At 38.5% G+C, this 57,671-nt stretch carries 49 protein-coding genes (2 of these 49 only partly in view); 35 read left to right on the top strand and 14 right to left on the bottom strand.

Annotated features, from left to right (window positions below; all coding sequences use genetic code 11):
- Window positions 1-359: the 3' portion of a hypothetical protein gene (locus LIV57_RS07580; RefSeq protein WP_227942137.1), read on the top strand. 70 nt of this gene lie to the left of the window's left edge; 359 of the gene's 429 nt are visible here — the last part of the coding sequence; the start codon falls outside the window, past its left edge; its stop codon occupies window positions 357-359.
- A 203-nt stretch (window positions 360-562) separates the two neighbouring features.
- On the opposite strand, the gene LIV57_RS07585 is transcribed toward LIV57_RS07580, so the two are convergent.
- The 3 genes from LIV57_RS07585 to LIV57_RS07595 form a co-directional block, all read right to left on the bottom strand.
- Window positions 563-1,168 (bottom strand): DNA-3-methyladenine glycosylase, encoded by a 606-nt coding sequence (locus tag LIV57_RS07585; RefSeq protein ID WP_227942138.1) that lies wholly within the window; start codon window positions 1,166-1,168, stop codon window positions 563-565.
- Between the two features lie 280 nt (window positions 1,169-1,448).
- Window positions 1,449-3,620, bottom strand: coding sequence for a S9 family peptidase (locus LIV57_RS07590; protein ID WP_227942139.1), 2,172 nt, complete (start codon window positions 3,618-3,620; stop codon window positions 1,449-1,451).
- Window positions 3,621-3,634: 14 nt separating this feature from the next.
- Complete coding sequence (locus LIV57_RS07595; protein WP_227942140.1) at window positions 3,635-5,029, bottom strand: aminopeptidase P family protein; 1,395 nt, start codon at window positions 5,027-5,029, stop codon at window positions 3,635-3,637.
- A gap of 185 nt (window positions 5,030-5,214) precedes the next feature.
- Here LIV57_RS07595 and LIV57_RS07600 point away from each other — a divergent pair, with 185 nt between their 5' ends.
- From LIV57_RS07600 to LIV57_RS07685, 18 genes are all read left to right on the top strand, one after another.
- On the top strand, window positions 5,215-6,099 hold the full coding sequence (locus tag LIV57_RS07600; protein ID WP_227942141.1) for an AraC family transcriptional regulator: 885 nt from the start codon (window positions 5,215-5,217) through the stop codon (window positions 6,097-6,099).
- A gap of 93 nt (window positions 6,100-6,192) precedes the next feature.
- Window positions 6,193-7,116: a dihydrodipicolinate synthase family protein gene (locus LIV57_RS07605; RefSeq protein WP_227942142.1), complete on the top strand. Its 924-nt coding sequence runs from the start codon at window positions 6,193-6,195 to the stop codon at window positions 7,114-7,116.
- Complete coding sequence (locus LIV57_RS07610; RefSeq protein WP_227942143.1) at window positions 7,113-8,597, top strand: aldehyde dehydrogenase (NADP(+)); 1,485 nt, start codon at window positions 7,113-7,115, stop codon at window positions 8,595-8,597. The genes LIV57_RS07605 and LIV57_RS07610 overlap by 4 nt, the downstream gene beginning before the upstream one ends.
- Window positions 8,594-9,592 (top strand): 4-hydroxyproline epimerase, encoded by a 999-nt coding sequence (locus LIV57_RS07615; protein ID WP_227942144.1) that lies wholly within the window; start codon window positions 8,594-8,596, stop codon window positions 9,590-9,592. Before LIV57_RS07610 ends, LIV57_RS07615 begins: the two co-directional genes overlap by 4 nt.
- A gap of 8 nt (window positions 9,593-9,600) precedes the next feature.
- Window positions 9,601-10,866 carry an NAD(P)/FAD-dependent oxidoreductase gene (locus LIV57_RS07620; RefSeq protein ID WP_227942145.1) on the top strand — a complete coding sequence of 422 codons (1,266 nt, stop codon included), beginning with the start codon at window positions 9,601-9,603 and terminating at the stop codon, window positions 10,864-10,866.
- An 82-nt stretch (window positions 10,867-10,948) separates the two neighbouring features.
- Complete coding sequence (locus tag LIV57_RS07625) at window positions 10,949-13,096, top strand: zinc-dependent metalloprotease (protein ID WP_227942146.1); 2,148 nt, start codon at window positions 10,949-10,951, stop codon at window positions 13,094-13,096.
- Between the two features lie 113 nt (window positions 13,097-13,209).
- Window positions 13,210-13,704, top strand: coding sequence for a GNAT family N-acetyltransferase (locus LIV57_RS07630; RefSeq protein WP_227942147.1), 495 nt, complete (start codon window positions 13,210-13,212; stop codon window positions 13,702-13,704).
- Window positions 13,705-14,029: 325 nt separating this feature from the next.
- Window positions 14,030-14,446 carry an RrF2 family transcriptional regulator gene (locus tag LIV57_RS07635; RefSeq protein ID WP_062669451.1) on the top strand — a complete coding sequence of 139 codons (417 nt, stop codon included), beginning with the start codon at window positions 14,030-14,032 and terminating at the stop codon, window positions 14,444-14,446.
- A gap of 83 nt (window positions 14,447-14,529) precedes the next feature.
- Entirely contained in the window at window positions 14,530-15,243 is a 714-nt protein-coding gene (locus LIV57_RS07640; RefSeq protein ID WP_216444566.1) for a phosphoadenylyl-sulfate reductase, read from the top strand.
- A 12-nt stretch (window positions 15,244-15,255) separates the two neighbouring features.
- Window positions 15,256-16,164, top strand: a complete 909-nt coding sequence (gene cysD, locus LIV57_RS07645; RefSeq protein ID WP_227942148.1) for a sulfate adenylyltransferase subunit CysD — start codon at window positions 15,256-15,258, stop codon at window positions 16,162-16,164.
- Between the two features lie 107 nt (window positions 16,165-16,271).
- Window positions 16,272-17,510 carry a sulfate adenylyltransferase subunit 1 gene (locus LIV57_RS07650; RefSeq protein ID WP_227942149.1) on the top strand — a complete coding sequence of 413 codons (1,239 nt, stop codon included), beginning with the start codon at window positions 16,272-16,274 and terminating at the stop codon, window positions 17,508-17,510.
- A 5-nt stretch (window positions 17,511-17,515) separates the two neighbouring features.
- Window positions 17,516-18,346 carry a serine O-acetyltransferase EpsC gene (gene epsC, locus LIV57_RS07655; protein WP_227942150.1) on the top strand — a complete coding sequence of 277 codons (831 nt, stop codon included), beginning with the start codon at window positions 17,516-17,518 and terminating at the stop codon, window positions 18,344-18,346.
- A 27-nt stretch (window positions 18,347-18,373) separates the two neighbouring features.
- Complete coding sequence (cysK, locus tag LIV57_RS07660; protein WP_227942151.1) at window positions 18,374-19,285, top strand: cysteine synthase A; 912 nt, start codon at window positions 18,374-18,376, stop codon at window positions 19,283-19,285.
- Window positions 19,286-19,308: 23 nt separating this feature from the next.
- Window positions 19,309-20,154: a uroporphyrinogen-III C-methyltransferase gene (gene cobA / locus LIV57_RS07665; RefSeq protein ID WP_227942152.1), complete on the top strand. Its 846-nt coding sequence runs from the start codon at window positions 19,309-19,311 to the stop codon at window positions 20,152-20,154.
- Window positions 20,144-21,856 (top strand): sulfite reductase flavoprotein subunit alpha, encoded by a 1,713-nt coding sequence (locus LIV57_RS07670; protein ID WP_227942153.1) that lies wholly within the window; start codon window positions 20,144-20,146, stop codon window positions 21,854-21,856. The genes cobA and LIV57_RS07670 overlap by 11 nt, the downstream gene beginning before the upstream one ends.
- A gap of 34 nt (window positions 21,857-21,890) precedes the next feature.
- A complete protein-coding gene (cysI, locus tag LIV57_RS07675) occupies window positions 21,891-23,567 on the top strand; it encodes an assimilatory sulfite reductase (NADPH) hemoprotein subunit (protein WP_227942154.1) in 1,677 nt (558 codons plus the stop codon).
- 384 nt (window positions 23,568-23,951) lie between these two features.
- Complete coding sequence (locus tag LIV57_RS07680; RefSeq protein WP_227942155.1) at window positions 23,952-26,828, top strand: TonB-dependent receptor; 2,877 nt, start codon at window positions 23,952-23,954, stop codon at window positions 26,826-26,828.
- A gap of 5 nt (window positions 26,829-26,833) precedes the next feature.
- On the top strand, window positions 26,834-28,351 hold the full coding sequence (locus LIV57_RS07685) for a TSUP family transporter (RefSeq protein WP_227942156.1): 1,518 nt from the start codon (window positions 26,834-26,836) through the stop codon (window positions 28,349-28,351).
- A 550-nt stretch (window positions 28,352-28,901) separates the two neighbouring features.
- Here the strand turns inward: LIV57_RS07685 and LIV57_RS07690 are convergent.
- The 5 genes from LIV57_RS07690 to LIV57_RS07710 all read right to left on the bottom strand — a co-directional run bounded on the left by LIV57_RS07690 (window position 28,902) and on the right by LIV57_RS07710 (window position 33,678).
- Complete coding sequence (locus LIV57_RS07690; RefSeq protein WP_227942157.1) at window positions 28,902-29,591, bottom strand: type 1 glutamine amidotransferase domain-containing protein; 690 nt, start codon at window positions 29,589-29,591, stop codon at window positions 28,902-28,904.
- A 7-nt stretch (window positions 29,592-29,598) separates the two neighbouring features.
- A complete protein-coding gene (locus LIV57_RS07695; protein WP_120232197.1) occupies window positions 29,599-30,507 on the bottom strand; it encodes a helix-turn-helix domain-containing protein in 909 nt (302 codons plus the stop codon).
- 120 nt (window positions 30,508-30,627) lie between these two features.
- Window positions 30,628-31,563: an NAD-dependent epimerase/dehydratase family protein gene (locus LIV57_RS07700; protein WP_227942259.1), complete on the bottom strand. Its 936-nt coding sequence runs from the start codon at window positions 31,561-31,563 to the stop codon at window positions 30,628-30,630.
- 453 nt (window positions 31,564-32,016) lie between these two features.
- Window positions 32,017-32,496 (bottom strand): DoxX family protein, encoded by a 480-nt coding sequence (locus LIV57_RS07705; RefSeq protein ID WP_227942158.1) that lies wholly within the window; start codon window positions 32,494-32,496, stop codon window positions 32,017-32,019.
- Between the two features lie 201 nt (window positions 32,497-32,697).
- Complete coding sequence (locus LIV57_RS07710; protein ID WP_227942159.1) at window positions 32,698-33,678, bottom strand: polysaccharide deacetylase family protein; 981 nt, start codon at window positions 33,676-33,678, stop codon at window positions 32,698-32,700.
- A gap of 90 nt (window positions 33,679-33,768) precedes the next feature.
- On the opposite strand from LIV57_RS07710, the gene LIV57_RS07715 reads away from it, so the two are divergent.
- From LIV57_RS07715 to LIV57_RS07725, 3 genes are read left to right on the top strand one after another with little or no spacing between them, the layout of a single operon-like run.
- A complete protein-coding gene (locus tag LIV57_RS07715; RefSeq protein ID WP_227942160.1) occupies window positions 33,769-34,614 on the top strand; it encodes an AraC family transcriptional regulator in 846 nt (281 codons plus the stop codon).
- 58 nt (window positions 34,615-34,672) lie between these two features.
- Window positions 34,673-35,140, top strand: a complete 468-nt coding sequence (locus LIV57_RS07720) for an NUDIX hydrolase (RefSeq protein WP_227942161.1) — start codon at window positions 34,673-34,675, stop codon at window positions 35,138-35,140.
- Between the two features lie 11 nt (window positions 35,141-35,151).
- Window positions 35,152-35,379 (top strand): hypothetical protein, encoded by a 228-nt coding sequence (locus tag LIV57_RS07725; RefSeq protein ID WP_062669420.1) that lies wholly within the window; start codon window positions 35,152-35,154, stop codon window positions 35,377-35,379.
- 63 nt (window positions 35,380-35,442) lie between these two features.
- Here LIV57_RS07725 and LIV57_RS07730 read toward each other — a convergent pair whose 3' ends face one another.
- The gene (locus tag LIV57_RS07730; RefSeq protein WP_227942162.1) at window positions 35,443-35,934 is read right to left on the bottom strand and encodes a hypothetical protein; all 492 of its coding nucleotides are present in this window, start codon (window positions 35,932-35,934) and stop codon (window positions 35,443-35,445) included.
- 213 nt (window positions 35,935-36,147) lie between these two features.
- On the opposite strand from LIV57_RS07730, the gene LIV57_RS07735 reads away from it, so the two are divergent.
- Both LIV57_RS07735 and LIV57_RS07740 read left to right on the top strand, forming a co-directional pair.
- Window positions 36,148-37,356, top strand: a complete 1,209-nt coding sequence (locus LIV57_RS07735) for a hypothetical protein (RefSeq protein ID WP_227942163.1) — start codon at window positions 36,148-36,150, stop codon at window positions 37,354-37,356.
- A gap of 340 nt (window positions 37,357-37,696) precedes the next feature.
- The gene (locus tag LIV57_RS07740; protein ID WP_110011594.1) at window positions 37,697-38,182 is read left to right on the top strand and encodes a hypothetical protein; all 486 of its coding nucleotides are present in this window, start codon (window positions 37,697-37,699) and stop codon (window positions 38,180-38,182) included.
- 62 nt (window positions 38,183-38,244) lie between these two features.
- Here LIV57_RS07740 and LIV57_RS07745 read toward each other — a convergent pair whose 3' ends face one another.
- Window positions 38,245-38,634: a Fur family transcriptional regulator gene (locus LIV57_RS07745; RefSeq protein WP_110011593.1), complete on the bottom strand. Its 390-nt coding sequence runs from the start codon at window positions 38,632-38,634 to the stop codon at window positions 38,245-38,247.
- Window positions 38,635-38,720: 86 nt separating this feature from the next.
- On the opposite strand from LIV57_RS07745, the gene LIV57_RS07750 reads away from it, so the two are divergent.
- The 3 genes from LIV57_RS07750 (at window position 38,721) to LIV57_RS07760 (ending at window position 41,742) form a co-directional block, all read left to right on the top strand.
- Window positions 38,721-39,059, top strand: coding sequence for a MerC domain-containing protein (locus LIV57_RS07750; RefSeq protein WP_110011592.1), 339 nt, complete (start codon window positions 38,721-38,723; stop codon window positions 39,057-39,059).
- A 3-nt stretch (window positions 39,060-39,062) separates the two neighbouring features.
- Window positions 39,063-40,265 carry a GTP-binding protein gene (locus LIV57_RS07755; RefSeq protein ID WP_227942164.1) on the top strand — a complete coding sequence of 401 codons (1,203 nt, stop codon included), beginning with the start codon at window positions 39,063-39,065 and terminating at the stop codon, window positions 40,263-40,265.
- A gap of 79 nt (window positions 40,266-40,344) precedes the next feature.
- Window positions 40,345-41,742: an alkaline phosphatase gene (locus tag LIV57_RS07760; protein WP_227942165.1), complete on the top strand. Its 1,398-nt coding sequence runs from the start codon at window positions 40,345-40,347 to the stop codon at window positions 41,740-41,742.
- Between the two features lie 83 nt (window positions 41,743-41,825).
- On the opposite strand, the gene LIV57_RS07765 is transcribed toward LIV57_RS07760, so the two are convergent.
- Entirely contained in the window at window positions 41,826-42,650 is an 825-nt protein-coding gene (locus tag LIV57_RS07765; RefSeq protein WP_227942166.1) for an anti-sigma factor domain-containing protein, read from the bottom strand.
- 1 nt (window position 42,651) lies between these two features.
- Window positions 42,652-43,161 (bottom strand): RNA polymerase sigma factor, encoded by a 510-nt coding sequence (locus tag LIV57_RS07770; protein ID WP_227942167.1) that lies wholly within the window; start codon window positions 43,159-43,161, stop codon window positions 42,652-42,654.
- A gap of 400 nt (window positions 43,162-43,561) precedes the next feature.
- On the opposite strand from LIV57_RS07770, the gene LIV57_RS07775 reads away from it, so the two are divergent.
- The 7 genes from LIV57_RS07775 to LIV57_RS07805 all read left to right on the top strand — a co-directional run bounded on the left by LIV57_RS07775 (window position 43,562) and on the right by LIV57_RS07805 (window position 54,967).
- The gene (locus LIV57_RS07775; protein WP_110011588.1) at window positions 43,562-44,131 is read left to right on the top strand and encodes a fasciclin domain-containing protein; all 570 of its coding nucleotides are present in this window, start codon (window positions 43,562-43,564) and stop codon (window positions 44,129-44,131) included.
- A gap of 78 nt (window positions 44,132-44,209) precedes the next feature.
- On the top strand, window positions 44,210-44,920 hold the full coding sequence (locus LIV57_RS07780; protein WP_110011587.1) for a ferritin-like domain-containing protein: 711 nt from the start codon (window positions 44,210-44,212) through the stop codon (window positions 44,918-44,920).
- A gap of 23 nt (window positions 44,921-44,943) precedes the next feature.
- Window positions 44,944-45,759, top strand: a complete 816-nt coding sequence (locus LIV57_RS07785; RefSeq protein ID WP_227942168.1) for a ferritin-like domain-containing protein — start codon at window positions 44,944-44,946, stop codon at window positions 45,757-45,759.
- A gap of 404 nt (window positions 45,760-46,163) precedes the next feature.
- Window positions 46,164-50,090: a response regulator gene (locus LIV57_RS07790; protein ID WP_227942169.1), complete on the top strand. Its 3,927-nt coding sequence runs from the start codon at window positions 46,164-46,166 to the stop codon at window positions 50,088-50,090.
- Window positions 50,091-50,102: 12 nt separating this feature from the next.
- Window positions 50,103-50,459: a response regulator transcription factor gene (locus LIV57_RS07795; RefSeq protein WP_227942170.1), complete on the top strand. Its 357-nt coding sequence runs from the start codon at window positions 50,103-50,105 to the stop codon at window positions 50,457-50,459.
- Window positions 50,460-50,468: 9 nt separating this feature from the next.
- Window positions 50,469-51,536 carry a HEAT repeat domain-containing protein gene (locus tag LIV57_RS07800; RefSeq protein ID WP_227942171.1) on the top strand — a complete coding sequence of 356 codons (1,068 nt, stop codon included), beginning with the start codon at window positions 50,469-50,471 and terminating at the stop codon, window positions 51,534-51,536.
- Window positions 51,530-54,967, top strand: a complete 3,438-nt coding sequence (locus LIV57_RS07805) for a sulfatase-like hydrolase/transferase (RefSeq protein ID WP_227942172.1) — start codon at window positions 51,530-51,532, stop codon at window positions 54,965-54,967. Before LIV57_RS07800 ends, LIV57_RS07805 begins: the two co-directional genes overlap by 7 nt.
- On the opposite strand, the gene LIV57_RS07810 is transcribed toward LIV57_RS07805, so the two are convergent.
- Window positions 54,964-56,199, bottom strand: a complete 1,236-nt coding sequence (locus tag LIV57_RS07810; protein ID WP_227942173.1) for a YaiO family outer membrane beta-barrel protein — start codon at window positions 56,197-56,199, stop codon at window positions 54,964-54,966. The genes LIV57_RS07805 and LIV57_RS07810 overlap by 4 nt on opposite strands.
- A 189-nt stretch (window positions 56,200-56,388) precedes the next feature.
- Between LIV57_RS07810 and xth the strand changes: the two genes are divergently transcribed.
- Window positions 56,389-57,168, top strand: coding sequence for an exodeoxyribonuclease III (xth, locus tag LIV57_RS07815; RefSeq protein ID WP_227942174.1), 780 nt, complete (start codon window positions 56,389-56,391; stop codon window positions 57,166-57,168).
- Window positions 57,169-57,238: 70 nt separating this feature from the next.
- Here xth and LIV57_RS07820 read toward each other — a convergent pair whose 3' ends face one another.
- A protein-coding gene (locus tag LIV57_RS07820) for an XRE family transcriptional regulator (RefSeq protein ID WP_110011579.1) crosses the window boundary here: on the bottom strand, window positions 57,239-57,671 show its 3' portion. Its footprint extends 356 nt past the window's final position; 433 of the gene's 789 nt are visible here — the last part of the coding sequence; the start codon falls outside the window, past its right edge — the gene reads right to left on this strand; the stop codon is at window positions 57,239-57,241.

Genomic DNA, 57,671 nt, shown 5'->3' on the forward strand with positions numbered 1-57,671 from the left:
TCAGCTGTAAAAACAGTGATGATGATGATGATCCGGCTCCCGGCTCACATGGCATTGAAGTAGCAACAGGAGTATTCAAGGGTACCATGAAAATCCAGGGGCAAGATTATTACAATGCAATAGTTAATGTTTCAAAGACAGGTGATTCCTATGTTAAAGTACAGCCTAAATCAGGTGAAGCGTATTCAGCAGCAACCTCTAAAACCTTCAATGTTACCAATTCTGCCGGAGTAAGTGTTTCGGGCAATGACAGCCAGGGTAGTTTTAACTACATGATTTCATCAAAATCACTTCAGATCAGCACTCAGAAAGCATCCGAAAATGAGGTAGCTTTTTATTTTGAAGGCGAAAAGCAATAATACAATAAAATGTGGTTGGTTTATTATTCGAATGTTGAATAATGTTTTGGCTTATGACTCATGTCTTAAGCCAATTTTTTTTTGATTAAAGTTTAGCCCTACAACACTTACTTCAATGAGTAATGCAATAATCAATCTCATAAATTATGTAACCCTGCAAAAAAAGAAGTCTGAATTATTGTATAAAAATAATTTCTGTTTCACTAAGCTTTATTAGGTTTACTCACATATTTATTTCCTTTCACAAAAAAGCGCCAGGGTAAAAGCGCATCCTCCTGCGCATAGGCAACACCTATCCGGGGACCTGCAATAATGTCATGCGGAGGATAAGAAATACCGTGATCTTCAATCCAGATTTCATGACCGGTGAGCTCTTTTTTGTTAAAGGACCGGTCAATACCTAACGCTTTGGCAGCTGATCCGGGACCTGCAGAAATAGCAGGTTTAGAGGCAGGCATATTTCTTCTATGCTCCATAATTTCTTTTCCTACCAGAGGTTCAACAGCTCTGATGAGTACTGCATGAGGCTCATCTTCCACGGATGTTACTACATTAAAAAGATGGTGAATTCCATAGCATAGATAAACATAAGAAACTCCGCCATGGCTGTAGAGCGTTTCAGTACGGTCTGTCCGTCTGCCGCCATAGGCATGGGAAGCTTTATCTATCACGCCAAAATAAGCTTCTGTTTCTATAATGATTCCTGCTGTTTTTTCACCATTGAACTCTGTAAAAAGTACTTTTCCCAAAAGATCCCGGGCCAGAAAAAGAACATCCTGATTGGAATAGTAGGAGAGTGGTAGTTTCATGAATGATGTTGGAAATTATTCATTCAAATGTAATGATAATCCTGTAAAAACAGAAGAATACGAAGCTGAAATTAAAAAGGTACCACAAAAAGTCAGATTTCATAAAACAGTGAGTAATTTGGCACATCCATTGTTGTTTTCCAGGTACATCATTTCACACCACTATAAAAAATTATAGGTTTTGACACTTATTTTCCCTGGAGTAATCCGGGGAATTTTTATTGGCATCAAATGTATTGAAAATAAAAAAGTCCCACATCCATGTGAGACTTTCATTATTTTATCTTGCTCCCGGAGGGCAGTGTTCTTTCAGGTATTTTGTAAACATGGTAGCAAGATGCAGTGATGTTCCTTCTCCTTCATCAATAGAATGGGTACGGTTAGGATAAGACATCAGCTGAAACTGTTTGTTATATTTTACCAGTTCATTAATATATACTTCCGTATTCTGGTAGTGTACATTATCATCTCCCGTTCCGTGAACCAGCAGAAGATTTCCTTTTAAGTTTTTAGCATAGGCCAGCGGAGAACCGTTGACAAAATCTTCTCTGTTTTCCTGTGGGAGACCCATATAGCGTTCCTGGTAGATATTATCATAGAATAATTGATTGGCAACGGGTGCAATTGCAATTCCTGTCTGGTAAATATCAGGATATTGTCCTAAAAGGTTCAGGGTAGAAGAACCTCCGCCGCTCCAGCCCCATACGGCAACTCTTGAAGTATCGATATAAGGCCATTTTGCGAATAAAGCTTTAGCTCCCATTGCCTGATCACGGATATTGAGCTGTCCTATTTTCCGGTAAATAGATTTTCTCCATTCCCGTCCTTTTGGAGAAGGAGTTCCACGGTTTTCAAGGGAAACGTATAAATAGCCGTCTTCTGCCATATCACCTGTATATAAATAATTCCAGCCTGTGTAGAAGTTATCGGTAACGGTTTGTGATCCCGGTTCTCCATACACTGTAAAAACAACAGGATACTTTTTATTGGGATCAAAATTTTTAGGTTTTACTACCCAGCCGTCCATTGTAACACCATCCTGTGTTGTAATCTGGAAGAATTCTGCTTTAGATCTTGCCGGGTCGGCTTTTGCAGATCTTTTGGCAGCAACCAGTTCTTTATGATCGGGAAGCGATATCACAGATCCAATGGAAATGGCATTCACACTGTTATTGGTAAACATAGCGATTTTTCCATTGGGTGAAATCGTATATTGGTTAGAACCATTAAAGGCTTCAGGCGTTACTTTTTGAGCTTTTCCACCTTTCATACTTACTTTATACAGATATTTCTGAGTGGCGTTATCTGGAGAAGCCAAAAAGTAGATCAGTTTATTGGGAACATCAAAAAATTCAGGTTTGATAACATCGAAAGCATCTTTTGTGATCAATGTTTCTTTACCGCTCATATCTATTTTATAAATATGTCTCCATCCATCTTTTTCAGAGAGCCATAAAAATTCTTTTCCATTTTCAATCCAGTCCCAGCCGCTTGGATCATTATCATTCCATCGGGATTTTATGTCAATCCATGCTGCATCTGTTTCTGTATGAATGGTTTTGCTGCTTCCGGAATCCGCATCAGCAACAATAATTTTACTTTGATTCTGTTTTCTGTTCAGCTGCTGAAGAATGACCGATCTGGAATCCAGCACCCATTCCATTCTGGGAATATAGTTTTGTACTTCATCACCTGCTATATCAGCCTTTTTTGTTGATTGGGAAGCCAGATCATAAAACCAGATGCTGCATCCTGAAGGATTTTCTCCAACTTTCGGATATTCTACAGGAACGGTAAACGAATACAGACTGTCCGTATTATTGATCATCAGGAAATTCTTAGTACTTCGGGCATCCATCTTCCAGTAGGCAATTTTCCTGCCGTCCGGAGACCATCTGAAACCATCCTGCGTTCCGAATTCTTCTTCATATGCCCAGTCAAAAGTACCATTGATCATTCTGTCGGTACCATCATTCGTAATTTTACTGATCTGATTATTTGCAAGATCCTCAATATAGATATTATGCTTAGAAACATAAGCTACTTTTTTTCCGTCAGGTGAATATTTTGCAAACATTAACGATGAAGCCGGCAAACCTTTTCCAAGCTGGAGCAGTTTTTTTGTGTTTTTGTCGAAAATCCAGTAATCTCCACGGGTATTATCCCTCCATACTTTTTTGGTATCGGCAAATAGCAACAGGCTTTTTCCATCAGGAGATACGTGAAAACTCTGTACCTGCAGAGCATTGGAACTTCCGGCAGGAATCAGTTCACTACTGTTTAAGAGCGTCTGATCTTTTCCGGGATGCAATAGATCAACAATTTCAACCCCTTTTTTAGTAAATGAATAATAAGCATTGCCATCGGGAGTCCATTGTGTCTTCTGTGCCGCCAATGGTGACAAACACAGGAAATACAATGCAATAGCTGTTAGTTTTTTTATGTTCTTCATAAATATAATTTGAATTAAGCCAGATGTTCAGCTCTGTAATTTTCAATGTCCTCAACGGATTTGATCAATCCGTTACCTAAAAGTCTGTAACTGTCATCCGTAATCAGGAAATCATCTTCCACACGGATTCCACCGAAATTCCGGTATTCATTTACTTTATCATAATTAATAAAGTCTGCGTTTTTATTTTCAGCCTGCCAAATGTCAATCAATTCCGGAATCATATAAATACCAGGCTCAACTGTCACTACAAAACCGGACTCCAAAGCTTTTCCTAAACGTAAAGATTTCAGTCCGAATGTTTTGGTATCTTTTGGTTCTTCTTCAGTATAGCCAATATATTGTTCCCCAAGGTCTTCCATATCATGTACGTCAAGTCCCATCATGTGTCCCAGTCCGCACTGAAAAAACAACGTATGAGCATGATTCTTTACAGCATCTTCGGGATTTCCCTTCATCAGTCCAAGATCGACAAGTCCTTCTACCAGATGTTGTGCTGCTTTCAGGTGGATATCTTTAAACCGTACTCCCGGTTTTAAAAGCTTCTGGGCCTGATTAAAAGCATTCAGAACCACTTCGTACATTTCCTTCTGCTTTGTTGTAAATGTTTTGCCTACAGGAAAGGTTCTGGTAAGATCGCCCGCATATCCCATTGAAGTTTCTGCTCCGGAATCGTTCAGGAAAAGGTCTCCCTCTTTCATGATATTGAGACGGTAATGATTATGCAGAATTCCTCCGTTGATCGTCACAATAGGAGGATAAGACATCTGGCATTCTTGGTTGGCGGCAAGATATTGGATCGCATTGGCAATTTCATATTCTTTCATTCCGGGTTTCGCAAGACGCATGGCCAGCAAATGCATTTCATTGGATACATTTACAGCCTGTTCGATCTGTACAATTTCCTGAGCTTCTTTAACAGAACGTTGTTTGACAATCGCTTTGATCATTTCGACAGAAGGCTGCAATTCTTTAATTTTAATTCCAAGAAGATCTCCCAGCAAAATTTTATTGAAAGACTGATAGGGAGGAAGGTAGTGCACTTTTCTACCGGAAGCCTGTGCTTTTACCATATATTGGGCAAGTTCTGCGTAAGGTAACGTTTCCTGAACACCGGATTTCAGGCTTTTTTCCTTAAGGGTTTCCTGCCTTCCCATCCATACAATTTCATCTATACTTAGCTCATCTCCGAAAATGATGGTTTTATTTTCATCAATATCGATAATAGCTGCAATGCGGGGTTCCTGAATCCCGAAATAATATAAATAGGTACTGTCCTGGCGGAAATAATAAGGATTGTGCTCAAAGTTTACAGGATTCTCTATATTTCCCAGAAATAATAAGATTCCATTGGATACATTTTTCTGTAATATTGCTCTTCTGTCTTGATAAGTTTGTGCTGAAAACATATTATGAATAGTTTTTATTTTAAAACTTTAAAGTTACGATTTTGTAGTATTTATAGTACTTTATTCATTAAAAATAAGAATATGTAAAATTTGGATTTTAATATGATATTTAATGTTCATATTTTGCTTACCTTCAGCAATATTTTAACCTTGCTAATCTAATAACCCGGTAAAGCATTCATAGTATGATGAAGAGTCTCCAGTTTTCTGTTCCTGCCGATACCAACAAAAGTATACGTATTCAGGAAGATATAATGCCTAATTTCTATCCTTATTTTCACCGCCACACCGAAACCCAGATCATGTGGATTCTTAAAGGACATGGAACACTGGCCATAGAACAGAATCTCTTTAATTTTGAGGCGGGTGATATTTTCTATCTGGGTGCTAATCAGTCCCATGTTTTCAGAGGTAATTTTGAAAAAAATGAAAAACAGAAGGTTCATTCCATCTCTATTTTTTTTGATCCCCATAAAAAAATCTCCGCATTTTTCGACTTACCGGAATTTGAAGAACTTAAAAATTTCATCAGTCATTCAGAAGTAGGATTCCAGGTGGCTACCAGGCTTACAAAAAGTATCGGAGAAAATATTGCGGCTTTGCAAAAAACAAAAGGAGTAGATCAGATCATAGATTTTATAAGAATTTTAAACCATCTTATGCAAAACAGGCATCTGCATATTCCCTTATCTCCGGAAAAGAAACTGCCTGATCATATTTCCGATACAGACAAAAGAATTATTGATGCCCAGACTTTTATCAAGAAAAATTTTACCCAACATAAACTAACCCTTGATCTGATTGCCAAAGAAGCCTGTATGACTCCTCAGGCTTTTTGCCGTTCTTTTAAAAAACGTACCCGCATTACTTATATTGAATATCTCAATGAGCTTCGTGTACAGCGGGCCTGCAGACTTTTAACAGCCAGCAATATGTACAGTATTTCTTCTGTTGCCTTCAACAGTGGGTTCAATAGCCTTACCAATTTTAACCGGGTCTTCAAATCCATCATGAAGTATTCTCCTAAAGAATACCTGAAACATTACAAAGAGGCTACCATACAGCAATAAAAAAACAACATGTTAAAATACGGTTAGAATACATTAAAATATTAACATTTACCGTTTTAAAATTCACCTAGTTTTGAATAAATATTATTTGATATGAGTACAAAACTAAACTGGGAAGGTATTTATCCAGCTGTATTAACGCCTTTTACAAAAGAGGGTGAGATAGATTTTGAAATGTTTGCTGTCAATACAGAAGCCCAGATTAAAGCAGGAGTTCACGGAATTATCCTTGCAGGAACATTAGGGGAAGCCAGTGCGTTGGAAACTGAAGAAAAATTTGAACTTCTTCAATATGCTAAAAAAATTACAAAGGGCAGAATTCCCGTTATTCTCAATCTTTCTGAAAATACTACCAAAAATGCGGTTCATTTTGCCCAAAAAGCAAAAGAATTGGGAGCTGATGGATTAATGTTACTTCCTCCAATGCGTTACAAAGCCGACAGCCGCGAGGTTGTAGAATATTTCAAAGCAGTGGCAACGGCTACAGATCTTCCGATCCTTATCTATAATAACCCTGTAGATTACGGAATTTATGTCACCCTTGACATGTTTGAGGAGCTTATTGAGTATCCAACCATTCAGGCTGTCAAAGAATCAACAAGAGATCTTGCGAATGTAACCAGAATGATCAACCGTTTTGGGAAAAGAATCAAAATTCTTGGAGGCGTAGATACGATTTGTCTGGAAACCCTGATGCTTGGAGCTGACGGCCTTGTGGCAGGCCTTGTAGATGCCTTTCCTAATGAAACCATGGCCATGTACAACTATATTAAAGCAGGCGAATACGACAAAGCGGTTGCCATCTACAGATGGTTTATGCCATTGCTGGAACTTGACATTCATCCTAAACTTATCCAGTATATCAAGCTTGCTGCAACAGCAGAAGGGATAAGCAATCCTTATGTGAGAGCTCCACGTCTTGAACTTCATGGAGAGGAAGCTGAAAGAATTCAAAAAATTATTGAAGAAGGCAGAGCGAATCGTCCCGTATTATTAATTCCAGAAATACAGCTATGATGGAAGAAACATCAACTCAAAATATAGACAAAAGAATTCAGATGGCGGTTGAAGCCTTCCGGTTTCTGAAAAACACCACCATCAATGAACGGGCCGAATTTATGAATGCTGTAGCAGATCAGATTGAAGCCTTGGGAGAAGAACTTTTAACAGTAACTCATGCCGAAACGTCATTGCCTTTAGCCAGACTTACCGGAGAAAAGGCAAGAACAGCAGGACAATGGAGAAGCTATGCAAAAGCTGTTGCTGACGGGATCTATACGGAGGCCAGAATTGATCTTGCCCAGCCTGAAAAACAAAAAGGAGATCTCCGTAAATACAATGTAGGTATCGGACCTGTTGTCATTTTCGGAGCCAGCAATTTTCCTTTTGCTTTTTCTACTGCGGGAGGAGATACTGCGAGTGCGATCGGGGCAGGCTGTCCTGTCGTTATAAAAGCACATCCGGCACATCCACAGACTTCACAGATAATGGCTGATGCGATAAGCGCTGTTATTAAAGCTTTCGGATGGCCTGAAGGAATTTTCAGCCATATTACCGGAACATCTTATGAGATCGGAGCTTATCTGACCCAGCATCCGGATATCCGGGCTATTGCGTTCACAGGTTCATTTAATGGCGGAAAAGCATTGTTTGATATTGCCAGCCGCCGTGAAAATCCTATTCCTGTATTTGCAGAAATGGGAAGTATCAATCCGGTATTTGCCTTTCAAAACCTGCTTGAAACCAAAGCTGAAGCATTGGCAAAGGAATATATCGGTTCTTTAACGCTGGGTGTAGGACAATTTTGTACCAATCCGGGAGTGTTTATAGCATTAAAAGGAGAGTCGTTTAACCGTTTCATCAATACATTAAAAGAAGAAATTCAAAAAGTGGCTCCCGCTAAAATGCTTCACAAAGGAATATTCGACAATTTCGAAAAAAATAAAAACATTGCAATGGAACAGCTTGATGTTGAAATCATTGCATCAGCAGAAACAGAAAATTCTTCGGGCAACGCAACCGTGATAAAAACCAGTGCCGGAAATTTCGTGAATAATCCGGTATTAAGTGAAGAAGTCTTTGGCCCATTTGGTATTGTTGTGGAGTGTGAAACAGACGAAGAATTCATGAAGATTGCCCAACAGCTAAAAGGACAGTTAACCATTACCATCGCAGCGACCCATAAAGATGTGCGTGATAACAGTACATTGATTACTATTTTGAAAGATAAATGCGGAAGATTATTATTCAATGGAATGCCTACAGGAGTAGAAGTGGTGTATGGCATGCAGCATGGAGGTCCGTTTCCTTCTACTACCGATCCTCGTTTTACCTCCGTAGGACCGGATGCTGTCAAACGATTTGTCCGTCCGATCTGCTTTCAAAACTGGCCGGATGAATTCTTACCGGATGAGTTAAAGAATGAAAATCCATTGCAGATCAGCAGAATGGTGGATGGAACAGTGAATTCAGGATCATTAAAATTACAGACCACATGAACAGAACATTTTTTTGTATAGATTCACACACCTGTGGATGTCCTGTACGTCTTGTTGCAGGAGGTGCACCTGTTTTAAAAGGAAATTCCATGATGGAACGCCGGCTGCACTTTATGGAAGAATACGACTGGATCAGAAAGGGGTTAATGTTTGAGCCCCGTGGCCATGACATGATGAGCGGAAGTATTCTGTATCCTCCTGTAGATGAAAATAACGATATCGGAGTTTTATATATTGAAACCAGCGGATGTCTTCCCATGTGCGGGCACGGAACCATCGGAACGGTTACCATTGCCATTGAAGAAGGTCTTGTTGTTCCCAAAATTCCGGGAAAATTACGTCTTGAAACACCTGCAGGACTTATCCTCATCGATTATGTACAGGAAGGGAAAAAAGTAAAATCTGTAAAACTGACGAATGTAAAGTCTTTCCTCTACGCTGAAAACCTGGAAGTTGAATGTCCGGATCTGGGATTAATAAGAGCCGATGTTGCTTATGGCGGAAACTTCTATGCAATTATAGATCCCCAGGAAAACTTCAGAGATATTTCTGATTTTACGGCCAGCCAGCTTATTCATTATGGAAAGATTATCAGAAAATTACTTAATGAAAAGTACCAGTTCATCCATCCTGAAATTGAACACATTAAAGGATTAAGCCACATTCAGTGGACAGGAAAACCCACAGATCCTGAAGCCAGCGGAAGAAATGCAGTATTGGTGGGTGAAAACGCTTTAGACCGTTCGCCATGTGGTACGGGAACTTCGGCAAGAATGGCGCAATGGTATGCTAAAGGAAAACTGAAGGAAGGTGAAGAATTCATTCATGAAAGCTATATCGGTTCCCGATTTATCGGGAGAATTGAAAAGACTGCTACTTTAGATGGGAGACCTGCCATTATTCCGTCAGTAGAAGGCTGGGCAAGAATTACCGGATATAATCATATTATTATTGATGATGAAGATCCTTATTGGCAGGGTTTTCAGGTGATGTAAACCAGCATATGACACAGAATAAAGGAAAAGCACTGATTATCGGTGCAGGAATAGCAGGATTAAGCTCAGCGTATTATCTTTTGCAGAAAGGATGGCAGGTGGAAATTCTGGAACAGAATGACCTTACCAACAACTGTTCTTATGGTAATGCAGGCATGATTGTACCCAGTCATTTTACCCCATTGGCAGCTCCGGGAGTTGTTGCACAGGGAATACGCTGGATGTTCGATAGTAAAAGCCCGTTTTATGTAAAACCTTCACTCAATTCCAGACTTATATCCTGGGGATTGAAGTTTTTGAAACATTCCAACCAGAAACATGTTGACTATTCTGCAGCAGCCAGCAGGGATCTTAACCTGGCAAGCAGCAGGCTTTATAATGAGATCGCGCAAAAAGATGAATTTGATTTTGAGCTGAATCAGAATGGTATTTTAATGCTCTATAAAACCGAGAAGGTTGCGGAAGAAGAAACAGAACTTGCCCACAAGGCAATCAGTATGGGTTTACCCGTTGATATTATGGGTAAAAAAGAAATTCAGGAACTTGAACCCAATGTTCGACTGGATGTTATCGGAGGAGTCAATTATAAATGTGATGGCCACATGAATCCCATGAAGCTGATGAAACAAATGATTTCTTATCTTAAAAATAATGATGTCGTTTTTCATACCCATCATCAGGTAGCTGGCTTTGAAACTTCCGGCAGCAATATTAAAAAGGTCATAGCGAATGGTAAAGAATTTACTGCAGACCAATTTATCATGACGGGAGGTTCTTTCTTGCCTGAACTTGCTCAGAAAGCAGGAATCAAAATTCAGATGATGCCTGGAAAAGGATATTCATTTATGCACAAACCGGAAAATCCTCTTAACACCTTAAAACATGCTGCCTTATTACTTGAGGCCAGAGTTGCAGTAACTCCTATGAACGGACACATCCGTTTTGGCGGAACGATGGAACTGGCTTCCCACAATGATACAATTAACATGAAACGGGTAGAAGGGATCACCAGGTCTATTCCCAACTATTTACCTGACTTTCAGATTGAGAAACCCAAAGAATCTGAAATCTGGTTCGGCTACAGACCTTGTGCTCCTGATGGGCTGCCTTATCTGGGACAGTCTTCCAAACTCAAAAACCTGATTATTGCAGGCGGCGGTGGTATGATGGGTTTAAGTTTAGGACCCATTTTTGGAAAAACAGTTTCAGAACTTGCCCATGACCAAAAGCCAACGGTTGAAATAAAGATATTCAACCCTGAAAGATTTAGTTAAAAAACACCACATAACACACACAAATCAAACCAAAAACAATTTGATTATTCAAATAATTTATTAACAACCAAATCCAAAATTTATGAAAAAATTTAAATTACTAGTACTTGTTTCCCTATTTCCAGTAATAGGTTTTGCGCAAGAAAACAGACCTCGTGAGTGTAAAGCAGATGAAATGATGAAAAAACATTTTGAACTGCATCCCGAATCTAAGGCAGAATATGAAAACTTTGAGAAATATACCAAAGATTTCGTAAAAAAAATGGGATCGAACAAAAACTCATTGAATAATAGGGTCAGCAATCCAACCTACATCATCCCTGTGGTTTTTCATGTGTATGGAGAGTCTCAAAGTAATGTAAAAGTAAATTACCAAAAAGTAGTTGACTTACTGCAACAAATCAACTTAAATTTCAATGGAATCAACACGGATTCAAATACTGTAGATCCTTATTTCCAATCTATCAGAGGAGCATTAAGCATTGAATTCCGGTTAGCTAAAATTGATCCAACCGGAAAAGCAACAAGCGGAGTGGTATTTCACCCCTTCAAAGGCGGATATGGCAACGGAGGTGGATATGATGCACAAATTGGTGCAGATGCCTGGGATAATACAAAGTATATGAATGTGTATATCCAAAATGATCTGTATGCTAATAAAGATTTATATCAATCAGGAGTTGCCTGGTATCCGGATTCATACATGAGTTCAGTAAATACAGCCAGAGTGGTGTATAATGGACGTTATATATTTAATGCTTCAGGAACAGTGGCTTCAAACGAGTTTTCTGATACATTTACTCACGAATTCGGGCATTGGTTAAATCTTCAACACACGTTCAATGTTCTGTGTTCAACTTCGAACCCTGGTAATGATGGTGACGGAGTTGCTGACACCCCTGTAGAAAATGCTTCTTCCGGATTGGGATGTAACTCTGGAAACAATTGTCTTGGACAAAAAGTAAACGTTGAAAACTATATGGGATACAATGGTTCTTCCGGCTGTTATAAAATGTTTACTAATGGACAGGTGAACAGAATGCTGGCAGCATTAAACCATCCTTCGCGAATAAATTTATGGCAGCCTGCCAACTTAGCCGCAACCGGAGTTGCCAATACTCCACCAAGATTAGCCCTTAGCAACAGTACATTTACAGAGAACTTAAACAATAATGGAGTCGTGTCATTAGACGGAACAGTAGCATCTGCCCCTATATCAACGATTACGCTGAACACAGCAACATTTGCCGTACCCAATGGAACAACTCTTACTGCAGGAACCCATTTCACGTCTTCATTACCAGCAGGATTAACTGCAAGTATAGTAGTTACAAGCCCTACGACTGCTACACTTACTATAAATGGTGCAGCAACCAGTCATTCTAAAAGTCAGGTCTTAAATTCATCAATTACGTTCCTGAATCCGGCTATAACAGGAGGCGTAACTTCACTAGGATCAACGACAGCTTTGGCCTTAACTTTTTCTTATAAAGATCCTTACAAAATAGTTACCGGAACTCCTCTGGAAAGTTATGCCAACCCAACACCAACAACAGTAACCACCAACTCAGGGGCAACCTGGAAATATTTTATCATTAACCCGGAGCTTAGTGATGATGCAGGGTATGGCGCCTGGTACTATGGAGCCAATCAATTAAAATTGGAAACTTATTGGAAAGGATTAGTGTGCCAAACAGGAACAAGAAATATTAGTTTAATTCCAGCCTGTACCACCATAACGAATGCAAATAATATAGGGTATCCAACTTGGACTCCCGGACAACTTGACGTGTACACCCCTACATACACTACATGGTCTGGTAAAACCGCTTATGTTGGTTTTAGAAACCAATTCGATGGCTACGATATTAACGGCTATTTCAAAGTGAGCGTTGGGGCCAATGGTTCAAATTATTCTGTCACTGAGTTTGCATATAATACACAACCAAATGGCAGTATTACAACACCTTGTGCATTATCATTCTCCACTGCAGACGTTGATACAACCAACTCAGAAACTTCCATCTATCCAAATCCGGTTTCTGATGTATTGAATATTAAAACAAAAGGGGAAATTAAATCAATTTCTGTTTATGATATGTTTGGAAGAAAAATGAATGCAAAAGTTATTGGTGATAAGGTTGAGGTTAAACACTTCCTGAGCGGAACTTATTTAATTGATATTGAAACCTCTTTAGGGAAATCTTCACAAAAATTCATTAAAAAATAGTTTCGTATTCATATACAGTTGATTGGGCTTCATTGTAAGCCCAATTTTTTTATCCTGTTTATGAGCAGTTCTTCGTTTATTTATGTAATTTTATTCTTTGATAACAATATTCAATGCATTATAAAAACGACAGGATCATCATCCGTGAATTTACCCCTGAAGAATTTTCATTATTTTCCACTCTTTTTGAAAATGAAAATGTAACCCGATATCTGCCCTACAAAACCCCGGAAGAATATAAAGAAATGTTTGACAAAGCATTGGCAGATTATGAAGAGGGACCATTCAGCAGATGGGGAATTTTCCATCCCCAGAACAGTGATTTTGTAGGAATGTGCCTTGCCAGAACCTTTCTTGACAATCCTGATCAGATGGAAATAGGCTATACTTTAGATGAAAAATACTGGGGTAAAGGTCTCGGAACAGAAGTCTGTAAAGCACTTGTTGACCACTGTTTATCAATAAATCATCAGAAAGATATCGTAGCAGTAACGGATCTTGATAATATCGGGTCCCAAAAAGTACTTTTGAAAAGCGGCTTTAAAAGATTTGAAAATCTTGCACGAGAAGATAGGGAACTGGCGTATTTTGTTTTACAGAAAGAGTAAACTTGTGGCTCATATTACAGACGGAGGGCTTAGAATTCCCCTCTTGTGGAGAGGTGGCGAAAATTCAAAGAATTTTTGACGGGGTGGTTAGCTTTTCCCACAGATTTCACGGATTTACACAGATGTTTGTGTATTTTAAAAATCTTCGATTTTTAAACTTAAGTGAACTTTTCAGCAGTTCATTTGTAACTTAAAATCAACTTAAGTGTTTTTATCTTTTGTGGCTTTTGACTTCGTCGAATCTTCGATTTGTGGTTAAAATACAAAGTTTTCAGCTATAAAAACATTTCATTTATCAGATAATTTATCATAACTTGCAAGAATTATGATGTCGAAACGTTGCAAATATGCGCTTAAAGCAATGGTCAGATTAGCAAGGAATTATAACCAGGGCTTTCTGCCAACTTCCGTTATTGCACAGGACGAAAACATTCCCAAAAAATTTCTGGAACAAATCCTTCTCGAACTAAAAAGAGCCAAACTGGTCAACAGCAAGCAGGGTAAAGTAGGAGGGTATTACCTTTTAAAATCACCCGATGAGGTCTCATTAGCAGACATTTACAGAATCTTTGACGGCCCGATCGCTCTTACACCATGCGTTTCTTTAAATTTTTACGAAGCATGTGATGATTGTGTAGACGAAGCAGTATGCTATCTGAGGAAAGAACTTATGATCGTTCGTGAAAAGACCAGAAAAAGCATGATGGAAGCTACCTTAACCAAGTTCATCAATAAAGAATAAAATTTTTTTTATTTAAATTCTACTATTTTGATAGGAGTTATAGAATTTTATATATATTTGCAAGACTTAAATCTCAATTCAAAATGGAAAACAGTCTGAAAAATGAATTCGAAAATCTTGTGAAAGAGGCTGATGAAGCTTCTTTTCAAACTAATGCACTGCAAATACTGACTGAAAGATTCCCGGGTAAAGTGATCTTTTCAACCAGTTTCAGTTACGAGGATCAGGTCATCACTCATCTGATTAAAGATTTAAATATTGAAATATTCACCCTGGATACGGGAAGACTTTTTGAACAGACTTATGAAACCTGGACTTCCACCAAGGCTTTCTTTAAAAAGAACATCAAAGCCTATTATCCGGATACGGAAGAGCTCAGAGAATTTGTAACAGAAAACGGCCCCGATTCCTTCTATCAATCTGTAGAAAAAAGGAAAGCATGCTGTACCATCCGAAAGGTTCATCCTTTAAGAAAAGCACTGGAAGGCTATGAAGTATGGATCACAGGTCTGAGATCCGAACATTCTCCCAACAGACAGAATATGCCTCAGCTGGAGTGGGATCCTGATAACAGAATCATAAAATTTCATCCCATCCTTCACTGGACGACAGAACAGGTGACAACGTATGTAAAAGATCATCATTTACCTTACAATCATCTTCATAAAAAAGGATTTGTGAGCATAGGATGTGAGCCCTGTACCAGAGCGATCAAAGAAGGAGAAGATTTCAGAGCAGGCCGTTGGTGGTGGGAAGATGCCAACAAAAAAGAATGCGGTCTGCATATTCATCAATAAAAAAAGAAAAAAATGTCAATACATCATTTAAATTATTTAGATCAGTTAGAAGCCGAATCTATTTATATATTAAGAGAAGTCGCAGGCCAGTTTGAACGTCCGGCGTTGTTATTCAGTGGAGGAAAAGACAGTATTGTACTGGCTCATCTTGCAAGAAAAGCATTCTTCCACGGAAAAATTCCGTTTACATTTGTTCACGTAGATACAGGCCACAACTTTCCGGAAGTATTGGATTTCCGTGATCAGTTGGTAGAACAGCTAGATGTGAATCTGGTAGTAAGGAAAGTGGAAGACACCATAAAAAGTAAAAAACTGACTGAAGCTAAAGGTAAATTCCCAAGCAGAAACTGGCTGCAAACCTATACGCTTCTTGATACGATTGAAGAATTTGAATTTGATGCCTGCATCGGAGGAGCCAGAAGAGATGAAGAAAAAGCCAGGGCCAAAGAAAGAATCTTCTCCGTTCGTGATGAATTCGGGCAGTGGGATCCTAAACTTCAGCGTCCTGAGCTGTGGAATATCTTCAACGGAAGAATCCACAAAGGAGAAAATGTAAGAGTTTTCCCAATCAGCAACTGGACAGAGCTTGACATCTGGAATTATATCCGAAGAGAAAAAATTGCACTTCCTTCCATCTATTTTTCGCATGAAAGAGAAGTAATCGATTTCAACGGACAGTGGCTGGCCAATTCTTCCCATGTGGTTTTAGAACCGGAAGACGTCATTACTACTAAGAAAATCCGTTACCGTACCGTAGGAGATATGACCTGTACTGCAGCTGTGGAATCTAATGCTGTTACGATAGATGCCGTTATCGAAGAAATCGTAGCCACAAGAATCTCAGAGCGTGGCGAAACCAGAATTGATGACAGGGTAACAGAAGCCGCTATGGAGGACAGAAAAAAAGGAGGCTACTTTTAGATAAGCAATCAGCAATGAGTAAGAAGTAATAGGATAACACCTCTACTTCTTAAAACAGCAAAATATTACTCATTGCCCATTACTCATTACTTACAATTAAAATTCGGATGGATATATTAAGATTTATAACAGCAGGAAGTGTGGATGACGGTAAAAGTACCCTTATCGGCAGACTGCTGTACGATAGCAAAAGCATTTTACAGGACCAGTTGGAAGTCCTTGAAAAACATTCTAAAAACAAAAATGAAGACGGGGTAGACCTTGCGCTTTTAACAGATGGTCTCCGTGCAGAAAGAGAACAGGGAATCACCATTGATGTTGCCTACCGTTATTTTTCAACGGCTAAAAGGAAATTTATCATCGCCGATGCTCCCGGGCATGTACAATATACCCGCAACATGATCACCGGCGCATCCAACTCAGATCTGATGGTTATTCTGATTGATGCAAGAAAAGGAGTGATTGAACAGACCAGAAGGCATTCCATCATCGCCTCTTTATTACAATTAAAGAAAGTTGCTGTAGCCATCAATAAAATGGATATGGTGGATTATTCCGAAGAAGTTTTTGAAAATATAAAATCAGAATATTCGAAAATTGCTGAAAATCTTGGACTTAATGATGTAAGTTATTTCCCGATCTCTGCATTAAAAGGAGATAATATTGTTTCAAAATCTTTCAGAACAGACTGGTATGAAGGAACTTCTTTACTGGAATACCTTGAGGAAGTAACGATCAATGAAGAAAAAAATAACGGAAGCCGTTTTCAGGTTCAGTATGTGATTCGTCCTCAAACCGAAGAACTGCATGATTACAGAGGATATGCCGGACAAATATTAAGCGGAAAGTTCACCAAAGGAGATAAAATTCATATTCTTCCGGCAGACCTGACCACTGAAATCACTAAAATTGAGATCAATGGCATTGAAAAAGAAGAAGCCTTTGAAGGCCAGCCAGCCGTTATTCATCTTGCTCATGATGTAGATATCAGCAGAGGAGATATTTTTGCTACAGAAGAACATGTTCCCACCGTTGAAAAAGATCTTGAAATCCTTTTATGCTGGCTTGATCAGAAACCGCTGCAGCAAGGAAACAAATACCTTTTGCAGCAGAACAGCAGACTGATAAAAGCAGTGGTAAAAGAGGTAGATTACAAGATTAATGTCAATACCCTTATCAGGGAACAGGCCGATGGAGAGATCAAACTGAATGAAATTGTGAAAGTTACCCTGCGAACGGCACAGCCTTTGGTCTATGACAGCTTTACCAATAATAAAACAACGGGCTCTGCCATTCTGGTGGATGAAACGTCCAATTCAACGGTAGCAGCCTGTATAATTCAATAGAAAAAATGGCAATTTCCGATCAATTAACAGAGAGAATTCATCAGACTAAGCAAAACAGTATTCATGGATTCTTTGATAAAATAAAGACTAAAAAGTGGGTTAAGGATTTGTACGAAACACTTTTCCTTCCTCAGCATGACAATACTGAAGATGAGCTGAAAAGAAATTTTGAGGCTCTGCAGGAAACACTTTCAGAACTTATCAATACGGTAACAGGAGATAAAACCCTTACTGAAAAACAGGTTAATCGGTTTTTTGAAGCTTTACCAGAAATTTATGATCAGCTGGTGCAGGATGCAAAATCCATTCTGGAATTTGATCCTGCTGCTGACTCACTGGAAGAAGTATACCTGGCATATCCCGGCTTTTTTGCCACGTATGTCTATCGTATCTCGCATCAGCTCTGGAGTCAGGAAGTGAAAATTTTACCAAGGGTCATCTCAGAATATGCCCACAGCAAAACCGGAATTGATATTCATCCGGGAGCGACCATTGGAAAGTCTTTTTTTATTGATCACGGAACGGGAATTGTGATCGGAGAAACAACGGTTATCGGAAATAATGTCAAAATCTATCAGGGAGTAACCCTCGGTGCCTTGAATGTCTCCAAAGAAAAAGCCCATCAGAAAAGACATCCCAATATTGAAGATGATGTGATTATCTATTCGGGAGCTACTATTCTGGGAGGCGAAACTACCATAGGCAGAGAAAGTATTATCGGAGGAAATGTCTGGGTTACACAGGATGTTCCTGCCAACTCTCTGGTCTACCACAAAAGTGAAATAAAAATAAAGGATAATTCTTCATTACCGGAATCATTAACCTTTGTGATCTAAAAAAACAAAAATAAAAAGTACATTGATATGAAATTTCAGAATGCATTAGAAACGATTGGGAATACACCCGTCGTGAAAATCAACAAACTCTTCGGTTCAGATCATGAAATCTGGATCAAACTTGAAAAAAACAATCCGGGAGGAAGCATTAAAGACAGAATCGGACTGGCGATGATTGAAGATGCAGAAGCCAAAGGATTATTACATAAAGACAGCGTTATTATAGAGCCTACCAGCGGAAATACGGGAATAGGACTCGCTCTGGCCGCTGCCGTAAAAGGATACAAACTCATTCTTGTCATGCCGGAAAGCATGAGTATAGAACGCCGTAAAATTATGGAAGCCTACGGAGCAGAATTCGTGCTTACTCCAAGAGAAAAAGGAATGAAAGGGGCTATTGAAAAAGCCAATGAACTGGCTGAAGAAACACCCAATTCATGGATTCCAAGACAATTTGACAATCCTGCCAATGTACAAGTACATATAGAAACCACTGCTCAGGAAATTCTAAAAGATTTCCCGGACGGACTGGACTATATCATCACAGGAGTAGGAACCGGAGGTCACATCACCGGAATCGCAAAAACGGTAAAAGAAAAATATCCTAACGTAAAAGTCATTGCTGTAGAACCGGAATTATCTCCTGTATTAAGCGGAGGAAGCCCGGCACCACACCCGTTACAGGGATTAGGAGCAGGCTTTGTACCTTCTATTCTGGATATTACTCTTTTAGATGGCGTGATTACAGTAGGAAAGGAAGAAGCTTATGAATATGCCCTTAACGCAGCTAAAAAAGAAGGCCTTTTTGTCGGAGTTTCCACAGGAGCCGCTTTAGCAGCCATTGCCAAACATTTACCGGAAATACCACCTAACGCTAAAATCCTGACGATTAATTACGATACCGGAGAAAGATACCTGTCGGTAGAAGGACTCTTCTAACTCATTAATTAACAACTACTTCAATGAAAACAAATATAAAATCACCAAAGGTCTTCCTTATCGGTGCAGGGCCCGGCAACCCTGAACTGATCACTGTAAAAGCTGTAAAAGCAATCGCAGAAGCAGACGTTGTTTTATGCGACCGTCTTGTAAGTCCTGAGATTCTGGAAACCTACGTTAATGAAAACACAGAAATCATTTATGTAGGCAAAGAATGCAGCAAAAATGCTTCCACCCCTCAGTCTCATATCAATACTTTGATGGTGGAATATGCCCGTCAGAATAAAACCATCGTAAGACTCAAAGGAGGGGATGTTTCCATATTCTCGAATATTCTTGATGAGTTACAGGCTTTAAAAGAAAATCATATTCCTTACGAAATTATTCCGGGAATTACAGCCGCTTTAGGAGCAGCCGCCTTTGCAGGAATGCCTTTAACGGCCAGAGGATATTCCACATCCGTTCGTTTTCTGACCTATTATAAATCGGAGATCGTAAGTGAAGAATACTGGAAAGAGCTTGCTTTAACCAATGATACCCTTGTTTTCTATATGTCTAAAGGAAACCTTACTCCTCTTGTGGAAAAACTGAAAGCACTTCAGATTTCAGGTGATAAAAAAATTGCAGTCATTGAACAGGCTACAACACCTTTTCAAAAGGTGTACACATCATCATTTGATGATTTTAACGAAAAATTCGGAGACAAAACCTTTGCTTCCCCTTCATTGGTGGTAGTGGGCAAAATTGTAAACCTCCATGAAGAATTTTCATGGCTTGGAAATGCCGAGCAGGAAGGTCTTTATTTCAAATCAGTGGAAAACGGAACTCTAATCCCTACAACTCAAAATTTCTTTGAATATGCTGTCTGAATCTAAATTAAATGTATTAAAACAAATCTCCGGAGACCTCTCCCGAGACGAAGCCATCTGGGCAAGCGGATATCTTGCGGGTATTGCCGGAGGGTCCTCAATTACCGCCGTTCTGCCACCATTGGAAACGAATACCACTACACAGAATGCTGTAAAGAAAATAACGCTGGCTTACGGTACAGAAACCGGAAACAGTAAGAAACTGGCTACTGCACTGGCCGGTATAGTGAAGAAAAAGGGACTTCAGGTAAAGCTGGCTGACCTTTCCCAATACAAGCCTAAAGATCTTACAAAAGAGGAATTCTTCTTTATTGTCATCAGCACTCAGGGAGAAGGTGAACCGCCTGCTCTTGCTAAAAAATTCTACGATTATATTCATGAAAATGAAATTGATCTCAGCGGACTTAAATACGGAATTCTGGCACTGGGAGACAGTAGTTACCCTCTGTTTTGCCAAACCGGAGAAGATGTCGATTCACGCTTTGAAATATTAGGTGCCCAGCGTATTATTCCATTGAAAAAGTGTGACATTGATTACGAACAGGAAGCTTCCCACTGGATAGAGCATGTATTTGAAACAGTCAATAAAAATGCGGGGCAGAGTACAAAAAATATTTCAGCCCCAAAAGTTTCCGCCGGAAGAAAAAGATATCAGGGGAAAGTTTCAGCCATTATCAATCTGAACGATATTACCTCAGAAAAAGAAACCTATCATATTGAAATTGAAACAGAAGAAGCGCTTAGTTATCAACCAGGTGCAGCTTTGGGAGTGATCCCTTTCAATTCAAAAGAGGTTGTAGATGAGATTATTACACTCACAGGAATTAATTCTAAAAAACAGGTTGAAACAGCAAAAGTTACAGACACTGTGGAAGAACTCCTGCACAAGCATCTTAATATCAGTTACTTACTTAAATCCGTAGTGGCTCAATATGCAAAAATAACAGGGCATTCCATTCCGGAAGTCAGATTAAGTCTTCTTGATCTTCTTAGAATTTATCCTGTAAAAAATGCAGACGAATTTGAAGAAATCTTACAGATATTAACCGCTCAGGCACCACGCCTGTATTCCATTTCTTCCTCTGTGGAAGCGCATGGTGATACGGAAATTCATATTACGGTTGCTAAATCAGAATTCTTTATTGACCATCAGAAACATAATGGGTTATGCAGTGGTTTTCTGAGTGAATTCAAAGAAGGAGGGGAAATAGAGTTTTATATTCAGGAAGCAGGGCATTTCAAACTGCCGGAAGCGGATAAAGATATCATCATGATTGGTCCGGGAACAGGGATTGCGCCCTTCAGGTCATTCCTTTGGGAGCGTGATGCCACAGGTGCAGAAGGAAGAAACTGGTTATTCTTCGGGGACAGGAATTTTGTATCCGATTTTCTTTACCAGGCAGAGCTGCAGGATTTTCTCAAAACAGGCAGTCTGACTCATTTAGACCTCGCTTTTTCAAGAGATACAGCTGAAAAAGTATATGTTCAGCACAGGTTGGAACAAAAAGCCCAGGAAGTATTTTACTGGCTTGAAGGCGGAGCATCGGTGTATGTATGCGGTGCTAAAGAACCAATGGCCCGTGATGTAGAACAAACGCTTCTCACCATTATACAGAATGAAGGAAAACGCAGCAAAGAAGATGCTGTAACCTACCTGGAAGAAATGGAATTAAGCGGCAGATATGCTAAAGATGTGTATTAAAAAGAAATACCCGTAAAAATTAAAGGAAACAATTATGAACAACAATAAAGAGAACCTTTCACCTGTAGAAAAAATTAAAACCGGCAGTAACGGACTCAGGGGAACTTTAAAGGAAAGTCTTGCGGATAACTTCACCGGAGCCATCAGAGAAGATGACCAGACTGTGATCAAATTCCATGGAATGTACCAGCAGGATGACAGAGACCGCAGAGAAGAGCGTGTCTCCAAAAAACTGGAATGGCTGTATTCTTATATGATCAGGTTAAGACTTCCCGGTGGTTTTTTAACTCCGCAGCAATGGGTAGGATTGAATGAAACAGCAGAAGATCATTCCACAGGAACGATAAAAGTGACTACCAGACAAACGATTCAGCTGCATGGTATTTTAAAATCTCATTTAAGACCTACCATCCAGAGCTTCAATCTACAGCATCTGGATTCTATTGCGGCTTGTGGGGATGTCAACAGAAACGTAACCTGTACAGCCAATCCTTCGGAATCCCCTTTACAGCAGGAAGCTTACGAACTGGCCGGAAAAATCAGCGAAATGTGTCTTCCGAAAACCAAAGCTTATTATGATATCTGGATTGATGATGAACTTCTGGTAGACCGTAAAGCAGAGGAAGATCCATTGTATCAGGACAGATATCTTCCAAGAAAACTGAAAATAGGAATTGCCGTTCCACCCAATAACGATGTGGATGTATTCATCAATGATATTGCCTTAATTGCGATTATCGAAAATGATAAAATTGTAGGTTACAATATTGCTGCGGGAGGGGGCTTAGGTGCCACTCACGGAAATGAAGCCACGTATGCCCGTCTTGCATCTATCCTTGGATTTGTGGATACCGAAGAAAAAGTATTGAAAGCCGTCTACGAAATTATCACGGTACAAAGAGACTTTGGTAACAGAAGCGACCGGAAATTATCAAGATTAAAATATACGATTGATAAATTAGGTATCGATCAGTACAGAGCTGAAGTAGAAAAGAGAGCAGGCTTCAGTTTTGAGCCGGCCCGTGAATTTAAGTTTACACAAAGAAAAGACCGTTACGGCTGGATACAGAATCATGAAGGAAAATGGTTTTACACCGTATTTGTAGAGCATGGAAGAATCCTTGATATTGAAGGATATCCTTTAAAATCAGGACTATTAAAAATTGCGCAGGCAGGGAAAGCCAATTTCCGTTTTACCTGCAACCAGAACCTTATTCTGGCTGATATTGATGAAAAGGATAAAGCTGAAATTGAAGCTGTTTTAAAAGAGTACAGAATTTCAGAACATACCGACGGAGCAAGTGCTTTACGTAAAAACTCTGTGGCGTGCGTAGCCTTGAACACCTGTTCACTGGCTCTGGCTGAAGCCCAGCGTTATCTGCCTTCACTGGTCACCAAAATAGAACCTATCCTTGAAAAATATGGTCTGTTGGAAGAAGATATCACGATCCGTATGACCGGCTGTCCTAACGGCTGCGGAAGATCTCCCAATGCTGAAATAGGATTTGTAGGTACAGCCTATGGGAAATACAATCTTCACATTGGTGGAGACCGTTTAGGAATGCGGCTGAATACAAAATTTAAAGAAAATATTGGTGAAGAAGAAATTCTGACCACCCTGGATGAACTTTTCGGGATTTATGTACAGAAAAGACTTGCAAAGGAAACATTTGGTGATTTTTCATACCGTTACTTACATACCTTAAATTAATTATATGGCTGATTTTCATTATGATCTGAAAAAAAACAAAAAAACTCAACCTCTTCATTTAAGCGGACGAATGTGTATGTGTTGTTGATTCTCAAATAACAATACAAACAAGCTGTTTGAAGTTTTTCGATTCAAAACCGCAAAAGTCACAAAAGTTTTAAACACTTAAGCTTTTTAAGAGCCAAACTTTTTGAATAATAAGTACACCTAAGTTTTGTAAAAATCTTTGATTTTCATCTAATGTGAACTTTTCTACAGTGTCATTTTAAACTTATATAATTGAACTAAAGTGTTTTAAAATGAAAACTTTTGTGCCTTTTGTGGTAAAAATAATCAATGTAAAAATTCAGGCAGCTTCATTCTCAACCTAAAAAATGAAGAAAAATGAAAAACAAAAAGCAGGGAAATTTTCTACCAAAAGCAGGCATTATTGCATTTACATTTCTATTTTTTAACCTGGCAGAAGCTCAGCAGCAACTTATAGAGCTTAGTGGAAGCATCAAAAACACAGGAACAAGCAAAGGTCTTGACTCCGTAAAAGTACAGATCGAAAATACACAGGATACCGCATTAACCGATCAATCGGGTAATTTTAAGCTCAGAACAAGGGTTACCATTCCTTTTCGGGTAGTGATTCAGAAAGATGGTTTTACCAGCCAGACGGTTGAAATACTTTCACCTTCCAACAAAATAACGGTAGGCCTTAATCCTCAGAATACCATTATTAATGATGTGGTGATCTCCGCCTCCAGAGTTCCGGAAAAGATATTAAGATCACCGATCGCTATTGAGAAAATTGATATTAAAACCATCAGGGAAAGTCCGGCTGCTTCGTTTTATGAAACCTTGGAAAATGTAAAAGGATTACAGCTGTTAACTTCCAGTCTTACGTTGAAAATTCCGAATTCAAGGGGATTCAATTCGCCGAACAATTTCCGTTTCATGCAGTTGGTTGATGGTGTTGATGTACAATCTGCAACATTAGGTGTACCATTGGGAAATGCCATTGGGCCAACGGAACTGGATATTCAGTCAATGGAAGTAACTCCCGGAGCTGCTTCAGCATTGTATGGAATGAATGCCATTAACGGGCTGGCAAGTTTACAGACCAAAGATCCGTTTACCTCTGAAGGGATAAGCGTTTATTTCCGGGGCGGAGTGAATCATGTAGATAATGTCAATCATAAAGTAAGTTCTCTGGGAGAAAGTGCCATCCGGTTTGCAAAAGTATTCAATAAAAACTTTGCCGTAAAGGTAAATGCTTCCTATTTCAGTGGAACCGACTGGATTTCCAATAATCTGACAGATCAGAATCCAGGTTCATTGGTAACAGCCAATCCTAACTTTGCTTTGGCCAACAATCCGGCTGAAGATCTTTGGAATAAATACGGTGACGAAAGAAACAACCGTGTAGCTGTAAAAGTAGATTACAACGGAAAACCAACCACATTCAACGTTTCGAGAACCGGATATCTGGAAAAAGATCTGGTAAGTCCTGATGTGAAGAACATTAAGTTCGATGCAGGTTTATATTATCGTTTCGGAGATCAGTGGAGAACATCTTACGTTTATCGCTACGGCTTGCTGGACGGAACTTTCCAGAGAGGGAATAAAATCCGCTTGCAGAATGCTACGGTTCAGAATCATAAAGTAGAACTCACAGGAAGAGAATTAACCTTCAGAGCTTATGTATCCATAGAAAATACAGGAGATTCTTATAATCTCAAACCTTTGGCAGATAATCTTGATCTGACGAATCTTTCCAATGCCAACTGGAAAAATATATTCCAGACCGCACTTCAGAACAGCCTGAATGCCGGAACTAATCTTAACGAAGCATTTATTCTCGCCCGTCAGGAAGCTGATAAAAACAGGGTTGTACCGGGAACTACAGCCTTTGAACAGTTGAAAAATACCATCGTCGGCATTAATAACTGGGATTCAGCGAATGCAGGTGTAGCCGGAGCTCCCGCAACAGGTGGAGCGAAACTTGAACAGAAATCCCGCTTTTATCAGGGAGAACTTACTTATGATTTCAGTAGGTTTGTGAAGATATTCAGCCTTCTGGCTGGTGTAGATTACCGACTGTACAGCATTACTCCGGATGGAAACAATTTTGTCGATTTCAATCGTCCCGTGAACGAAAGAAACATTCCTTTAGCCAATGGTACTTTCGGGAAAGATGTTATCTATCAGAAATATGGGGCTTTTGCACAGATTACCAGGCTTTTCTTTGATGATAAATTAAAAATCAATGCCGCTTTACGGATCGACAGAAACCCGGAATTTGAAGCCAAACTAAATCCAAGAATAAGTGTAGTGTATTCCCCTGTAAAACAGCATAATTTCAGGGCATCTTTTCAAAACGGCTATCGTTTTCCATCTTTATTTGAAGCCCTTTCATTCGTGAATAACGGAAATGTAAGAAGAGTAGGCGGACTTTCAAAAGTGAATGATGGATTAGGCTATCTGGAAAACTCTTATACGCTGGCATCCATCGATAAATTTACCTCAGCAGTAAACGCTGATGTTGACGCAGGAAAAACCCAGGCTCAGGCAGCCCAGGATAATAAGCAACTTTTAGCGGTAGCCAATCTGCAGAAGTTACAGCCGGAGAAAATCAATTCGTTTGAAGTAGGGTATAAGTCTACTTTTTTCAATAATAAACTGGTGTTGGACTGGGATTTTTATTACAATATCTACCAAGGATTCCTTGGGCAGGTAGAAGTAGCCGTTCCTAAAAACAGCCAAGTAGGAAGCAATGCAGCCGTGCTGGCAATGCTCGACAGAAGCAAACAGGACAGATACAGGGTGTATACCAACAGCAACAGTACCTATAAAAGCTATGGAACATCTCTTGGAATCCGTTACAATATTACAGGAAATTATAATGTCAATACCAATGTTTCTTATAATGATCTGGCTTCCAATAATGGTTCAGACCTGTTTATCACGGCTTTCAACACTCCGAAATGGATGGTCAATGTAAGTGTAGGAAACAGAGAGATTGTCAAGAACATCGGATTTACGCTTGTAGCAAGATGGCAGAGTGGTTTTATGTGGGAAAGCCCCTTAGCATCCGGAGAAATTCCCGCTTATTACACCATTGATGCACAGGCTACATGGAAACTGCCTGAAATCCATGCCAATATTAAGATTGGAGCTACCAATTTGCTGAACCGCCGTTACTTCCAGTATGCAGCAGGTCCTGAAATCGGAGGACTGTATTATCTCGCTTTTACCTATGACTTAAAACTGTAATCAGGATGAGTAATTCTTTATATCCCATATTTTTAAAACTTGAAAACCTTTCGCTGCTGATTATTGGCGGCGGAAAGGTTGCCCTTGAAAAGCTGGAATCTGTTCTGGGCAATTCACCGGAAACATCCATCAAACTGGTAGCCAAAGAAATCATTCCGGAGGTCAGAACTTTACAAAATCAGTTTTCCAATATAACACTTCATGAGAGAGCATATCATGACCACGATTTTAACGATACTGATCTGGCCATTATTGCTGTAAATGATGTTGAACTGGCCGGGGAAATCAGAGAAAAAGCCCAGCAAAAAAGTGTACTGGTCAATATTGCGGATAAACCTGATCTTTGTGATTTTTATTTAGGATCCATTGTTAAAAAGGGAAGTCTTAAAATAGCTATTTCCACCAATGGAAAATCTCCAACCATCGCTAAAAGATTAAGAGAAACCTTTACCGAAGTGATTCCTGACGAAATGGATCATGTATTGGACAATATGCAGCATATCCGTAATCAACTGACAGGCGATTTCGATTATAAAGTAAAAGAACTTAATAAGATTACAACAGAATATCTGTCCGACGGAAAAGTTGCTGCAAAACCGGATATGGAAATTCAAAAGCTGATCAGTATCACCAAAACAGCCCAGAGAAAAGCCAATATTTATCTGGGCATCATTGGTGTTTTACTTCTTTTCGGGTTATTTGGCCTTGTCGTATATCAGTTCAACTTATCTGATGATATTCAGCATTTTCTGAACAAAGATGGCCATATCTTTTACTGGATGCTGTTTGCGGGCTTTATGGCAGAAATTGTCGCCGGATCTATGGGAATGGGCTACGGAGTGATATGTACTACAATTCTTTTATTACTAAATGTTCCGCCGCCGGTTGTAAGTGCCAGCATCCATTCTGCGGAATCGTTTACCACGGCGGCCGGGAGTTTCAGTCATTATAAATTGGGAAACGTGAATAAAAAAATGGTCTGGGTGCTGTTTCCATTGGCTATTGTGGGTTCTGTTATCGGAGCTTTAACACTGTCTCATTATGGTGAACATTATGCTCACATCGTAAAACCAATTATTGCCTGCTACACGCTCTATCTTGGTATTAATATCTTAAACAATGCATTTAAAGATAAAAAAACCGGACAAGCAAAAGCCAAACGCAGAACCAATCTCAGAATATTAGGATTGGCAGGCGGCTTCATAGATTCTTTTGCCGGCGGAGGCTGGGGACCTTTGGTAACCGGAACGCTGATCAAAGAGGGAAGGATTCCCCGATATGTAGTGGGAAGTTCTACCGTTGCAAAGTTTTTACTAACCATTACCAGTGCTATTACCTTTATTTTTACCATAGGTATCCACCATTGGAATATTGTTTTGGGACTTTTGCTGGGTGGAGTTTTTACAGCTCCGTTTTCTGCGATGCTTACATCAAAGCTTCCGACAAAGAAAATGTTCGTGGTAGTGGGAATAGTAGTAATTATAATGAGTCTGGTGACAGTAACAAAATCATTTTTATCATAAGAACAGCTTATAATTGGGGCAATGTATTTTTAACGCAAAGATTTGATATACTAATTCTTACTATTTTAAGGGAGCAAAGCTTGAATCAATTGCATTGATTTTTTCTAAGCATAATCATAAATACGCAAAGATTTTAATGTTTTACTTTATTTTGAGGCATCAGGGGGAAAATTAATGATGCAGTGTATGGACACTATCATTACTCATTTTTAGTAAGAATCTGAAACCATTAAAACTTTGCGTTTTTTATTTTTTTTTTAACTATATAAAATGTTTTTGGAAAACGCAAAGACGCAACATGATTAATAAAAAATTGCTATAAGGCGCAAGGATTTTATCTCCGATAAAATTAAATACAGGATACCTTAGTCTCTCATCAATTATTTAGATTTCGCAATTGATTCTTTTTGAGCACATGTATAGCCTAACCTTCATAAGCTACATAGTCGCAACCATTTGCTCACTTTATTAAAAAGCTTACTTCTTTAAGCTTTGCGTTTTACTTTTCGCTTTATCTTAAAACATATATTGTATTGTCAATCCCTGCTCTTTATTTTTCAAGCTCACGAATTACTACTTTAGCCATTTCTTTGGAACTGAAAGGATTTTGCCCTGTAATCAAATGTCCATCAACAATAACGTTGGAAGTCATCGGAATAAATGCTTTTTTGTAATGTACGTCCCGTTCTTTAAGAGCGGCTTCAAGATTAAAAGGAACTTCATTTTTTCTTCTTGCCAAAGTTTCTTCAAACCAGTCAAATCCAGTGATCGATTTACCTTTAATCATATATGCACCTCCTGAAAGTCTTACATTCAACAATCCTCCAACTCCATGGCAGATTGCAGCAACCATTTTATTATTTTCATACTGATCTCTGAGTATAGTCTGTAAAGTAGTATTATCAGGGAAATCATACATCGTTCCATGTCCGCCGGCAAGATAAATGCAGTCGAAAGATTCATTCTTTACCTCATTGAGACTTTTTGTATGGGCCAGTTCATTCATGAATTCAGGATCTTCATAATATTTTTTTGAAATTCCATCAAGGACCAGAGGTTTCAGGCTTTCCGGGTCAACAGGAGTATTTCCTCCTTTTGGAGAAGCTATGGTGACCTGCCATCCTTTTTCCTTTGCCGCATGATATATATGGGTAAGCTCGCTCAGCCATAAACCTGTTTTAAAGTTACCACTGGCATACTGATCTATATTTGTTACGATTAGCAATATTTTTTTCATCATGATACGATTAATTAAAAGATTTTCTGAATTCTAAAGGTGAAACAGTAGTTTGGTTTTTAAACAAACGGTGAAATGACTGCGGATGTTCAAATCCTAAATTATAAGCAATTTCAGAAACAGATAAAGTAGTAGTGGAAAGCAGTTCTTTGGCCTTTTCAATCACTCTGTTCTGAATATGCTGTTGTGTGGTCTGTCCTGTATGAACTCTTAACATATCACTCAGATAATTGGGGCTGATATTCATCTGAGCTGCCACAAATTGTACAGTAGGAATCCCGTCAATCAGCAGTTTTTCATTTTTAAAATAATCATCCAGTAAAGTTTCAAGCTGTGTCAAAAGATCATGATTCACCTTTTTCCGTGTTAAAAACTGGCGGTTGTAAAATCTGTCGCAGTATTTTAACAGTAAATCAATGTTGGAAACCAGCAAATCCTGGGTGAAATTATCCATGTTGGCTTCTATCTCCCTGCTGATATTATCCATGATATCCGTTACGGATTTTTCTTCCTTTTCGGAGAGATACAAAGCTTCATTAGCAGAATACGAAAAATAACCGTAATTCTTTATGATAGCGGCTAATGGATAACCTTGTAAAAAATCAGGATGAATAACCAGTACACTTCCTCTTACTTCGGAAAGCAGAATATCTTCAAACTGTAATACCTGATGGGGAGCAATAAAATACATGATTCCATCCTCAAAATCATAATAATGCTGTCCGTATTTACATCTCCCTGCACAATCTTTTTTAAGGGAAACCACGTAAAAATCTGTGGTCACAGCACTCAGAACAGTCTTCGGATCTATAGTCACTTCATTAAAATCAAACACACTGATCAAAGGATTAGACGGCCTTTTCAGATTCAGATACCTGTGTAATGCTGTGATGGAGGTTACTTTTTCTGGAGTTTTCATTTTATTCTTTTTTACCACCCCGTCAAAAATTCTTTGAATTTTCGCCACCCCTCCGGAGGATGGGAATATTTTGTCCTTCGGTTGTGGTATTGGTGTTTCTAAGGTACTCATTTTAAGTGATTATTTTGTCGCTTGCTGTTCTTTTTTAATCTGTTCAATTCCCTGTCTGTAGGTAGTTACATTAAATCCCGGGAATCTCTTTCTGAATTTTGAATCATCAAACAGGTTATCATATTGATATCTGGGAAGCAGTTCCAACAGCTCTTTTGCATTTTTATTGAATAAGGATCCGATTGAAAAGGCGAGCTTTGGAATAACTGAATATTTCAGTTCTTTCCCATAAACTTCTGAAGCCAGCGCAATGAATTCTTTATAATTCAGCTTATGATCATCTACAGGTAAATGCCATGTCTGTCCATAAGCATCCGGTGTATTTCCGATCAAAGCAGTGGCACGGCTCGCATCGGGAGTCCAGATCAGGCTTCGTAATTTATCATCTCTTAAAGGGACTTTCAGCTTTTTGTCTTCTTTAATGACATTAAAAACGAGACTGTTGGTAATACTTTGTGTTTTTCCGGGACCATAAAATTCAGGAGCTCTGCAGATGACTGCTTCTATGGTTCCTGCTTTCATTTCTTTTAAAAGCATTTCGGCCATCTGTTTTCTTACAGTTCCTTTTCTTCCGACAGCATCAAATCGGGTTTGTTCAGTTAAAACTTCATTATTTTGAGGATACATATAGGTGTTATCAAAAAACACGAGCTTGGTACCATTGATTTTACAGGCTTCAATAACATTTTTCATGATGGTCAGAAACTGCTTTTCCCATAAACGGGTATCCATAGGAAGTCCAAGAGTAAAATAAGCGATTTCACTTCCTTTCACAGCTTCAACTGCCTTCTCCCTGTCTGATAAATCTGCGGAAAAAACAGTGTCTGTATCATTTACTTTTTTTGCCTTTTTGCTGACGATACGGATATCTGAAGTATAATTCCTTTTCAGTTCTCTTGCCAGCTCTTCACCAATCTGGCCGTTGGCTCCTAATATAGTTTGCATCATTTTTAAATTTTGAGGGTTACCTATTTCACTGAAAATAAACCCAATACTTTCAGTTTCTTTTATTTCTGATACAAAATTCGGGCATAACTATAAAAACAGAGTAACTGAATCTAAGGAAGTTGTAACATAATCTCTGAACAATGTAAAAAAGCAGGAAAATAATTAGGCTGAGAAAATAAAAATACAGCATTGAATCATTTTTAACCACAAAAGGCACAAAAGTTTTAAATACTTCAATTTTTTCAGAGCCAAACATTGTGCGTAATAAGTACACCAAAGTTTTGTGAAAATCAAAGATTATCATCTTATGTGAACTTTCCTGCGATATCATTTTACCTAAATAAACTTAAGTGTATTAAAATGAAACCTTTTGTGACTTTTGTGGTTGGATAAAGAGTAAAAAATTTATACTAATCAGGTAATTCTTTACTTTTTTCAGCCTTACTGTTTTTATTTTCGATCCAAGGCCAGGTAATTATCCTCAATTCTGCTGATCAGAATATAGAACAGGCCTGCATAGATCATCTGAATGCCCATTGCTTCCCAGTTTTCAACAGTACTGCTTCCAAAAAGGAGCAGGATAATCAGAGAAGCTCCGGCCATCGCCGCAATACGGGTTTTAAAACCAATGATCAGCAGAAGGCCGATTGTAAATTCGAGAAAGGGGAGAGTGACACTAAAAAGATGGACCAATGGCTGCGGAAGCCAGCTTGTTTCAAAACCCTTCATCATTCCTGATGCAAAGTCCTGCAATTTCACGAGACGAACCAATCCGTGTCCCAAAAGGTTAATTCCCATCGATACACGAAGGAAAAAATAGGCTGTTTTTGTGTTATTCATAAAGGTATTTTTTTTAGGATGGAAGCGGGAAGCCGGATGCTGGAAGATATAAATCTGCTGTGATTCACTTTTACTGTGTTTTTCAATCATTCTCTAATTTGTTTTTACAGACTTCGATAACTTCATTCTTCCAGCTTCCTTACTTATATTTTTTGGATGGAAGCGGGAAGCTGGATGCTGGAAGGCATAGATCTGCTATGATTCACTTCTACTGTGTTTATCATTATTTCAATTATCTATAATTCGTTTTTACAGACTTCGATAACTTCCTTCCTCCAGCTTCCAGCTTCCTTACTTATTAAACTTTTCTTCGCTGTTGTCAACCGGAGTATCAGGATCGTTCATCACCATTTTCGCAATATCATCTTTTCTCATAAAGACTACGCCATGCTTTTCTTTGGCATATTTTATAAATTCTTCCATAGCATGCACCATTGCAGGAGTTCCACCGATTCTGTCGTGAAAACTGATACTCATCATTCTCCTTTTGGAAGCTCCTTCTTCATACAAGCGGTCAAATTCAAATTTCAGCTGGGCCAAAAACTGCTCCGCGCTCCAGTGTTTCCCTTCAATATTGACAATATCATTGTTACGAAGCGTATAAGGAACGACTACAAAGTTTTTTCCTTTTACTTTAGTTATAAAAGGTTCATCATGGCTTAGATCATCAATATGATACAGAAAACCCAGTTCCTGTAATACTTTAAGTGTATTCGGGCTTCTTCTCAGCCAGTTGGCATTATACCCAACAGCTTTCTGTCCTGTAATTTTTTCTACAACATCCACACCTTTCTTTACGAAATTCAGTTCGTCAGCATAATTTTTATTCCACTGATTATCCCAGGTAAAACCATGAGCTGCAATTTCATGACCTCCGTTTGCAATAGCTTTGGCAACTTCAGGATACTTTTCAGCAGCAGTTCCTACGACATGAGAGGTAACTTTAATGTCATATTTTTTCCATAAATCAAGCATACGGTAAATTCCTTCATTTCCTCCGTAGCGGTACCAGCTTTCTGCGGGAAGATCCGGCTGTCCCTTGGAAAGAGGCGTTCCACTGAAAGGACTTTCAGCGCCTTCCGGCTGTCCGCCGGTCTCAAACTGCATAGAAACGGAAATGACCAATTGAGCACCATTCGGCCAGTATTTTTTTGTTCGGGCCTGTTTTTCATGCTGTTGCTTTTTTTCTTTTGTATCTCTTTCATGATCAGAAAAGGACATCAGAACAATTGCAGAGGCAAGCAGCAATACTGATTGTTTTATATATTTCATTTTGAATGTATTGATAAGGCAAAATTCATTAATAATCCATTGGCATATATTGTAAAAATTAATGGTAAATTTGTAAAAATCCATTCTTCCATGAAACGAATCGTTAATTTCAACTCTTTCAATGTTTTCAGTATTGAAAAGGAAAACTGGGATGTTGAGTATCACAATCATAATTTTTATGAATTGATCATTATAGAAAGCGGAAAAGGATTTCATCACCTAAACAGCATTACTTTCCCGTATAAAAAGGGGGATGTATTTCTACTCAGACCAAGTGACGGCCATGAATTTTCAATTAAAAACAAAACGAAATTCATTTATATAAAATTCACAGAGCAGTATATCTGGGAAAACTTACTGCCCAACAAAAACAATGAACTTAAAAAGGCTGTACAGCTCCTGATGGAAGATCATTCCTTCGTGTATGAATCAGCGATTAAGAGTAAAACAGACCGGGAGCATCTTTTACAGCTTGCCCGGATTCTTCTGTATGAATTCAGCCATAAAAATACCTATAACAAAGAGATAACTACTGATCTGTTTTCGGGTATTATGACTATTCTGATCCGGAATACGATGCAAAATGCTACTGCAAAAAACCGGCTCACTCAAAATCTAAACAGAATTGAAAAGATCCTGTATTATATCAATGTCAATGCTCTGGATGCTGATAAAATGAAAATTGAGAACCTGGCTGAAGAATTTATGCTTTCTCCCAATTACATCAGCATTTATATAAAAAAACAGACAGGTTTCTCCATACAACAGCATATCATACAACATAAGCTGAAGACTGCTGAAAAGCTTTTACTGCAAAGCCATTATAATATCAGTGAAATTGCCGACAGGCTGGGTTTCAATGATGCCAGCCATTTTAATAAAATATTCAAAACGTACAAACAAATGTCACCTTCTCAGTTTAAAAAGAAAGGTTGATCTTATTGATCATCTGATTATATTTTTTTTTATCTTTAATAATCAAATCTTTAAACCCATGAAAACGAGTTCCGGGATTCTGCTCTTTAAAAAAGAAAAAGACAGTCTGTATTACTTTCTGGTTCATCCCGGCGGCCCTTTCTGGAGAAATAAAGATTCTGGGGCATGGTCTATCCCAAAAGGAGAGATTCTTCCCGATGAAGATCCCTTGGAGAGGGCATTAACGGAATTTAAAGAAGAAACAGGTACAACAGCAGAAGGCCAATTCATAGAATTATCACCCATCAGACAAAAAGGAGGAAAAACAGTTTATGCATGGGCCCTGGAAGGAGATATTGATACTTCAGACCTTTATAGCAATAGCTTTCCATTAGAATGGCCGCCCAAATCCGGCAAAATAATTGAAATTCCCGAAGTGGACCAATGGGAGTGGTTTGCTTCAGAGGAAGCACAAAAACGGATCAATCCGGCACAGAAAGATTTCATTACAGAACTTGAAAGTATATTAAAAATCACTAACACCTAACAACAAAAACCATGAAAAAATTAAACAGAAAAACATTAAAAAACATGATCGGAGCCATTGGAATAGAGCTGAATCTTCCTCTTCCTGTAGGCGTTTGCCTTGGCAATCTGCTTTCCCTTTGTCCTCCTCACTCTCATTGCCGTGCAGATGAAAGGTGTTATCCTGATGCTGCCGGCCCCTGCATCAACGGGCTTTGTCCATCAGGCTACCACTGCCATTCGGGAGAATGTGTCAGATAGAATAAGAAAACAAAAAACCTTTATCAGTGCTGATAAAGGTTTTTTATATGGTACAACTATAATTTATCGTTTTATTCCAATCGCTTTTAATGCACTGGATGTTAAAAAGATATCATCAAACACCGTCAGTGATTCTACATCATTGTAGCCTGTAGGAATCAGGTCATTTTTATTAAAAGACAATTCAATAGAAGGATCGTATGAAGCAATGATTCTCACTTTTGAATATCCATTATAATCTACCTTAAAGCCTTCGAACATACAGTTCTGCTCAGCCTTCTGGTACTCTGCATATTCTTCAAAACCTACAATATCCGTTCTTCTTCCATCGTTATGGTCAAGAGATTTCCATGCGGTATAATTTTTCGGTTCTTTCAGAATATTTCCTTTACGGTCTACAGGAACAAACATTCCAAGAGTTAAACGCTTCTTTAAGAAATTGGCATAATTATTCATCAGATTCAAAATCTGAAGATCGGCATATCCTTCGTGTGAATAATATTCCAGCACGAAAGTTGTCATCGGAATCAGCTTAAGAGAAGCATCAGTGGGCATAATGAGTTTTTACTTTTTTGGCCGATAAAAATAGTATTTTTATTTACTTTACCCAATGGGAACAGATGAATAGGATGGAATTTATACCCATTCTGAATAACAATAACTTTGGCATAAACCCTGATTTTTCATTATTTTTGAAGGAATAACCATAGAAACCATTATGAACCATCTGCAAAAAACAGGATCGTTTTTGTGGATATACATTACAATATGTTGAATAAGATACTATTGGCAGCCGGCATTTTTCAGTGCTGCTTTTATAATACCATGGCACAAAGCCCTGGCCAACGCCCTGTTTATACGTCAGAATGGGGACATCTCTTTCGTGAAAGTGGAAAAAATAAAGATCTTTTAGGAATATTTTCTACCGAAGCTCCTGTTTATGTTCTGGATTCTACCCAAACGCAATACAAAGTACAGGTAAGCAACGGTGATATTGGTTTTATAGACCGTCAGCCGTTACAAAAAAGCATGCGTGGGAAAAAGTCTGCCGGCGAACCCGCTCAGTATTTTTATAGAGGAACAGAAGGACATCAATGTCCGCATTTTTATGTGCAGGTATCTGAGCTGCGTGTACGAAAAGCGCCTACCACAGAAAGTACAGCCATACGCAGGGCTGCTTTAAACGAACTTGTCTGTATAGATTATGTTCCTTTATATGAGGACGGCTGGATTTATATCGGGGATCATTTTCATGAGAATCCGGAATATATTCAAATGAAATATCTGGGAACCGGACTTACTTACGACAGAATTCTTAAAGATTATCTCGCAGTTAAAGGTAAAAACAAGGAAAAAGAACTGGCTCAGGTGGGAAGATTACGTGAAATTGCATGGCAGGAAGATAAAAACCTTAAACAAGCATTACAGTACTGGAAAGAATCCAATACCAGTGTAGAAAATCCAAAAGTAGATATTGATTTTGAACTTCTTCTGGCAGATCAACTGGCAAAAAAACCAGAAACGGAAGCTTATGAAAAAAAGCTGAAAGCCTTAAATATGCATTTTGTATGGAAAGAAACCAAGCTTTTTGACGGAAAAATCACTGATGCACAGATGAAACAGCTGGAGATGCAGAAGGTAAAAGACATTCCCAATACCCCTGAATGCGGCTGGGATCCTCAATATTTTTACAGAACCTCTGATATGATGGTTGCTTTTGAAGAATATAAAGGAAAAGTTTCCGGAAGCATTTACAAAATGTCCTTCAACAATGGCGAAGCTGTGATTCTGGGAAATGAACGTATGGATTCTAATTATAACGAAAAGGATTTTGTCAACCATTTTGGCGAATTGCTTTCAACACGCTGGATTTCCTCTCCACACGAATATCACATTCAGAATGGAGATGCCGGACTCTTTATTTTTACTTTTAAAGAGGGGAAGCTTTTCAGCTATGAATGCATGTATTATTGTTAGAAGTTTTTAAATTATATTATCAATAGAGGCGGGTTTTAACCCCCACATTTTATTATTTATCTTTCAATGGCTTCCAGCCTGAACTTACCCAATATTAAGTTTTGGCTGAAGCCAACGTATCTATATCTAATTGTTAAACGGGCTAAAGCCCGTTCCTATTGAATATTTACATTTGTCTCTGCTAAAACACCAGATTTATATATCAATAGAAGCGGGCTTTAGCCCGCTTATTTTATAAAGTATTCTTCCATTGGCTTTAGCCGAAACTTAAAATATTTTCTAACATAAGTGATTAAATTTTAAAGCTGTATCTTTACGTCACCAAACAAAATATTACAATATGTCATTTATAACACCGGAAGGAGCCAGGAAGGCTCAGCTATCCCTATCTGAAAGAGCACCCGTTGCTCACGCTATTCTCTCTGGGAAAGAGAACATTTCGAAATACAACAGTGGAGTATGTCATGATGTGGTTGCTTATGCATTATATATGCGTGGTGCCAGCATAAGTCCTGCTCAGCTTGCAGAATCGGCAGGACAAAAATGGTTAACCTTATTCAATTATCCGGCGGGAGAAAAGTGGGATGGATATACCCCTATTCCGGCAGGAAAAGCCATTGGTTTTTACAGGCTTATCGATAAAACATTCTTTCATTCGGCTATTACTACAGGAAATGGTAATGAAATCCGTTCTGTTAACGGTTTTTCATTAGGATCAGCATGGAATGTGCCTGTAGACATGAAATGGGTATTGGGTAAAAAGAATTCTGACGGAACCTTCAATTATGATGGTACCAAAATAGAAGTCTATATTTCTTCTCTATAAAAGAATTTCTATTTCCATAAAAAGGGCAGATCAGCATATTCGCTTTTCTGCCTTTTTCTTTTTCAGGCATCAGCACATTTCGGGCATATACCGCTGATAATAAAATTATATTCCTGTGCAATAAAATGTTCCGGCAGACTGATTTCCGGAATAGCGTTTTCAATACACGTAACGGAATGACATTCCTTACAGTTGAAATGAACATGATTATGAAAATGCTGTTCATGGGTACATTTTCCACTGCACTTTGCAAAATTCACTACACCATCAATATTGACGATCTTGTGTATCGCACCTTCGTTTTCAAGCCTTTCCAGAACCCTGTAGATGGTTACTCTGTTGCACAGATCTCCCAGTTTCTTCTGAATATCAGAATGGGTAAGGGCAACATCCGAACTATTAATAAGGTTTAAAATTTCCGTTTTGGCGTGAGTATTTCTGACCTGTTTCATATTTTAATGCAACAAAGTTGCGTTATTTAAATTTTTATTTCTACTTTTGCAACAAAGTTACGATAAGAAAATTAATCCATACTATTATGAAATCAAAAATTCTTGATGCTGTAGGAATCTCCGCTGCTGTTTTATGCCTGATTCATTGTATTGTCTTTCCACTGCTATTAATTGTTCCATTGGGAATCTCCCATAATCCTTATATTGATCTGGTTTTCCTTTTCATAGGAGCCGTTGTGGTATTCAGAATAACAAAGAAAATGGAAAACCGGTGGCTGAAGTTTCTGTTCTGGATATCATTAAGCCTTATTTTCATTTCTATATTGACAGATTTTCTGTTTGAAGTTCATCTTCCTCTGATCTATATCGGAGCTGTCGGTTTGATTACAGGCCATATCATCAATTTTAAAAATCATAAACATTAAAACATGACTAAGAAACTTCCTGTAACGGTACTCAGCGGCTTTCTGGGAGCGGGTAAAACGACACTACTGAATCATATTCTTCATAACAAACAAGGCTTAAAAGTAGCTGTGATAGTGAACGATATGAGTGAAATTAATATCGACGCACGCCTGGTTGAAAATCAAAACACGCTTTCAAGAACAGAAGAAAAGCTTGTTGAAATGAGTAACGGATGCATCTGCTGTACACTTCGTGAAGATCTTATGGTAGAAGTAGAACGTCTTGCCAGTGAAAACCGTTTTGATTATCTCCTTATTGAAAGTACGGGAATCAGTGAACCGATTCCTGTAGCTCAAACCTTTACTTATATTGATGAAGAGAGCGGAATAGATCTTTCCCGTTTCAGTTATGTAGATACAATGGTAACGGTGGTCGATTGTTTCAATTTCATGAAAGATTTTGGATCTAATGAACTACTGATGGACCGTGATCTTACTGATATGGAAGGCGACTACAGAACGATTGTTAATCTTCTGACCGATCAGATTGAATTTGCCAACGTGATTATTTTAAACAAAACAGATCTTATCAATACTGAGACACTTGGCTTTTTAAAAGCAGCAATCAGGAAGTTAAATCCGGAGGCGAACCTTTTACAATCAGAGTTTGGAAAAATTGATCCTCAAAAGATTTTGAATACACAGCTTTTTGATTTTGAAAAAGCACAGTCATCCGCTGGCTGGCAAAAAGAGTTACAGGCTGATCATCACACACCGGAAACTGAAGAATATGGAATAAGTTCACTGGTTTTCAGAGATAAAAAACCCTTCCATCCCATAAGACTCTGGGAATATCTGAACCATCATTATCCGGAAGGAACCATCAGAGCAAAAGGCCTGTTCTGGCTGGCTTCAAGACCTGATGATGCATTGAATTTCTCTCAGGCAGGAGGTTCATTCAGACTCGAAAAAGCAGGAGTCTGGTGGTGCAGCATGCCGATGAGTCACAGGGTTCAGTATTCTTCATTTTCAGATAATCAGAAGTTTATAGAAAGCAGATGGGATAAAAGCTGGGGCGACAGGATCAATGAACTGGTGTTTATCGGGCAGAATCTGGACAAAGATCAGATGCTGGCAGATCTTCAGCAATGTCTTATTAATGAAAAAGAAAAGGAACAATTCGATAAGAAACTAAGTTTCGAGGATCCGTTCCCAAAGAATATTTAAAATTAACTTTTAATTAATGCAACAAAGTTACGATAAAGAATTTAAATATAATAACTTTCGGCATTATTTCAAAAACAATATGGACAGAAGAAAATTTCTAAAAGGATCTGCAATACTTTCAGGATTATTAACCTTATCACCATCTGATCTCTGGAGCTTCGGGAAGAATACCGAACTGCACAGGAAAGGAAAAGCTAAGAATATTATTTTTATGATCAGTGACGGGATGAGCCTTGGAACGCTTTCGATGGCAGATCTGTATTCACGGAATATTTTAGGAAAAGGAAGTAACTGGCTTAATCTGTATCATGATAAAAAGGTGACCCGTGCTTTGATGGACACCGCTTCAGCAAGTTCTGTTGTCACAGATTCTGCTGCCGCAAGTTCGGCCTTTGGAGGAGGAATCAGAGTGAAAAACGGAGTTTTAAACATCGGAGCTAATGGAGAGAAACATCTTCCGATATGGCAGCAATATAAAAAAGCAGGAAAAAAAGCAGGCTGCGTGACTACGGTAACCATTACTCATGCTACTCCTGCCGGATTCTGTGTAAATTCTTCGAAAAGAAATGCTGAACCTCAAATTGCTGAAATGTACGCCGAGCTTGAACTCGATGTGCTGCTAGGTGGTGGAGACGAATTTTTTAATCCCTCCAAAAGAGAAGACAAAAAAGACCTCTATTCTGTTTACAGTAAAAAAGGATACAGAATTCTGAAAACACAAAATGACCTGAAAGAAATCAAAGAAGGGGAGAAGCTGCTAGGCATTTTCAATACAGGAGCATTGCCTTACAGCATCGACAGAGCTCATCTTCCGGAATATAAAAATACACCCACTCTTGCTGAAATGGCCAATACTGCTATCCGTCAGATGAAAGATCATCCCGAAGGTTTTGTCCTTCAGATCGAGGCCGGAAAAGTGGACTGGTCTGCCCATGCCAATGATGTAGCGGCACTCATCCATGATCAGCTGGCATTTGATGAGGCGGTAAAAACAGTCATGGATTTTGCCGAAAAAGACGGAAATACTTTAGTCATCATCACTACAGACCATGGAAATGCTAATCCGGGAACTATTTACGGAGCAGAGGCTACTACGCATTTTAACAGCATTTCAGAATATAAATACACCAATGAATACATTCTGAACAAGATTAACAAGGATGATTCGGTAAAAGACATTAAAGACTGGATTTATGAGAGCAACAAGATTACTCTGAATGACGATGAAGCTAGGCATATGCAAAGTTTCTACAACGGTCTTGAAAAAGAGGAAGCGGGACTTTATAATTACAAGAAACTGCCTTTTAAACTGTATTCAGAAATTCAGAAAAGCAGAAATTCCGTAGGATGGATCAGTATGGATCATTCCGGAGATTATGTGGAAGTCGCTGCTTACGGCCCAGGAAATGAACTTTTACAGCCGTTTATTAAAAATACAGACCTTCACAATCTGATGCTGAAGGCCTGTCTGGTTTAGACATTCATATTTTTTCATATTTAATTATTTGGGAGATACGAGGCGGATTGATTGTGTCCGCCTTGTTTTGTATCAACAGGGGTTTAGATTTCCCCCATTACAAACATATTTTCCATAGTAGGAACATTACTTCCACCTGCTTTTTCAAGTGTAATGGCAAAAGCCTGCGCTTTGGGAATATTGGCCAAAGCAATTTTGCTGTCTTTATCTTCAGTGTACATTCCTGCATTTACCGGTTTTCCATCTTCTATAGCCCAGAGCTGATACTGCATTCCTTCGGGAGCTTTAGGAAGTTTTTCCGCATTCAGATAGACTTCTTTTGTTTTTTTATCCCAGAAAACCATTGCTTTGGCGTCTGTGTGCTTCTCTACGCCCTTCAGCATAACCATCTGCATATCGGGATTGGAAATCATATCCATCTTTCGGTTCATTTTTTCCATAGCCTGATCCTTCTGCTTTTTATCAGCTATCATTAAAGCCATTTCTTTTTGACTGGCAGACTGGCTGTTCATCCAGAATACATTTCCGGCAACACTTACGAGGAACAATACAGAAGCTGCTATGGCATATGTTTTCCAGGGTGTATTTTTTCTGAAATCATTTCTTTCTGTAGTATTTTCTGTTTCTCTTTTTACTTCAGGAAGAACTGCCGGAAGGACAGGAGTTATTTCTTCAACAACCTGTTCCTGCTGAATTTTGTTCCAGATCTTCGATTTCAAATCACTTGGAGGTGTTACAGCCTGAGCTGTAGCAAGATGTTCCAAAGTCTTCTGTGCTTCTTCAAAAGCTTCTTTTACTTCAGCATTATTCTTCATCACACACTCCAAAATCCCTGCTTCCTCGGGAGAAGCATGGCCAAGAATATAAGATTCTATAATTCCGGATGATATGTATTCTTTAGTGTTCAATTTATTGATAATCTTTTAGCAAATCCTTTAATTTCATCAGCGCATTCCGCATTTTCGTTTTTACCGTTCCCAACGGTATCTTCAGTTTTTCTGATATTTCATGTTGGGTATATCCCTGGTAATAAGCAAGGTCGATGAGCTCCTTTTTGTCTGTTTCCAGACCTTCCAGCACGTTATTAAATCCGATATAATCGGAAGAATGGTTAGTCGTTGAAAGCTCTGCAGTATTATATACGAAATCCGGAAGTGGTTGGTTTTTAAGCTCATTCTGGAAAGCTTTTGATTTTAAATAATCAATGGCTGTATTCCTGGCAATATTGATGATCCAGGTATAAAACCTCCCTTTGGAAGCATCATACTGATGGATAGAATTCCATATTTTAACAAAAACATCCTGAATAACTTCTTCGGTATATTCCTTAGACTGAACGATCCGAAGAATAATCCCGTACAACGCACCGGAATAGTGGTCATACAGATAATGAAAACCAGTTTCGTTTTTCTCTTTCAATAAAACGATAAGCTCCTCTTCAGAATAGGTTGTTTTAATAGCTTTTATTTTTTCTTTCCAAATGTAATAAAATAAAATACATAGACAATAAAATCTAACACATCTTTTATTTCGTAAACAATTTTATATAAATCATTGAAAAATATTCAATATCAGAAATTCTACCTATAAAGCTATAGAATAATCCTATTGAGAATATCATTATTGTACCTCAGAATTGGTTTAAAAAACAGTTTTTAAAATTCGAAAGTATTATAAAATTACTACGGGTATAAAATTAACAAACTGAAAATCAATACATTAAAATAAATTTACTTTTTTTTTCAATCTAAAATAAAACCAACCTCGTAAATGACATTAAAAGCACGAATTAAATATAATTAACAAAAAAATAACTACAATGAACACACAATCAAAAATCACAGTTCTAGCAATGGTAGCTCTATCATTTGCATTCAGTGGGAAGGTAACTGCACAAACGATGAAAGAAAAAACAGTAATGGTAGGGGGAGCTCCTATGTATCCTTCTAAGAACATTATTGAAAATGCAGTCAACTCAAAGGATCACAAAACCCTTGTCGCTGCGGTAAAAGCTGCCGGCCTGGTAGAAACATTACAGGGCGCGGGACCTTTTACAGTATTGGCACCTACAGATGCAGCCTTTGCCAAACTTCCGAAAGGTACAGTAGAAAATCTTGTAAAGCCTGAAAATAAAGCGATGCTTACTTCTATTTTAACCTATCATGTTCTTCCGGGAAGATATAGCGCTAAAGAAATATGGGCCGCTGTAAAAGCAGGAAACGGAAAAAGCATGATGAAAACTGTACAGGGTGAAGATCTTACATTCTGGACAAAAGGTAAAAATCTTTACATAAAAGACGCAAAAGGAAACAGCGCCAAAGTAACGATTGCTGATGTGAACCAGTCTAATGGAGTGATTCATGTAATCGATACAGTATTGATGCCATAACAAATTCTAAGATTTCAAACAGCATATTCCAATGTGCTGTTTTTATCTCTTATTTATCCAACACTAAAAATAAATACTATGAAAAAAACAATTCAGGTTTCTAATCAGGGTGCAACCCTTGATACCAGCAGAAGAAGCTTTTTAAAACTAAGTGGAGTAGGATTGGCTATTGCAGGCCTTACCATCATCGGATGTAATGATGATGATGACTTCCAGATTATAGAAGAATCAAAGTATGATCTTGGAACCGGAGATGTAGGAGTATTAAATTATGCCTATGCTTTGGAACAGCTTGAAGCAGATTTTTATACGAAAGTGGTCAACAATTTTTATACAGGAATTTCCAGTATTGAAAAAGAGATTTTTACAGACCTCTATCATCATGAGGTGATTCACAGGGACTTTTTCAAAGTTGCTATTAGTGGTGCTACAGATCATGTGCTTCCTAAGCTTGAATTCCAGTATCCGAATGTAAATTTTAATGATAGAAATTCAGTACTGGCTACAGCAAAGGCATTGGAAGACACCGGTGTTGCAGCTTACAATGGAGCAGGAAAATACATTTCCAATCCGGCTTATCTCGTGATTGCCGGTAAGATAGTTTCTGTGGAAGCCAGACATGCTTCTGCCATCAGAAATTTAATCAATCCCGGATCTGCAGATTTTTCAGGAGATGATGTGATTGATGCCAACGGACTTGATCTTGCCAAAGAGCCCAAAGATATCGTAATGGCTGCCGGAGCATTTATCAAAACACCATTTACCTGGAAAGAAAGAGGAATCAACTAAACATCACCCTAAAAACTCACATTATGAATATTCTTAGATTACTGGATAAACTTTCTGATGATAAATTTTTCACGAGGGAAGCATCAAGATTAGAAACGATTACTGATATTTCATTATTTGGAAAAAAAGCAGCAACAGCAGCTGTACCGCTTGGTTTGGGTGCTATGATGGCCATCCCAGCCAAAGCAGAAACTACCAGAACAGCATTAACAGGTACTGCTTTAAAAAGTACACTTACAGATGCTTTACAACTGGCGCTGGTACTGGAATATCTTGAAAATGAATATTACAGCATAGGATTGTCAACTCCGGGACTGATTCCCAATGGAGACCGAACCGTTTTTATGCAGATTTCAAAGCATGAATCGGCTCATGTAAGTTTTCTGAAAAGTACACTGACTTCTTTAGGAACAACTCCCGGAAATAAACCTATTTTTGATTTTACAGCCGGCGGAAACTTTATGCCTTTTACAGATTATAACCAGTTTCTTATCCTTGCGCAGGCTTTTGAAGATACCGGAGTGAGAGCTTACAAAGGGCAGGCAGGAAATGTGATGTCCAATAAAGTAGTTCTGCAGGCAGCGTTACAGATTCATTCTGTAGAAGCCAGACATGCCTCACAGGTAAGAAGAATGAGGGCGAACAAAGGATGGATTGAGCTTGCCAACGGAGGAAGTATGCCTTCCGCCACCAATCCTGTTTATGCAGGAGAAGAAAATACCAACCAGGCAGGTTATAATACCGGAACTTTATTTGGTGCCGCAGCAGGTTCTGCAGCCTACGACGAAATTTTAAGCGGCAGCGATGCACAAGCCATTGCTTCCCTGTTCATAGTATAGTTGTGATTTGGATGATGATAAGTGGTGAGTCCATTTCCGTATTTTTCAGGGAATGGACTTTTTTATCAATCAATCCTCAGGCCTTAAGAAAACACACAATCAATATCTTATATTCATCCCGATTCACCTGTTAAGTACCATATTCACGTATGGTGCTTTTATTTTCATAATGCTCGTTATTTCAATATAAATACATAATTCACGTAAGCTAATTTAAAATAAATACACATATAGCTTTATTAACAAATTTACTGTAATAGAATACAAAATTATTTCGTAATTTGGTTTACTTATTAAAATAATAATTTAAAGCGCTTAAAAATATTTAAAATATAAACTTTAAGGCCTTGATTATCATTTTTTAATAATCAAAAAAGAAAAGTCTCTAATTGTTGATATAATATATGAAGAAGTATCCAATTCCTGCGAATGAAGAAAGCCGAATGAAGAAACTGGAGTATTTTGGTCTTTTAAACCTTGAAAAAGACCCCCAGTTAGATATTTTCGCAGAAACAGCGTGTCTGGTGACAGACTGCCCGGCAGGGCTTATTGCCATGATGGAAAGCGAAACCCAGACTATCCAAAGCTGTGTGGGGCTTGCTCTTGATTTTGTAGACAGGAAGAATACTGTATGTCAATACTCTATCGCCAGTGGTGATATTGTTATTATCAACGATACTTTATTAGACGAAAGATCTTCTGATAATGCAATTATTCTGGCAGGTGGAATCCGGTTTTATGCGGGAGTTCCCCTGATTGATGATGAGGGATTTGTATTAGGAACACTCTGTGTTATCGACTACAAACCTAAAACAATTACAGATGATCAGATTTCAACTCTGAAAAAAATAGGAGAGGCAGTCACAAAAGTTCTCATGGGAAAAAGGAAAAATCTCCAGGCTGAGTATTTTCAGCAGACTTTTACCATTTCCAATAATCTGATCTGTGTTCTGGATAAGGATTTTGTGCTGAAGGATGTGAATCCGACTTTTGAGAGGGTGTTTCAATTAGATAAAGCAGAGGTTATTAATCAGAATTTCATGGATCTGATAGGGAATCACAATTCTCAGCTGCAAATGCTTTCCAAAAATCTTCCCGATACCAATGAAGAAGTTACATTTACGACTTCAACAAAGATAGATGATACTCAAACCATCATTATTGAATGGTATTTAAAGCTCAATCAAAATCACTCGGAGATTTTTTGTTTCGGAATCAATATCACCCAGCGCATCGAAGAAAAGGTTAAACTGGAAAGCTCTGAACGCCGCTTCAGAAGCTTCTTCGAAAACGCCATAGGATTGATGAGTATGCATGATATGGAAGGTAATATCATTGCTGTCAATGAAAAAGGAAGAGAAACCCTGCAATATTCTTCTGAAGAAGTAGAAAGATTGAATTTAAGAGACCTTGTTCCCCAAAAAAACTGGCACCTTCTCGAGCAATATCTCGAAAGAATCAATAAAAACGAGGAAGATTTCGGAACCATGATCCTGAAAACAAAAGGAGGTGAAGAAATGATCTGGATGTATCACAATCTTGTGGAAATCAACAAAGAAGGAAATCCTTATGTGGTAAGTACTGCCCTGAATGTTACTGAAAGAGTAAGTTTGGAAAAAGACCTTGTTCAAACCAAAAAGATGCTGGAACAGACAAGTGCTGTGGCGCAGGTGGGCGGATGGGAAGTCAACCTGAAAAACAATACCGTTTTTTGGTCTCAGTCTACCAGAGAAATCCATAAAATCGATAGAGATTTCCAGCCCGATTTTGAAAATGCACTGGGCTTTTACAGTGAAAAAAGCAGGGAAAAGCTGGAATTTTTATTCGAAAAGGCTGTAAAAGAAGGCGTTCCCTACGATGAAGAATTACAGCTTATACAGAATGACGGCGTGATGATCTGGGTAAGGGTAAAAGGGATCCCGGAATTTGAGGATGGAGTATGCACCAGAGTCTACGGAATCATTCAGAATATTGATACCTTCAAAAATATCTACCTGGAGCTGGCCAGGAAAGAGGCTATGCTGCAGTCTTTTGTAAAATACGTACCTGCTACAGTAGCTATGTTTGACAAGGATCTCAATTATGTTTCTGTAAGCAGAAGCTGGAAAGATGAGTTTCAGATGAATGACATCAGGCTTATTGGTGAAAATATGTTCAAGATATCGCCCAATGTACCGGATGAAAGGTTGAAAATATATCAGGATGCCCTGGCAGGGAAAGCCTATAAAAATGAAGACATGGCCATAGAAATTCCTGGTAAAGAAATCATTCAGCATTACAGCGTAGAGGTGACACCATGGTATCTTTCCAATCATGTTATAGGAGGAATTATTGTTTCTGCCCAGAATATTACAGCTTCAGTAAGAATCAACAGAGAACTGAAAAACGCCAAGAAAATGGCAGATATTGCCAGCAAAGCAAAAACTGAATTCCTGGCCAACATGAGCCATGAAATCAGGACTCCGCTGAACGGGGTAATCGGTTTTTCCGACCTTCTTTTAAAAACTCCATTGAATGAGATACAGACTCAATATCTCCATTATATTAATGAATCAGGAGAAAATCTGTTGAATATCATCAATGACATCCTTGATTTTTCTAAGGTAGAATCCGGAAAAATGGATCTTATTGTGGAAAAAGCCAATATTTACGACATGGTAAGTCAGGTAATCAATGTTATCCTATATCAGTCGCAGAAAAAAAATATAGAATTGCTGCTGAATATAGAACCGGGACTTCCTGAAACGATCTGGCTGGATGAATCGAGGCTGAAACAGATTTTGATCAATCTTCTTGGAAATGCCGTAAAATTTACAGAACAGGGAGAAATAGAACTTAAAGTAGAAAAACTGAATCTGGACAGCAAAAATATCACCCTGAGATTTTCCGTAAGAGACACCGGAATTGGTATTCCTAAGGAAAAACAACAGCATATTTTCGATGCCTTTACCCAGGAAAACAGCTCGATCAGCAAACGCTATGGAGGAACAGGTCTCGGATTGACCATCTCCAATAATATTCTGAAATATATGGGAAGCAGCTTGTCATTGGTAAGCGAACTTCATAAAGGTTCTGTCTTCTATTTTGATATAGAGGTTCCTTATGAAATGTCTGACCGTCACGAAGATGAAGAGCTGCCAATCAATAAGGTTCTTATCGTAGATGACAATGAAGCCAACAGGATTATTATTCAGCACATGCTGGCTTATAAAAATATAGATTCAAAGCTGGCTGCCAATGGAATGGAGGCGCTTCAGATATTACTTGCGGGAGAACGCTTTGATGTCATCCTGATGGATTACCATATGCCAATTATTTCAGGGCTGGAAACCATAGAAAAAATCAAAGACCTGTTTGATCAACAGAAAGAATCGTCTCCATTGATTATCCTTCATACCTCATCTGAAGAACATGATGTGATTAATTATTTCCGTCAGGAAAGCGATTCATACTTCCTGTTAAAACCTATTAAATCAGAAGAACTTTACAAAACATTAAGCCGGGCCGTGAAAACTACGGAAAAAGAGGTCACCAGCATTTCAAAGAAGGAAACAGAGGCATCCTTTCTGATGCAGTCGCCACAGGTTTTACTCGTGGATGATAACCCGGTTAACATGGTTCTCAACCATAAAATGATAGGTTCATTGATTCCTGATGCGGAGCTTACAGAAGCTACAGATGGGCTTCAGGCATGGCAGCTCTGTCAGGGAAAAAAATTCAATATCATTTTAATGGATGTTCAGATGCCGGTAATGGATGGTATTGAAGCTACAAAACAAATCCGTTTACTTCCGGAATATTCCGATATCCCGATTATTGGTGTCACTGCCGGTAATGTGTTGGGAGAGAAGGAAAAGTGTCTGGATTCCGGGATGAATGACTTCCTTCCTAAACCTTTAAGACAAAATGATCTGCTGGAAATACTGAAAAAATACATTCCTGGTGAAAATAATGTTCCACAGGAGAATAATGTTCCGGACGAGAATACTACAAATACAGAAAATGATCTCGATATAAATCTTCTGAACGAACAGATAGGTGATGATGATGAAGATTTTAGAAAAATATTCCTGGATCTTGTCATGCAACAGCTTACTCAGGCTGAAGAAGATATTAAAAAAAGCGCAGCTGAAAAAGACAGTACCAATCTGAAATTGATCCTTCATAAGCTCAAAGGAACAGCAGGAACAGCGGGATTGGTAACGCTTACAAAAAATGCGGCCAGCTGGGAGAGTAAAGCGGAACCCGACATGGATTTTATCTCCATGGAAAAAGAAATGATCCGGGAAATAACAAAAGGATTACGATTAATTAAAAATTTAATACAATAAAAAACCAAAATTATGCTGATTCTAATCGCCGAAGACGACGAACTGATTCTAAAAACGATTGAACATAAATTATTAAAAGAAGGGCACGAAGTAATCCTGACCCGCAACGGGAAAGACGCTATTGAAACCCTTAAAACCAGAGAGGTAGATCTCGCCATCACTGATATTATGATGCCTTTTGCCTCCGGAATTGAAATACTTTCTGCCATTAAAACCATGGGCAAGCAGATACCGGTAATCATGCTTTCAAGTATGGGGCAGGAGGAAGTAGTACTGAATGCCTTCGATTTGGGTGCAGTCGATTTTATTGTAAAACCATTCAGCCCCAATGAATTGATATTAAGAATAAAAAGATTTTCTTCAAAATAAACTACAGCCATGTTTCTCACCACTTCTGTGCATTTTCTTTTTCTTATTTTCCTGGGAATGCTATCTTTAGTACTTTTACTGATCATCGTTGTACTGATATACAGCTTTTATCAGTACAGAGAATCTATCCGGGTTTTCAGATGGTCTGAAGTGATCAATAAAAAGATCTCAGAAGTGATTGTATATGGTGAAGAAGAAATGACTGCAGACAGCAGCTTTTCAAAAGCTTCCGGAAGTTCTTCATTCAGAAATCTGTTTCTTCAGAAACTGGCAGAATCCGAGAAAAAATTTTCCGGAGCAGCACAGAATAAACTTAAAGATTTATTTCATGAATATGGCCTTCAGGAAGAAGCATTGAAAAAACTCAATCAAAAGAAAGAACATATCATTGCTGGAGGAATACAGGAACTTACCGCCATGCACGTACAGGAAGCGTTGCCAAAAATTTCTACATTTTTAACCCATCGTTCGCCACAGGTGTATCAGGAAGCACAATATGCAATGGTTAACTTTAAGGGTTTTGAAGGTCTTCATTTCCTGAACGGCATTTCAACCAAAATATCAGAATGGCAGCAGCTTCGTCTGCTTATTTCCGTAACACATATTCCCGAGAACTCCGGAGACAGCATTAAAAACTGGATGGAAAGCTCTAATGATTCCGTAGTTATTTTTACCCTTAAACTCTTAAGAAAATTTCAGATATTATCTCTCTATCCAACAGTAACTGATTTGTTGAATCATCCATCTGCTGATGTACGGGTTCAGGCAGTGCAAACTTTATTATCGCTGGAAAATTCTTCAACAATCGCTGATCTTATGGAAATCTATCCCCATCAGCCCGCTGAAGTACAGAAAGAGATTCTCAAAGTCATGAAAAAGTCAAAAGACCAATACAGTACAGATTTTCTGAAAGATCAGTTATTGGACAATCCGGATTCAGGGATAAAAGTATATGCAGCAGAAGCTTTATGTGCATTGGAGAAACAGGAATACCTGAAAGAAATATCCCAAAAGGAAACCTCTTCTGAAGAATTAATTCAAATCATTAAATACGCATTACAGGAAAAAGCATGTTAGAATTCTCACACATCATCTATGAAGTTGTTATCTGGCTGTTTCTGATTTACGGAACAGCAGTAGCCCTTATCTATGGCTGGATAGGAATTTATGCGCTTGGCGCTGTATTGCGTTATAAAAAAGAAAATACCTTCACAGACTACAGCATCATTGCGGCCAATCCCAATGCTCCGGTATTCAGCGTTATAGCTCCGGCATATAATGAAGGAATGACTATTGTAGAAAATGTACGTTCACTGTTATCCCTTTACTATCATAATCTGGAAATTATCATTGTAAATGATGGAAGTAAGGATGATTCCATTCAAAAGCTTATTGAAGCTTACGAACTTGAGTCTGTAGCTTATTTTATTCAGGGAAAAATTGAAACCAATGCAGTAAGAGGAGTTTATAAAAGTAAAAATCCGGCCTTCAAAAAACTGATTGTTGTTGATAAAGAAAATGGAGGAAAAGCCGATGCCTTAAATGTTGGCGTCAATATTTCTTCCGGTGACTATCTGGTCTGTATTGATGTTGACTGTATTCTCGAGCAGGATTCGATTTTAAAACTCGCAAAACCCATGCTGGAGCAGACTGATAAAAAGTTTATTGCCTGCGGTGGAGTGATTCGTTTGGCCAACAACTGTGTCATTGAAAACGGAAAAGTAGTAAGTGTCAATATGCCGAAAACCCTACTGGGAAGAACACAGGCATTGGAATATATCCGGGCTTTTGTACTGGGACGTATGGCATGGTCCAGGGCATCAGGACTGATCCTGATCTCCGGGGCTTTTGGAGTCTTTGACCGGAAAATTGTACTGGCCTGCGGCGGCTATGATAAAAACACGGTGGGAGAGGACATGGAGCTGGTGGTAAGAATGAGAAAGTACATGGAGGAAAAAAACGAGCCTTACGAAGTACTTACCATTCCGGATCCGCTGTGCTGGACAGAAGTTCCGGAATCCAAAGATATTCTCAGAAAACAACGAAACCGATGGATGCGCGGAACCATGGAAACTCTGTGGAAACACAGAAAACTCATGTTCAATCCGAAGTATAAAAAATTAGGAATGATCAGTCTTCCTTACTGGTTCTTCTTTGAATTCCTGGGTCCGCTCATCGAATTTTCAGGGTATATTATCTTTATTATCTTTTTATTGCTTGGGATTATCAACTGGCCCTTCTTTCTGATTTTGTTTGCCCTCGTCATCTCAATGGGATTCCTTTATTCCATCTATGCGATATTGGTGGATCTTGTCAGCCATCAGGTTTATACCAAAAGAAAAGACTTCCTTAGACTGATTTTTACCGCTTTTTCCGAACCTTTTTATTTTCATCCTATTGTCGTAAAAGCAGGGGTTAACGGATTTATAGATTATTTCAAAAAATCTCATGGCTGGGGCGAAATGACAAGACAGGGCTTCAATCAAAGCACGCAGCATTTACCGCTGAAAGAAAGGATATATGCTATTCTTCAGGTTGGGCTTAAAAAATGGGGAATGCTGGCATTGGCTTTCTTTGCTTTATTTTTATTAGGAGTCGCCGCAGAATCACTATGGTACAAATATACTTTTCCAAAATTTGAAACATCAGCCATTATTGTTCATCTTTTCTTGGAAAACATTTTATTTGCGCTTCAACTGACATTCTGTGTCGGAATTATATATCTGATTATTAATTTTGTCAAAGAAGGCTGGGCAAGAATTCTGGGAATAATCACCCTGCTTATTGTAGCAGTTACTCAATATATTTTGTTCCTGTATTTTTCTGAAACCCGCAATGTTTTGGGTGCCGACCTTTTATACTACAGCAAAGAAGAGATGAAGCAGATTTTGCAGGCAAGCGGAATGCTGAACTTCAAAAACTTTGCATTGCTGGGAATTTTAATCATTGGGTCCTTGATTCCTTTGTGGATTGCAGGAAAAGGGGCTTTAAAATCAATCTATCCGGGAATGATACTATTGATTTTCGGGTTAGCAGCATTCTTTATTCCTTCCAATGTAGTGGGAGCAAAGATTTTGAGTTCCGAAAGTGAGTTTAATCAAAATGCGGCAAAAAGTAAATGGGCTTATTTCTTTAAATCTAATGAAGACAATTTTATCAGCAGCTATCCGGAACTCACTGAATTACTGAGCGAAAATGAAGATTTTACTGCCAATGCAGAAATGATTGATAAAAACTATCCGTTCTGGAGAAAAGAAAACACACAGGATTTTTTAGGTTCTTACTTTAACATATCTGAGAAAGTTCCCAATCTTGTTTTTCTTGTGATGGAAGGTTTCGGACATGCGTATACTTCCCCAAAAGGATATATCGGAAACTTCACTCCTTATCTTGATTCGCTGTCCCATAAAGGATTGTATTGGGAAAACAGTTTAAGCTCAGCAGGAAGAACATTCGGAGCATTACCATCATTAACGGGATCTCTTCCCTTTGGTAAGAACGGCTTCCTTGAAATAGAAAACACACCGGAGAATTTCAATCTCTATAACATCCTTAAAGCAAATGGTTTTGAAACAGGATTTTATTACGGAGGTCATGCGTCATTTGACCGCTACCGTGAGTTTCTGGAGTACAGCGGAGCAGATCATATTATAGACCAGGCTTCCTTCAACAGCCCTTACCGAAAGCTTCCTGCCAGCAACGGCGAAAGCTGGGGATATGAAGACCAAGCTGTTTTAAGTAAAATGCTGCAGCAACAAAAACCCCAGAATCAGCCTTATTTCAATATGATTCTTACACTTTCCACACATAATCCTTTTTTAATCAACAATAAAGATTATTATGAAAAGCTGTACAATCAACGACTTAACTCCGGAATTTTAACTCCTGAACAGAAAAAATGGGCATCTGCCCACAAAAATCAGCTCATTTCGGTATTGAATGCTGATGATGCTATGAAAAATTTCTTTGAAAATTACAGCAAACGGCCGGACTTCAAAAACACCATTTTCATCATTACAGGAGATCACAGTATGCCTGAAATTACATTGCAGTCTAAAATTGACAGATTCCATGTGCCATTATTGATCTATTCTCCATTATTAAAAGAATCAAAACGATTCTATAAAACGGTAAGCCATTTTGATATTGCACCTTCCATTCTGGCTTACTACAGAAATAATTATCAAATCAAAACACCTTCTACCGTTACATGGGTAGGACGTGGCTTTTCTGCAGATCCTGAAATCAGCAAGGCCGGAATCCCTATGATGCAAAGTAAAAACCAGCTTATCGATTTTGTATCTGAGAAATATTATATCCATGACGGGCAGCTTTTCACCCTTAAGAACATGGAGGAAGATACATCCAATGATGCAGCATCCCTGAACAAGATCAACGCCAGGTTCAATCAGTATAAAAGCATGAATGCCCGGTTTTATTCCACAAAGAAACTGATGCCGGATTCGGTAATGGTTAACTTTAAGAAAAAAACAAGGTCAAAGTTTTAAAACTTCCGGGTGTAGCCTAAAGTAATGTCAAACTGATTTCCTTTCTCACCAGGACGGAATTCCTGATTATAATACATGGTTCCTACAGAAAAAAGATTGACAGAGCGGTAAGAGAAATTATACTCAGCACCTATTTTAAAGGTTTTAAGCTTAAAGGTTTCATTTTCCAGAAGGTTATTTCGGTATTCTTCCGGGCTTATCCCGGTACCGATCTGAAAAGCAACATAATCCTGAGCGCCTTTTGTGTAATATCTCACCGTTCCGGTATAAGAATGTGAAATATTTTTACTGTCAGGTGTAATATAAGTACGAAGGTTGAACCAGAAATTTTTATAATATTTTCCTACAGCCGCGGTATACATCCAGATACTGTTGCTGAAATGAAGCTGACGGTAACCCAGCTCTGCCTCAAAACTATGAGGAAGATTGGCATTCAGGGAAACTCCGGTACGGTATTTCGGAAACAGACCTACATCATCAGAATATCCTCCGCCGACATATAAATAGAACATTTTGGAAAGTCTTGGATACGCTTCCAGCTCAATCTGTGTTCCGCCTTGTGCAAACTTATTGGCATAATTGCCACGAAGGATTACAGAACCAATAGGTGTAATTCTCTTATAACTTACTCCCACAATGTGCCAGTCGTCATCAAACTGTTTGTCAAAATGGGAATAGTTGTAAATAATTCCAACAGCATTTTTAGAAGACAGATCCTTGATTCTTACTGCAAGAGCCCTTGCTTCTGTATTTTTGGGATTAATAGATAATAGAGTGGTTACCGCTTTGTCAGCTTCTTCATAATTATCCATTCCAAAATATACTTTTGCCTTCAGCAGCAGTAATGCCTCAGATTTTGAATGATAGGAAAGTCCTTTATCTATAATTTCGATAGCCTTTGTATCCTGATCATTCCAGTATTCCAGTGAAGCATACGCCAGGAAATAATCTTCATCCTGAACCTCTCTTTTTCCAAGATCTTCAAACACAGCTCTTGCCGCTTCAATATCTTTATTCCAGGTATATAACCTTCCCAAAAAAACAGAAATATCGGTATAATTGGGAGCTTTTGCCAGCGCCTCTTTTGCCAGGGCAATAGATGTAGTATAATCTTTTTGTTCAAAAGCAGTGGTGCGGGCTTTAACAAACAATTCATCAGCAGTAAGATTCTGCTGGCCATACATTGTAATGGGAAAAAGTAATGCTAATAAAAAGGTCGGATATCTTTTCATCGAAGTTTATTATTAATGAGCTACATCTTTATCACAAATATATTGAACTTTTATCTCTCAACCCAGAGATTATTCATCAAAACTTATCTTTTTAAGATTATTATTCCGCAAAATATCAAATAATAGATATTTATGATGGAATAATTATTGTCGTAATTGAAAAGAATTGATTTTATAAAAACCTTCATCATGAAAATAGCAACCTATAATGTTAACGGAATCAATGGCCGGCTGCCTGTTTTACTGAAATGGCTCAAGGAAGCTTCACCGGATATTGTCTGTCTTCAGGAATTAAAAGCTCCTCAGGAACGTTTTCCATTACAGGATATCAATAACGCGGGATATAAGGCGATCTGGAACGGCCAGAAAAGCTGGAACGGAGTAGCCATACTGGCCAAAAATAAAGAAATAACTGAAGTACAAAGATCTTTGCCTGGTGACGCAGAAGATGTGCAAAGCCGGTATATAGAAGCTATTATCGATCAAATGGTCATCTGCTGCCTGTATCTTCCCAATGGAAATCCTTATCCCGGACCTAAATTTGATTATAAATTATCGTGGCTCAAACGTTTTAAAAAACGAACCAATCAGCTTATCAAAATGGAACTTCCCGCCATCCTTATCGGCGATTTCAATATTATTCCGGAACCTGTTGATGCTTATAAACCTGAGCGCTGGGAAAATGATGCCTTATACAGAACGGAAGTGAGAAAAGCATTTAAAGAACTTCAGAAAAAAGGCTGGCTGGATTCTCTGCGAAGTCTTTATCCTGATGAGAAAATCTATACATTCTGGGATTATTTATACAAAGCCTACGACCGCAATGCAGGAATGAGGCTGGATCATATTTTATTAAGTCCTTATCTTCAGCCGAGATTATCATCCGGTGGAGTAGACAGCCATGTGCGGGGTTGGGAAAAAAGCAGCGATCACGCTCCGGTGTGGATTGAACTTTCGGATCATCCTTGATAACTGAAGTCCATATATAAAAACTCCCGGTATAAAACCAGGAGTCTTTATATGATATCTATTTTAACTATTAAGATTGCTTGCGGCGGCGGCCTGAAACCTTTTTGTCAAGATCCCTGATATCCTGTCTCAGTTCACGGAACATCTCTTTAAAGTTGTAGCTTTCATAATCACCCGGCTCGAAATCTTCCGGGAAAATTCCTGAAGCATACTGCCAGATTTCCACTACTTCTTCAAATGGAATATCATAAGGCTCGTAAAATGAATTATCAGCACTTACGCAAATTGCATTTTCCTTTCTTTCTTTAAAACGCTTGTAGGTAATTCCGTCGTTTAAAGTAACAAAAACATAGGTTTTGCCTGGTTTCAGTTCATTAATTCCTTCTACATATTTTCCTACAATATAAGATCCGCTTCTGAAAGGAGGCATAGAATCACCATCCGCAGGAAAAGCCCTGTATTTACCATTGGTAAGAAAAGGAAGAGCAATACGCTGAAGACTT

Source organism: Chryseobacterium sp. X308 (assembly GCF_020733145.1).
GTDB classification, from domain to species: domain Bacteria; phylum Bacteroidota; class Bacteroidia; order Flavobacteriales; family Weeksellaceae; genus Chryseobacterium; species Chryseobacterium cupriresistens.

Excerpts from the sequence above, each read along its gene's own strand:
- LIV57_RS07780 (WP_110011587.1), top strand. The coding sequence starts at position 44,210 with ATGAAAAAAACAATTCAGGTTTCTAATCAGGGTGCAACCCTTGATACC.
- LIV57_RS07720 (WP_227942161.1), top strand. The coding sequence starts at position 34,673 with ATGAAAACGAGTTCCGGGATTCTGCTCTTTAAAAAAGAAAAAGACAGT.
- LIV57_RS07670 (WP_227942153.1), top strand. The coding sequence starts at position 20,144 with ATGCTGTCTGAATCTAAATTAAATGTATTAAAACAAATCTCCGGAGAC.
- LIV57_RS07750 (WP_110011592.1), top strand. The coding sequence starts at position 38,721 with ATGAAATCAAAAATTCTTGATGCTGTAGGAATCTCCGCTGCTGTTTTA.
- LIV57_RS07740 (WP_110011594.1), top strand. The coding sequence starts at position 37,697 with ATGTCATTTATAACACCGGAAGGAGCCAGGAAGGCTCAGCTATCCCTA.
- LIV57_RS07690 (WP_227942157.1), bottom strand. The coding sequence starts at position 29,591 with ATGATGAAAAAAATATTGCTAATCGTAACAAATATAGATCAGTATGCC.
- LIV57_RS07700 (WP_227942259.1), bottom strand. The coding sequence starts at position 31,563 with ATGCAAACTATATTAGGAGCCAACGGCCAGATTGGTGAAGAGCTGGCA.
- LIV57_RS07585 (WP_227942138.1), bottom strand. The coding sequence starts at position 1,168 with ATGAAACTACCACTCTCCTACTATTCCAATCAGGATGTTCTTTTTCTG.
- xth (WP_227942174.1), top strand. The coding sequence starts at position 56,389 with ATGAAAATAGCAACCTATAATGTTAACGGAATCAATGGCCGGCTGCCT.
- LIV57_RS07615 (WP_227942144.1), top strand. The coding sequence starts at position 8,594 with ATGAACAGAACATTTTTTTGTATAGATTCACACACCTGTGGATGTCCT.
- cobA (WP_227942152.1), top strand. The coding sequence starts at position 19,309 with ATGAAAACAAATATAAAATCACCAAAGGTCTTCCTTATCGGTGCAGGG.
- LIV57_RS07705 (WP_227942158.1), bottom strand. The coding sequence starts at position 32,496 with ATGATTGAAAAACACAGTAAAAGTGAATCACAGCAGATTTATATCTTC.
- LIV57_RS07785 (WP_227942168.1), top strand. The coding sequence starts at position 44,944 with ATGAATATTCTTAGATTACTGGATAAACTTTCTGATGATAAATTTTTC.
- LIV57_RS07805 (WP_227942172.1), top strand. The coding sequence starts at position 51,530 with ATGTTAGAATTCTCACACATCATCTATGAAGTTGTTATCTGGCTGTTT.
- LIV57_RS07600 (WP_227942141.1), top strand. The coding sequence starts at position 5,215 with ATGATGAAGAGTCTCCAGTTTTCTGTTCCTGCCGATACCAACAAAAGT.
- LIV57_RS07610 (WP_227942143.1), top strand. The coding sequence starts at position 7,113 with ATGATGGAAGAAACATCAACTCAAAATATAGACAAAAGAATTCAGATG.
- cysI (WP_227942154.1), top strand. The coding sequence starts at position 21,891 with ATGAACAACAATAAAGAGAACCTTTCACCTGTAGAAAAAATTAAAACC.
- LIV57_RS07605 (WP_227942142.1), top strand. The coding sequence starts at position 6,193 with ATGAGTACAAAACTAAACTGGGAAGGTATTTATCCAGCTGTATTAACG.
- LIV57_RS07620 (WP_227942145.1), top strand. The coding sequence starts at position 9,601 with ATGACACAGAATAAAGGAAAAGCACTGATTATCGGTGCAGGAATAGCA.
- LIV57_RS07755 (WP_227942164.1), top strand. The coding sequence starts at position 39,063 with ATGACTAAGAAACTTCCTGTAACGGTACTCAGCGGCTTTCTGGGAGCG.
- epsC (WP_227942150.1), top strand. The coding sequence starts at position 17,516 with ATGGCAATTTCCGATCAATTAACAGAGAGAATTCATCAGACTAAGCAA.
- LIV57_RS07710 (WP_227942159.1), bottom strand. The coding sequence starts at position 33,678 with ATGAAATATATAAAACAATCAGTATTGCTGCTTGCCTCTGCAATTGTT.
- LIV57_RS07630 (WP_227942147.1), top strand. The coding sequence starts at position 13,210 with ATGCATTATAAAAACGACAGGATCATCATCCGTGAATTTACCCCTGAA.
- LIV57_RS07595 (WP_227942140.1), bottom strand. The coding sequence starts at position 5,029 with ATGTTTTCAGCACAAACTTATCAAGACAGAAGAGCAATATTACAGAAA.
- LIV57_RS07775 (WP_110011588.1), top strand. The coding sequence starts at position 43,562 with ATGAACACACAATCAAAAATCACAGTTCTAGCAATGGTAGCTCTATCA.
- LIV57_RS07640 (WP_216444566.1), top strand. The coding sequence starts at position 14,530 with ATGGAAAACAGTCTGAAAAATGAATTCGAAAATCTTGTGAAAGAGGCT.
- LIV57_RS07685 (WP_227942156.1), top strand. The coding sequence starts at position 26,834 with ATGAGTAATTCTTTATATCCCATATTTTTAAAACTTGAAAACCTTTCG.
- LIV57_RS07590 (WP_227942139.1), bottom strand. The coding sequence starts at position 3,620 with ATGAAGAACATAAAAAAACTAACAGCTATTGCATTGTATTTCCTGTGT.
- LIV57_RS07760 (WP_227942165.1), top strand. The coding sequence starts at position 40,345 with ATGGACAGAAGAAAATTTCTAAAAGGATCTGCAATACTTTCAGGATTA.
- LIV57_RS07800 (WP_227942171.1), top strand. The coding sequence starts at position 50,469 with ATGTTTCTCACCACTTCTGTGCATTTTCTTTTTCTTATTTTCCTGGGA.
- LIV57_RS07730 (WP_227942162.1), bottom strand. The coding sequence starts at position 35,934 with ATGCCCACTGATGCTTCTCTTAAGCTGATTCCGATGACAACTTTCGTG.
- LIV57_RS07635 (WP_062669451.1), top strand. The coding sequence starts at position 14,030 with ATGATGTCGAAACGTTGCAAATATGCGCTTAAAGCAATGGTCAGATTA.
- LIV57_RS07715 (WP_227942160.1), top strand. The coding sequence starts at position 33,769 with ATGAAACGAATCGTTAATTTCAACTCTTTCAATGTTTTCAGTATTGAA.
- LIV57_RS07810 (WP_227942173.1), bottom strand. The coding sequence starts at position 56,199 with ATGAAAAGATATCCGACCTTTTTATTAGCATTACTTTTTCCCATTACA.
- LIV57_RS07790 (WP_227942169.1), top strand. The coding sequence starts at position 46,164 with ATGAAGAAGTATCCAATTCCTGCGAATGAAGAAAGCCGAATGAAGAAA.
- cysK (WP_227942151.1), top strand. The coding sequence starts at position 18,374 with ATGAAATTTCAGAATGCATTAGAAACGATTGGGAATACACCCGTCGTG.
- LIV57_RS07725 (WP_062669420.1), top strand. The coding sequence starts at position 35,152 with ATGAAAAAATTAAACAGAAAAACATTAAAAAACATGATCGGAGCCATT.
- cysD (WP_227942148.1), top strand. The coding sequence starts at position 15,256 with ATGTCAATACATCATTTAAATTATTTAGATCAGTTAGAAGCCGAATCT.
- LIV57_RS07745 (WP_110011593.1), bottom strand. The coding sequence starts at position 38,634 with ATGAAACAGGTCAGAAATACTCACGCCAAAACGGAAATTTTAAACCTT.
- LIV57_RS07625 (WP_227942146.1), top strand. The coding sequence starts at position 10,949 with ATGAAAAAATTTAAATTACTAGTACTTGTTTCCCTATTTCCAGTAATA.
- LIV57_RS07650 (WP_227942149.1), top strand. The coding sequence starts at position 16,272 with ATGGATATATTAAGATTTATAACAGCAGGAAGTGTGGATGACGGTAAA.
- LIV57_RS07695 (WP_120232197.1), bottom strand. The coding sequence starts at position 30,507 with ATGAAAACTCCAGAAAAAGTAACCTCCATCACAGCATTACACAGGTAT.
- LIV57_RS07795 (WP_227942170.1), top strand. The coding sequence starts at position 50,103 with ATGCTGATTCTAATCGCCGAAGACGACGAACTGATTCTAAAAACGATT.
- LIV57_RS07735 (WP_227942163.1), top strand. The coding sequence starts at position 36,148 with ATGTTGAATAAGATACTATTGGCAGCCGGCATTTTTCAGTGCTGCTTT.
- LIV57_RS07680 (WP_227942155.1), top strand. The coding sequence starts at position 23,952 with ATGAAAAACAAAAAGCAGGGAAATTTTCTACCAAAAGCAGGCATTATT.